This window comes from Bradyrhizobium betae, assembly GCF_004123905.1.
Taxonomy (GTDB): Bacteria; Pseudomonadota; Alphaproteobacteria; order Rhizobiales; family Xanthobacteraceae; genus Bradyrhizobium; species Bradyrhizobium betae_A.
The window spans coordinates 1-57671 of the sequence record NZ_MZXW01000017.1; the positions used below are offsets into that span (position 1 = coordinate 1).

Genomic DNA, 57671 nt, shown 5'->3' on the forward strand with positions numbered 1-57671 from the left:
TCGGCCGGATCTGCTGTACCAGGCGGATCAGATTGCTCGAGTCCGTCATGTCGCCATAATGCATCAGGAACGGCACGTTGCCGACATGCGGGTCCTCGTAGAGGTGATCGACCCGCGCGGTATTGAATGAGGACGAGCGCCGCTTGATGCCGTGCACGACATAGCCGAGCGACAGCAGATATTCGGCCAGATAGGCGCCGTCCTGCCCGGTCACGCCGGTGATGAGAGCGATCCGCTCAGCCATGGCTCGGGGCCTAGATCCAGTCTGGAAAAGGCGGCCGCCCATGCGAGAAGCCGCCAGCAAAACGAGCCTTTTCTTGGACATATCGTTCAGCCGGGTCAACCCCGAACATCGGTCGAACGAAACCGCCGGCAGCCCCTCCAGCGGGCGCGGAATCGGCTCGCCACGGGCTAGATCATGACGATTTCGCTCTACTCGTAGTTGTTGATAGAACCCACGACGATCGGTTGATCGGCTCTGGAGATCGTCACCTGGATCTTGGAAGTTCCTTCGTCGTGGCGATTCTTGCCGACAACCACCAAGGTAAACGTATCCGTGCCGGTAAAATCAGGCTTGGCAAAATAGCGGAAGCCAGGGCCGACCAGAACGACTTCACCAGACTTCGGTTTTGCAGATACGGAGACGTTGTAGATCTGCATCGTCGACCAACGCAGACCCTGGATACAATTTGCGCCGGGAGCGATCGTCATCGACCATTCCATCGTGTCACTCGCAAGCTGGTAAGGCTTGATGTCGCGCATGCAGTTTGGCGTGGCGTGGGCTTCGAACGCCGAGGTCAGCATCATCAACCCAACGATGGATGCGAAGCCGGTGGTGCGTAACATACTGATCTCCCTCCGTGATCGGCCCTGACCTTGCGGGAGGGGGACTGAAAAATTGGTAAGAGCCGGCGGAACCTTCGACGCGATGCTTAAGATCGAGCTAAACGATCGCCTGCAGCAAATGCGACCTGTGAGTTGCGCATCATTTCGCGAGTGGATCCCGGCAAGATTCCTGCCCACCAACCTTGACGTCCCGAATTGGGTATCCATCTCGGGTCCATGAGATGCGCCCTACCCGTGCTGTATGCTTGTGCGTGCTTGGTGTGCGCATGCGGCCAGGCGGCGGCTCAGGGCACTCAACAGCCACCCTACAGCGGGGCTCCCTCCGGTTATGTGGTCGTGCCGGGACCGACCGTTTCGACCAGACCCCAGAGCACGCCGAACCGGCCAACAAACTACTTTTCGCCGGCAGACCCATCCTTTGTCGGCCCGAACGCCTCGGGCTGTTGCGCTCCCGTGAGACGGTCTGGCCGACGTTAGTTTTTGGCCGATCTATCGTTCAAATCTGCCATCGCCACCTTGCAGGCTGGCGCCTCTTTTGAGACAAGAGGCGTATCGTTAATGTGGAGTATAGCGTGCTGGGGCTGGTTGTAATTTTGGCAATTGCCGCCTTTTCATTCGCGGCCGGCTACGCAACGAGGGAAATTATCTCGCGCCGGCGTCGAGAACGATCCCTCAGATTCCGGTCCTATTTGCCGCCAGCCGAATTAAGGCAGCCGCCTGCCTTCCTCATTCGAAATCGTAATCTGGCGTCAAGATCAACGCATTGACCCGGCCGGCCTGACAGCGGGCTCGCTCACGGGAGAAATGGACTTGATGCTCAGAGTGTCCGGGATCTCCGCTCTCCTGCTGCTGACATGCCCGAGCGAGGTCTGGGCCAGCCCCAGCGCTGAAACCGCCAAGAAATGCATGCACTATTCCTACGTCGCTTTCCCATACAAGCGCCCAGGTGCCGTGCGCATGAGCGGCGACCGACAAGCCTATTTCAGAGATTGCATGGCCAAGGATGGCGTTGTCCCGGAGCCTGCTCCCGCCAAGGAGCAGTGACGGCTGGAGGACGGCTACGGCCGCCTATTTGGCGTCATCATCCATCTTGCCGTTGTTGGCGACGCACTTGTTGAAATAGGAACTTTGGTCGCGTCCGGAGCCCTTGGCACTCCCGGCGGCGGGGTTAGCGACTTCGCGGGGTGGAAAGCGCTTGGTTGTAAGCGCTTTGCAAGTCTTGGCCAACTCGGCCGTAATCGCCGACGCCCGCTCAGGGATTGCCTCGCCCGCAAGGCAAATGACCCCAATTGCGACTGCGCCAACCTTCCATCTGAAAACCATTGCTTTCATTCTCCCAGGTAACCCGGCCACATCCGCCTCCCGAGATCCCTCTTTGAATGGGCCGTCACCGCCATATCATAGCTCGCTGCTCGCGCCAGTAACAGTTCACCCAGGGCAATGCCAAGGGAGCTCGCCTCCACAAGCAGGTGGTTCTGCAAACCACGATCCGTGGGGTCGAGGAATTTTCACGGCAGCACCAGCGCGCGCGACCATAGGCCGCATCATACGCAGCGAGATCATTGAGCTCAGATGGCCAGGTGCCAACCGGCGTCTGCGTTCATCACGCCAAGCTGCTGGATTACGGTCTGGCTGCCGTTCATCTCCACGGATGTCAGCGCATGCGTAACGCTATTTTCAAACAGGATAGCCGACCTCTGACCACCATCGACGCTCTGAGAGCCAACGTAGTGATCGTCAGCGCCGAGCGTTCCAATCGCCGCCGAACTCATGATTTTCGTTCCGTTCATCTGCCAGAGCGCGACGCCATGGGTCGTATCGTTCAGGAACAGCAAGTCTGATTTTCCGTCACCATTGAAGTCTCCGACGTCGGCAAAGTGCCAGCCACCCGCGGCGTTCATCACCGCAATCTGCGAGCTAGAGGTAATCTGACTCCCGTTCATCTGCCAGATCGCAACGCCGTGCGTTTGCCCGTTCAGAAACAGAAGATCGGTTTTTCCGTCCCCATTGAAGTCGCCGGTTTCGACGAAATTCCAGCCGCCCGCAGCATTGATTGTTCCGATCGTCGTCTTCGATGCCACCTGGGTGCCGTTCATCTGCCAGACCGCAGCATCGTGCGTGCTGTCATTGATCATCAGCAGGTCCGTCTTGCCATCGCCGTTGAAGTCGCCGGTCGACGCGATATGGAAGCCTTGCGCCATCACGCCGATTTGGGGACCTGCGGCGATTTTCGCACCATCCATCTGCCAGACCGCGACGCCATTGGTGGCGCTGTTGACGAACAGCAGATCGCTCTTTCCATCGCCATTGAAATCGACAATGTCGGCAAAATGCCAACCGCCCGCGGCGTTGATCGCCCACACGGTGACGACTGAAGCCGCCTGCGCTCCATTGCTCAACAATTCGGAGACTTCGTGGGTGACATCGTTGATGAAGAGCAGATCCGTATGCCCGTCTCCATTGAAGTCACCTTTGGCAGCGAAGTCGGACCCCGATGCTCCCGTCACCACCTGCGGATTGCCCTGCGACTGGCCGCCCAGTTGCCATATCGCAGCCGTATGCGAGCTGTCGTTGAAGAACACGAGGTCGGTGCTGCCGATCTGGACGTTTCCGGCCTGGGCAATGACCTGCGGAGAGGTCTGGCTAATCACGCCGTCCCCGTTCAAATCCTGGTGGAAGACCGACTCCAGCGATTGCAGCGCCGAGCTCGCGCCCGACACGGTCCCGGTCAGATTGGCGGCGAATGCACCGTTCGCATCGACGCTCCACACCATATATTGGTCGGAGCCGGCGGCCTTCCAAGCGACATCATAGCCACTTGCGGTCTTCTCCGCCGCAATCGCCGTGAAGGCACCGAACTGCCCTGTCTGGACGGCCACGCCTGAGTATTTCAGGAGAAGAGCTGCGCCGCCATCCGACAGATAGTAGTTCGTGCCGCCCGTGGCGAGCGTTGTCGTTCCGGTCGACTCCATGACCGTGCCGACAATCTGATTCAGCGCATTCGACACACCGCTCGAATTGCCCGCCGTATCAGTTGCAACGGCAGTCAACGTATGAATGCCCGCAACGAGCGTGCCGGTGCTGATCACCCACGACCCGTTTGCCGCAGCAACGCCGGTGCCAAGCAGATTGGCGCCGTCATAGAGCCAGACCTTGGCGCCCGCCTCCGCGCTGCCCGAGACGCTTGTCGAACTGGCCGATACGGACGCGCTCGAGCTGATGACGGGTGCGCCCGGCCCGATGGTATCGACAGTTACGCTGAGCGCAGCAGGCGTTCCGACGTTCCCAGCGGCATCCGTTTGCTTGATCGTGAAAGAATGCACTCCGTTCGCCAGCGTCGCAGTTGCGAACGTCCACGCTCCCGTGCCATCGACTGACGCGATTCCGATCTGGTTCGCGCCGTCGAACACCTGGACCTGACGGCCAACCTCGCCGGCTCCCCGCAGCGTGATCTGATTGGCGTTGGTGATCCCGTCACCCACTACATTGCTGTCGGGCGAGAACGATGTCACCGTGGGTCGCGGCGCCACGGTGTCCACCGTGATGTTGAAGCCCAGCGACATCGCGCTGACATTGCCCGCCGCATCGGTTGCCCGCGCGGAAAATGAATGCGTGGCGTCCGACAGAGTTGAAGTCGTGTAAGACCAGGAGCCGTTGGCGCCGGCCACCACCGTTCCGATCAGGATCGCGCCGTCGAAGAGCTTGACGGTGCTGCCCTGCTCAGCCGAACCGTTCAGCGTGACCTGATTGGCATTGGTGACGCCATCGCCGGAGATGTAGCTATCCGGCGAAAAGCTCGTGATCGCGGGCGCGACGGGCGCCGTCGTATCCACGATGATGTTGAACGACGAGGACATCGCACTGGCGTTACCGCTGCCATCGACCGCTTTTGCGGCAAAGCCATGGCTGCCGTCCGCGAGCGTGGCAGTTGCAAAGCTCCAGGCTCCGGAGCTGCCCGCGACAGCGGTGCCGAGCTGGCTGCTGCCGTCGAAAATCTGCACCACGGTTCCCGCCGAAGCCGTTCCGCTCAACGTGACGTGATTGACTTTTGTCAGCCCGTTCGCGAGACCGGCGTTGTCGGACAACGAGGCCGTGATCGTCGGCGCGAGGGGCGCGGCTGCGCCTGCGGTCGCGGCGGCGTCCGCCTTCCCGACACTCAGATCGAGACTGTGAATCGTCAAGGCTCCCGCCCCCGATCCGACTTCGGCTCCGAACTCCAGCGAGGCCAGGTATTCGCTGCTGGAAACCAGTTTGAGGCTTACGAGTTTTGCCAGGATCGAGGCCACATTGATGTCGCCGGTCGTCGAATCCGTATCGAGAACGACCGCAATATATGGCCGGGTGCCGGCCTGATAGTAGATCTTGGCCGAGATAACGCCATCGCTGTAGGTGCCAACCTGGCTTCCGAAGGGAACGAGCCCGCCCTTGTGCAGCCAGATCATCACTTCGTTGGTGATCGTGCTCGCGTTTCCGTTCGGGCGGCTCGTCAGCCAGAGATCGAAGGCGACATCGAAGCCGGCGAGATTGCCGTGGTATTCGACATCGTATTTGACCTCGAGGCTCGAGAGGCTGGAGAGCTGGATTGCGAACGGATTGGCAGGCGAGCTCGACGTGCTGGCATATGGATTGAGGCCGTACGAAATCTCCTGATAGGCCCTGATGGTGGGATTGGGATCGATGACAACCGGAAACGACCAGGTAAAGGTGGTCTGTTTGGTCAGACCGGCGGCAGCATAGGACGTCGAGACGGAGTAGTCCGTGCCATAGACCAGGCTTCCCGGATTCCAGACGTTGTTGACGATCGTCCAGCCATTCATGGTCAGCGCCTTGGCTGGACCGACCATCTGGGAGAGTGCCGTCAGAGACGCCGGAGAGCTGGGCAGCATGCCAAAGTCATATGCGCTCAGGCTCGACAGGCTCACGCTCCGCAGCACGAGGCTCTCGCCATTGGCGAATGCGAACTTCACGTCCGCACCATTTTGCGTGGCCAATGCCGCGAGCTGATCGAAGCTGGTGATCCCGTAGCCCTGCAGCTTTATGATGTCGTTGCTCGGCGCGAAATTGACGATGGCATCGGAGCCATTTCCCGCCTTGACGATGAACAAATCGGCCCCGGCCCCGCCGACCAGGATGTCGTTGCCTGCACCGCCGTCCAGCGTCGCGCCGACCGAGCCGGCGATGATGATGTTGTTGAGGGCGTTGCCCGTTCCGGAATTGGCGCCGGGCGAATTGAGAATGAGATTTTCGACGTTGGCGGCGAGCGTCGCCGCCCCCCAATAGTTCACGACGACCGTATCGACACCCTGTCCGGCCTGCTCGACGATGGTCTCACGATTGTCCCAGAGGTAGTAGGTGTCGTCCCCGAGGCCGCCAATGAGAACATCTCCGCCGGCGCCGCTGAACGCGTCGTTGCCGGACGTCCCGACTTGGGTCTCAACCCCCGACGTATTGATCGCCCATCGGGTCGTGCTCCCCGATGTCGACAAAGTTATCCCATTCGCAGTGCTGTAGGTCGTCATGCGCCCGTCCCCCTAAGCGCATGAAAACATTCATTCCCAAATATCCGGGGGCGGGATTGCAGCTAATCGTTCGGACCCGATTGAGACTCTGGTAAGATTTTCAGAAAATGAACATGGATCCCGGAAGGCGTTGAAGGCCCTTCAACTGCCATATTCCGCAGAGAAGCAAACCTCGCGTGAAAACCAACGCAATTTATGTCCGAGGCAGTCAATGAGAAGCGCAGCGATTATCGTCTTGTTAGCCCTGTTCGGCTCCGGGCCGAGCGGGGCGGAACAATTGTTCTCGACGCCACTGCGGGATGCGGCGGTCAATCACGATCTAGCGAAGGTGAGAAAGATGCAGTCAAGCATCTCGCGCCGCGCGCAAGCAGATCCCACTTCTGCGTCCGAGAACCAGGACCTCAACAGCGCGCAAACTCAGCCGCGCACTTCCGTGCGATAGCCGGAGACGGCGCTCACCGGTAATCTACGGAGACCGCGTTCACCAGGAACGAGCCCGTTCCCTGCGCCGGCTCAACTCCGAGCGAATGGCCATTGTAGTACTCCTCGCCGGTCAGGATTCCCTTGGACTTCAGGAAGAGATGCATCGCCTGGAGATCGATCGAGCCCTTGGCAAGATCGGCGTGGGTAACCGGAATGAACAGGATATCCGGGACCTTCGGCCGTCGATCGATCGCCACCTTCCATTGCACGCCGGCATGCTCGAACGTTCCGATCGGCGTCGCCGTGTTGAAGTACTTCACCGAATATTCGGGCGTACGGAGAAACACCTCGATTTCAAACAGGCGCGATGTCCAGCCACGAGGAGCCTTGGTGAGAAAGTAATCATAGATGACGTCGAAACCGTTGTGTGTCCCGGAAAAGGTTAGATCGTGCGAGACAGACAATTGCTGAATTTCGTTGATCCGCGAGGGCCGAATTTGCCGTTGCGGCACGGTGTTGAAATAGTCGCCATAGGCCGCGGCCTGGAGGAAGCCGACGATGAATTTCGGATCACGGATCGGCCAATTCCAGGTGATGGTCGTCCCCACCGGAAAATTCTCGGGATCCACGGTGAAGCTCTGATCGAAGTCCTTTCCGGCGACGTATTCCCGCTTGTTGAAGGGGTCCATGAATGCCGAAAATGGACCCTTGGTGAATAATTGATGATCGCCGAAACGGCGCAGTTCAGCCGCGCCGGCCCAATTGACTGTCAGCAGGAAGGCAGAAGCGAGGACGAAAGCTCGCGGGATTAGACGCATATCAGCTCCTTCTCGATCCAGGATGTGGAGTCGCGACCGTCGCCCCGACCTCAAAATGTCGGCTCAGCAAGGCAGGTTTACGACCAACTACGAATAGTGTCCGCACGCCATTCAGCAGCCGAGATCCATTGAACGGACGGCTACTTGTCGCAGCTGCTCTTCCACTGGCAATGCCCGTAGGTGTCACAATCCTTGATCGGAGCGCATTGCGACCGCCCACCCTCGCCGATGCGCATCGGCGTCTGACGGAGAGTCGTCGAGCACGAACGAGCGGGGCAGATCGGAGCAATGTCAAACTGACCGCTGCAGATGGCTCGGAAGGCACCATCGACGCATTGGCAAAAGCATCCGGCCCACGCCGCGGATGGCATCGCTCCGAGCGCGATAAAACCGATCAGCCAGGCGGTTCTCACCAGACTTCCAATATGAAAATTCATCCAGAGCCTCAGTGACCTCGTTGCGATGCCCGCCGAATCTTGCACGAAAACGGTCGAAGGAAGCAAGCCAGCCGTCCTGCTTCCAAAGGTCTCACGACATTACGTTCTCGTGACGAAGATGCGGACATCTTGCCGCGACACAGCGGCTAGTTGAAATACTCGCGAAACTCGAACCTGAAATCCTTCGCATCCGGCACGATGCCAAAGATTTCGCGGCGCTTGGTGTAGGCTCCGACGGCGATGTCATTGCACTTGTCGGTACCCAGATAGCAGGCCCGCAGCTTGACCGGAACGCTGCACGAATTGTTGACGATCAGGACGTGATCGTAGAGCTTCGGATTGACGACCTGCGACTTGGCCTCCCCGAGCACGTAGACGCAGGGACGGCCCGAGGAATCCATATGCCGCTGCGGCGTCCGGGACGAACCGAACCGCATGGACGATGAGTTGGTATCCACGCTGAGGCCAGGCGTCGAGCCGACGACCGAGCCCCCGGTCAGTCCCGGCTTGTCGACCTGTGCAAGCGCCCCATCATGAGCGACCAGCACGGCGACAAGGCCGATAGCCACCGCAAAAGCGAATGATCGAATCTTCGACATTGCCAAACTCCAGCTCGGCTCAATTCCAGTATCGCTGCGGGCGCGGCTCGGCATTGGGAATATCGACTCGAATTCCCTGGTCCTCGAGGAGTCTCGCGAATTGTTCGCGATTGTACCGCCCGACGTCCGCAAGTCGTGCGAGCAACTGTTCCCGCACCGGCCACCCCGGACCCGCAAGGTTTGCAGCGGCCAGATCGACGAAGCCGGCATCCACCAACTCTGAAAATTCGGTCAGCACCTTTTTCTGCAACTCGCTGCCAAGCGACGGAAACACGGCAAGCGCAAACCGGTTCCGACGAAGAGCGATCCAGCCTTCATTCGGTCCGGTCTCGTAGGACATCTCCAGATAGCGGAGAGCCTTCTCGGACACCCCGGAGCTGGATACTTCGATCCAGTATCGCACGAACCAGAAGAACGGATCGTACGGAGAGCAACTGATGGACTTGCGGATCGCACCGCGCAGATCGCTGGAGAGCTTGTTCAACGCGAGTCGATCCGTCTCGCCGCCCTTGATCTCGTACAACTGCACCTTCACGAACACGGCGCTGCGGATCGCAGGAGTATTGCAGTCCGCAGCAGCGATCGCGCGATCCGCGTCAGGTTCGACCCCCTCCAATACGCTCGGCTGGAAAGTCTCACCGAGCGAAATCCGGGACCCGACAGCTTCGAGATCCCTGAAAGGAAAGACGCGCTGATATGTGCTCACGCTCCAGGAGATCGTGAGCACGCCGGCCGCAACGAACAGCAGCTTCAGAAAGACGCGGGCTATCGACACGGCATCGCCACGTCTCAATCCACGTAGCCGTATCTCGAATAATAGGAATTCCCGTAATATTCGGAGTGCCGCAGATCGTAGCGGCTCACGGCCTTCATGTTGGCCTTGTTGAGCACGCAACCGATCGTCCTTTCGGTGACGTTCGGGGCGTCGTTCAACGCCATCTGCACGACGTCGATCTTGGTCTTACCCCACTCGACGATCAGCAGATAGGAATCGACGAGCCGATTGGTTGCGCGCACGTCGACGATCGGAGCCATCGGCGGCAGATCCACGATGATCCTGTCGTAGGAAGCGCGCAGGCCCGCGAACAGCTTCTCGGTCGACTGCCAAAGCATGATCTCATGGCTGTGGGGCAGCCACTGATCGATCACGACCGGAAGGAAATCGAGTCCGGTCTCGGGATCGGTCCAGAGCGCGTCTTGCAAAGCCACATCGCCGGAGATGACGTCCACCAGTCCGGCCTTGGCACCCGGCGTAAGCTGCTTGGTCAAAGACGGATTGCGCAGGTCGCCGTCGATGAGCAGCGTGCGTGTACCGCCATGCGCGATGACGCGGGCGAGCGAAGCTGCCGTACTCGATTTGCCCTCGTTGGGAAGCGCCGAAGTGATGCCGAGGACGTTGTTGGTCCTGCTCGAACCATGCAGGTCGGCGGCAAGCTTGATTGCCCGCAATCCCTCGGCAAACCGCGAGAACGGCGCTTCCATCACGTAGCGCATCGGGCTCGGACGGAACACCAGCGGACGGTCGATCGCCGCCAGCCGCTCGTCTTCGCGCGGCGGGCGACCTGCGGGCCTTTGCGGCGGCGGCGAGCGGACAGCGCCATCCGCAGTTTGCTTACCCAGGGCACGGGCAACCATGCCACGCACGCCGCGGGAAGATTTCGCGCCGTCGAACGACAATTTCGGCAGCACGGCGATGCAATCGAGCCCGAGCTCGCGCTGCACCCTCGATGCGGTCCGGAACGCGCGGTCCGACATATCCCTGAAAACCGCGAGGCCGAATGCCAGCGCGATTCCGCCGACGAGAGCGCCCGGCATCACGATCAGCATGTTCGGGAACGACGGCTTCAGCGGCGGCGTGGCCTGGGTAATCAGGCGGGATTCAGTGATCGGGAACGACTGCTGCTGCACGGAGACCATGTAGAGCTGCAGGAAGTTGTCGGCGAGCGCGCGATAGCTCTGCGCGTTGCTTTCAAGCTCTCGCAGCGCGATCTGGGCCTGGCTCGTGTCGTTCGAGGCCTTGACCGTCTGATCCAGGTTCTTCTGCGTGCTGTCCTCCTTGGAGGAGGCGATCTCGAGGTCGCTCTTGTAGGTTTCGGCGATTCGCCTGAGTTCGTCCCCGATCGACCGGCGGATTTCCCGCATCTGATCGCGCAGATTCTTGACCGCAAGATGCTGCGGCCCGTAGCGGTTGGACCAATCGGCCTCGCGGTTCGAGAGATCGAGATATTGCTGGCGAAGCCGCGTGATCACGTCGTTATGGAGGGAGTCGGCGACGGCTCCCACTTCGGTGATGAGCGCGCCGTCGCCATTGTCCTTCTGAAGAATCCCGCTGATGCGATCGAGGCGCGCCTGGGCTTCGGCCTTCTGGGCCCGCGCGATCGTCAGCGCGCTGTTGATTTCGGCCAGTTGCTGCTCGTTGAGAAGGCGACCGCCGGTATCGACGATGTTGTTGTCGGCCTTGTACTGTACGACGGCTCGCTCGGCCGCGGAGGCCTGAGTCCGAAGCTCCTTCAGCCGATCCTGCAGCCAGATGGCTGCGCGACGGGACGCCTGATACTTCGATTCGAGCTGGTCGTTGATATAGGCTTCAGCCACCGCATTGGCGATCTTTGCCGCGCGGTCGGGATTTTCGGACTGATAGTCGATCTGAATGACATAGGACAATCCCAGCCGCTTCACGGAGAGACGCTTCTGAAACTTCTCAAGCGCCTTGCGGGTCAATTCGAAATCCGACCGCGGTCCATCGGACAGCAGAGACCTGATGGCACCGAGGAGGGCACCTGGAATACCGCCGCCGGGACCAACGAACTCGTCGAGTTCGGTCAATCGAAGCTGCTTGATGACGGTGAGCGCGATCGTTTCGGACTGAAGGATTTCGACCTGGCTATCGACCGTGCCGGTATCCAGCGGCGATTCGGTTCCGAGCGGAGCCTGCTGCTGAATGGTCTGCACCTTCTTCGTATCGATGATGAGCAGGCCAGTCGCGGTGAAGCGCGCGGGGGTCGTCAGCATGATGACGCCACCCAGAAGAACGCACACGAGCACCACCGTGACAAGGAGGGTCACGTGTCGCCCGATCAGCCCCTTCAATGACTGAAGGGTCTCTTCTGCCGATGTGTACTCTTGGGTGACGGACGAAATGGCGGTGGTAGGCTTGGTAATATTGAGCATCAGTCCAACTCGTCCATCTTTTGCTTTGGCGGCGAGTGCCAGCCCTACGGGCTCGTCGTCCGCGCCGCCGTCGTCGTCGTCGAAGTGACGCCCGAAATTCCGGTCACCCCGCCGCTGAAGTAATTAAGCCCGTTACCGCGAACGCTCTCAGCCGAGAACGTGAACGTTGATCCCGTACCGTTGCCCGTATTGGCCGCTGGGTTGGTTCCGCCCCCAACGCCTCCCGGCGAAATTCCAGCGCCAGAAGCGTTCGTCGCCAGTGTTCTGTTCTTGTCGCCGGTGATTGCCGCGTAAGCGGTCTTTGCCGGAGCAGACTGGCTGTTGTTCACTCGATCCTGAATCTCTGCGGCGAAATTAGGGTCCGTCTGCAAACAAAGCACAGATGCGGCCTGACCGAGGCCAGACCCGATCGCGCCTTGCTGATCGCCCGACGCACCCTGAAGCAGGGCGAGAACCGGAGACAGTGTCGAGGAATCCGAGGCCACCAGATCCCTTACGGTTTGCGCAAGATCAGCCGCGCCCAGAATCGAGCTCGGATTTGCAACAAAGTTGTTGACGGTCGCAGCTGGCAACTTCTGATCGCCGGACAGACACGCAGCGGACGCAACCTGGACGGAAATCAGAGAGATCGTTCCGGCGATCACAAGACGTCCAAGCATCGAACCCATATATTCTTTAAACACAGCTTTCTCCCACCAACCGAGGCAGTTAACGCAGCCCTCCTATAGCATGCTCCTGCAATTTAAAGGCAAAACATGCGCGTTTGGATGACAGTAACTTTAACGGCTGCGTTCATCGACGCCGTCCCCGAATTCCGGGCTGGCCGCGCTAAGCCTGACAGGACTGGACGCCGACGGCGGCGCTAGTGCTTGAGCAAGTCCCGTGCCAACTATCGCGGCAACCATGAACGCGTATCCGGGGATCTGAAGCGAGAAATCAACCAGCGAGTGCAGCCCAGCCATGAGCCACGCTGCCAGTGCCGCCGAAATGGGCAGAGGGTCGCGAGTCGGCCGACGCATGACTGCCCAGATCAGTAAAAAGAGGATTGCCAGGTACCATGCCAAGACTCCGCCTGCGACGAAAACACCGGTTTCCGACGCAAGCTCCAGCAGAACATCGTGCGCCCGATTCCAGGTGCCGGAGATCGATACATCGCCTGGGCGATACGCCTGGAAAATCGCGACAAAGCTTCCCAGACCCGTACCAAGTTCAGGGAAGTCACGCGCAATCTGCATGGTCGTCCGGTAAACCGGCCAGCGCCCCTCGTCGCTGAACCCCTGGATGCTGAAGCGTTGTCCGACATTGCCCCCGACAGTCAGCATGAGACCGGTCGCCACCAATGAGCCGATCGCGCCCACGGCGACCATGGCTTTCCAGTGGGCAAACTCGCGCCGGAAATACGCCAGAAACGCAACCAGCAGCACGATCAGCGTAAGAACGGAACCGGCTCGAGATCCCGTCATGAAGACGGCACATAGCGTGGTGACGAAAATCGCGAGAGCGAACAGGCTGCGATTCGTTGGATGCGCGACGAGCCGCTGGAACGCACCACGAAGGTTCAACCCGCGCCGCTCCCGCATGTCGCGCAGTTCCTCGCACCAGAAGAGAAACCACAGGACCGATGCCTGTCCGAAGAAGACCGCCGCTGTGTTCCGGTTGGTGAACGTGCCCGTGAGATTGGCCAGATGATCCGTCTTGTTCTTCCAGAACAGAATCTTGCCGGGATCGACCGCGAAGGTGACAATCCCGAGCAAGGCATAGGCGGCTCCGGCGAAAGCAACGACGCGAAGCAGCCTGAGGCCGTCGCGCCGATCCGACGCGATCGAAAAAGACACAAGCAGCATGAGCACGAAGGCCAGCTCTGCACCGATCGCGATGAGCGGCACATCCCTCACGACCGATACGATGGGGGGAAAATCTTCTCCCAGCACCGCGCCCGCACGGGCCCAGATCGGGTGAACCAGCCCGCTGGAAAACCATGGTCGCACCGATATCTGCTCGTGAATCACGACCAGATAAGCGCCAAGGGACACGAAGGCCGCCAATAGAAAGACCATCGATTTGACGGAAAGCCGCGCCGGCACGCTGCAAATCGCGGCCAAGCCCAGCAACAGGCTCCACGCCGCGACAAAGCTCACGGCCGTCGAGCCGAGCGGAAACGGCGAAAGACATATAACGGCCGCGACGCAGGCGAACGCCGCCTGAGCGGCGATCAGGCGCACGACACCACGACGCTTCCTGTGAGGATTTTTTACCGCTTGGCCGCGCTCGACTCGTTTCGGCGCCATGGCAGTGTCCAGACCCTAGAGCTCGGTCTCTCTTCTTCGATGAAAGCGCGAAGCCGCGATACGAATTCCTCCGGAGCCTTCCGGGAAACGCCCTGGGATGCAACCATATCGCTGAGATGGTTCAACCGGTCGAGGAGTTCGGCTTCGTCCCTCACCACGTAGAGACCTGGTGTATTCTCGAAACGCGCAGCGGTTGCCGACTGATGCGCGTTCCTGTGCTCGCCGCGCGTGTGATCACGCGGCATGATGATGATCGGCTTCCTGAACTCAAGGGCCGTCAAAATCGAGCCCATGCCGGCATGGGCGACGATCAGCTCAGCCTCGGCCTGGAGCTTGCGAAACTTGTCCGGGCTCATCATGGCAAAGCATTTGAGCGCCCGAGGCGTGTAGCCCGACGGTCCGGTCTGCGCCATGACGTCGGTTCTTCCGTTCTCGACCGCCCACATATCCACGGTACTAATCAGGCGATCGAAAGGAAATTGGGTGCCGACAGAAACCAGAATCACAGTACCGCCCCGAAGGAAGAAAGGTTGGGGTATTTTTCCACGAGATGAGGCCATTGCGTAAGCCACAGATCTGCATAGCGTCTGGCGAGCTTTCCCGATAGCGACATACGTTCCGAATTCGCCAGGCTGTCGATCCAGACGGTTCGCGCCCCTAGCACTTTGCCCACCTGAATTGCAACCAATCCGGGTGCTGCGCCCGTCGTCACGATCACGTCGGGACGAAATTTTGCAATTATCCAGATCATCTGGGCAAACAGCACCGCAAAGCTCGCAGGATGGCTCCGCGAGGCGTCTGTCACGACGGCCACAGGGGTCGCACCGGACGGAGCCTCGGCTCCTTCCATTGTGGTCACATACAAGGCCTTGTGTCCCTCGAAGGCGGGACTAAGGCGCGACAGCTGGACCCAATGTCCACCACCGGACGCGACCAGCATCAGTCGTTTTACGGCCATATCCGTTTTCCCCACCGGGTTGCCCTGCCGAGCGCTTCCCCGGTCACACGAGCGATAAACACAGGTATCCCCAGCAAGTACCGACGCCACAGACGAAGGGGCTCGTAGAGTAACCTAAACAACCACTCCAGGCTGAGCGCCCGCAGCACGGCCGGCGCGCGAGGAACCGCGCCCGAGACGAAGTCGAACAGCCCACCAACGGCGAACCCGCGAGGGCATGCATAAGGAATGTGCTTGGCAATCCAGACTTCCTGCCTCGGATTTCCAAGTCCTACCAGCACAAGATCAGGGTTTGATGATTTGATCCGTTCGACGATCTCGTCTTCCTCGGCTTGTTCATAATAACCATCCTGACACCCGACGATTGTGTGCCGAGGCCACATGGCTGCGATGACCTCCGACGCCCGTTGGACGGAGGACGGCCTAGACCCCACGAGAAATATCCGCAACCGGTGCGTCGTCATAGAAAGAACCGCCGGAATGAGATCCGTTCCATTCATGTTCGCCGGGAAAACCGCCCCTTTGAGGATCGCGCTAGCAAGATTCAATCCAACTCCGTCATTGAGGACGGTGAACTCCCTCAGGATGTGGAGAACGAACGGATCGGAGCGCGTGAAGTTGAACAGATTGGCGTTCAGGAACGCGACCTTCATCGGCTGTTGAGCCGCCATCGACGCGTCAAATCGCGCCACGAACTCTTCAATGTCCGAGGAAAGCACGCTGACGCCGCCGATGTCGACCAACTGTCCTACAGGGTGGGGCATCAAATGGTTTCGCAAACTATCATAAACAGAAACACGTCCATCCGGTCTCAATCTTGTTCGATACAGTTTTCGAGCAAGCGGACGCAGGTGCCCCAGTCATAGTCATCCAAGACCTTGTTTCTGGCTGTGTCGGCCTCGCCCCTCGCGACTTCCAAGTCGCCTTGGCAAAGAATGTCAACAGCTGCCTGAACAGCGTTGTTCGGAGAGACAACCCGCCCACAGTAATCTTGCGTCATCTTCCGCGCGCCGGGCAAATCTATGCAAACCGGATAGGCGCCCGCCGCGAGCGCTTCGAGAACGATCAAAGGGAATGAATCCAATATCGAAAGGTGAATCAGAAAATCCGCAGCCGCGAGCCTTTTCATCAGCTCTTCTTCTTCCATTGCCGGAAAAAGCGTAACATTCTCCTTGATGCCATATTCGGCGATCCGCTCGTTCAGCGCCATCCGCGTCTGGTCATCGCAGCCTCCGATGACTTCCGCAGTGAAGGCCAGGTTACGCTGCTTCAGCCTGGCGCAGACTTCGAGGAACAGAAAGCTGCCCTTTTCGTGCGAGAGCCGGCCGGCATGGATCAGCTTGAGACCCTGGCGGCCTGCCCTTCTCTCGACGACGAGTTGTCGCGTGCCAATCGAACGTGGCAGAAAAGTGTGAATGCGGCATCGTGGCACGCCGACAGGCAACGCCAGCTCCTGAAGCTGGGTCTCGGACAAATATGCAAACTTGCTCGACAGGCCGAGCAGTGCGCGGCTCAACGTGCGAAGCATGGCGATCCGCGTGGATTTCCAATTGGCCCCGAGATGTGGCGTGACCACGACCTTGAAACCCATCGCTCTCGCCGCGACCAGAAAAGCCAGATCCGCCAGGTTCACATATTGGAGCCACACGGCGCTCCAGCCTTCATGACGCCGCCGCCAGAAGGTGCGAAGTGATTGCCAGGCTCGGACGGAAGTTGCGGGCCTCAGATAGGCCGTATTTACCGGCAGCCAGTCGACCTGGAGCCGCGCGTCCAAATTCATCGCATCATGGGCACGACTGCAAAATGCCTCAACACCGCCTGGGCGCGCAGGACTGCCTCCAAGGATAAGAACCTTCATCAACAAAGAACTCTCGAACAATGTTCGGCCACTGACGGTTTGCACGTATATGACACCTTGGCCAGCCGGTTTAATCCAAAACCGGACAATCAAGACGGAAGTTAACGGGAACGGCCCGCCACGATCCTTCCGGCGATGCCATTCCCATGCCATGGAGCGCACAAGCCGGGCGGAAACGGGGCCGAGAGTCTCTTTTTCTTTCTGGCGGACCATGGTACGGATCAAGCCACTCAAGTTCTTCCAGAATATGTGTGCCCCGGACTCGTAACGGCTCTAGCAGGTGATCTGACGAGGCTCCGACACCTAGCCGGCGGTTTGCCCAATGAGCGCGCAGTCGATCGTTTTTCTCCTCTCTCACTCTTCCGCGGGAGGCGTTCAGGAAATCTGGGCCAATCTGGCCGAAGGCTTCCGGGCCCGGGGCTTCGACGTACGGCTGATGGCGCTCTACCCCTATCGCGCGCAAGTCCGCGAGACCTCTCCTCATCTGCCCTGGCAATACGTCATCCCTCGCCGGCCGACGGCGATTGGCGCCCAGATCAAGATGCTGATGTCGCTGGTAAGGCTGCTGCGCAAGAATGCGCCGGACATGATTTTCACGGCGATGCCGGCAGCCAATGTCCTTGCTCCGATCGCAGCAAGGCTCGCAGGCGCATCGACACGAATCGTCATCTCGCATCATTCTCCCGTAGGCACCCACAGCCGGATCCTCAACACAATCGACGGCTGGGTCGGGTCGTGGCCGAACGTGCAGACAGTCGTCACCGTTTCGGACGCGGTCGGAGAATCGCTGAACGGCAAGCCGAACGCCTATGTCGCCAAGCGGCGAACCATTCACAACGCGCTCCCGCCGGAGATCGAGACGTTGCTCACAACGCTTTCCGCCGTGCGCGAGCGCAAGACGACGCGCGGACGGCGCGTCGTGGCAACGGGGCGCCTGTTCCCACAAAAGAATTATCCCGTTCTGGTGCGCGCAGCCGTGCACATGCCGGACGTCAAGATCATCATTGTCGGCACCGGCCCCGAGGAGGCCATGCTGAAGACGCTCGCTGACGAACTCGGCGTGACGGACCGCATCGAATTTGCCGGGCATCGCTCCCGGAAGGAAGCGCTCGAGCTGCTCTCGGAAGGCGATGTCTTCGTGCAGCCGAGCTGGTTTGAAGGACACAGCCTCGGATTGATCGAGGCTGCGAAGCTGCAATTGCCACTGGTTGTTTCCAACGTTCCCGTTCAGATCGAGGGCATTACCGCCGCCGACGGGACAGCATGCGGCATCGCCGTCGATCCCAGCGACGACAAGGCGCTCGCCCGCGAGATCCTGCGGCTACTCGACGACCCAGCTCATTATGTGACGTGGACTGATCGCGCGCGCCACCTGGCAAACGCGATTACTTATGAAGGCATGATTTTAAAGTACGAGGAGTTAGTACATGACGATAGCAATCAGGGGAGCGAGACCGGCTGACGCCGCCGCGTCCAAGCCCAGAACGACAATTCTTTCGGTCCAAGTCATGCGCGGCCTCGCCGCGGTAGCAGTTGCGATATTTCACGCACACGTCATCCTAGCAAGACCCGAATACGGCGGCTTCACCATCCTGCCGAGCATCGCCACAAAGGGCTGGCTCGGTGTGAACTTTTTCTTCGTGCTCAGCGGCTTCATCATCATGTTTGCGCACGCAAACGACGTGGGCCGGCCGGATCGCATATCCAATTATGTCTGGAAGAGATTTTCCCGGGTCTATCCGGTTTATTGGATATTCCTGACCTTTTTCCTCGCTGCCGCGTATCGCGGGATAGGCCACCCCAACTTCTCATGGGATAGTGCCAATATTTTGACCGCTTTTGCGCTCGTCAAACTTTGCGATCAATTCAGCCTTCCGCTTCAGGTCGCATGGACGCTGTTCTACGAGGTGACGTTCTACGCGGTCTTCATTGTGTTGCTGGTGAATCGCACGATCGGAATCGCCGTGCTGTCGGCATGGATGCTATGCGTCACCTTCAGCAGCCTGGTTCTCGGAAATGTCGAGTGGGGGCTTCTGAATATCTGGAATGCCTATTTTGTGGTCGGCATGCTCGTTTATCTGCTCTATCGCAAGATGGACGGACGCTGGGCGCTACCGCTCCTGATCATGGGCTCGCTGTTGCTGCTCGTGATGCTTCGCGGCTATATCAGGGAGATGGAGTACGCACAGACACATCCGTGGATGATGATCTCGATTGCACTGCCGTTCGCGATGATCCTCCTGGGGTGCGTCCTGGCGGAGCAGCGCTATGGCTGGAAGCCACCGCGCGTGCTGCTAAACCTCGGAGACGCGACCTATGCCATCTATTTGGTACATTCTCCCGCTATCACGATGATCGCTTTGCTGAACTACAAGTTTGCAGCAGGAGTGATGCCGCCAATGGTTCTGTTTGCAGTCACATGCGTGGGTTCCGTCGCCGCGGGCGTTCTGGCGCACCTCTTTGTGGAACGTCCCGTTCTTGGGCTCCTGAAGAGCCTCGAGACGCGCGGCGTCGGCACGAAGGTTGCAGCGATGGGCAAATGGCTGGGCGCAACGGTGGTTCAGTCCGCTCGAGGCCTCGCGCAGAGCCGTTACATTCCGGCGCGCGGGCATCATCATGCTGGGCTTGGAACCTCCGGCATATCCCGTGCCGACTTGATTAAGCCGGCGTGATAGGAGTGGAATGTTGACGCCAGAAGAGTCCGCCGGACGTGACAGACCGTCTCATCCGGCAAAGAAGGCACTCCAGTCCGTGCAAGTCATGCGCGGGCTGGCAGCCGTTGCCGTCGCCATTTACCACACGCACTTGATCCTGGCGCAGCCCGAGTATGGCGGCCTCAGCCTATTCGGTGCGGTGGCTTCGAAGGGATGGCTCGGCGTCAATTTCTTCTTCGTTCTGAGCGGCTTCATCATCATGTTTGCTCACGTGAAGGACGTGGGCAAACCCGCCAGACTTGGAAACTATCTTTGGAAAAGATTTGTGCGGGTTTATCCGGTTTACTGGATTTTCCTGACCCTCTTCCTGATCGCCGCCTACCGCGGCATCGGGCACCCCAACTTCTCGTGGAACACGGAAAACCTGCTTTCCGCCTATGCTCTTGTCAAACTCGCCGAGCCGCTGAGCCTGCCGCTGCAAGTGGCATGGACATTGTTCTATGAAATGGCGTTCTATGCCGTTTTCTGCACTCTGATCCTGAATAGGCTGCTGGGCACCGTGGTGCTCGTCGCCTGGGCCGTGTCGATTCTGGTCAACAGCCTCGTTCTTGGACACGAGCCGGGATTGCTCCAGATGTGGAACGACATGTGGTGCGCCTATTTTCTGATCGGCGTCTGCACGTATTTCGCTTTCACAGTCACCGACCAGCGGTGGGGCGTTCCGCTGCTGGCCCTGGGTCTGGTCCTCCTGGTCCTGACAGCCTCAACCCTTGCAGGCGGCCGGATCGGCGTCACCCAGAAGGATCCGCTTGTTCTGCTGACGCTCGCGGTGCCCTTCGCCTTGATCCTGCTGGGCGGCGCCTTGGGCGAGCGGCAGCATAACTGGAGCTTTTCGCCGATCTTGCTCAAGATCGGCGACGCGACTTATTCGATCTATCTGGTGCACTCACCCGTCATTACGGTCGTAGCGCTGCTCAATGCTCGCCTTGCGTCACATTGGATCCCCCCGATTCCTCTTTTCCTGTCGACCGCAATCATCGCAGTTGTCGCCGGTGTGCTCGCCCACATTTTTGTCGAGAAGCCGGTGCTTCGTGCTCTGCGGGACCTTCGCGCTGGCCGTCGCGCCGTGAGCCAGGCCGCTGAGTAGGATCATGAGCGCAAAAGCAAGATATTTTGCCGGTATCGACGGGCTCCGGGCCGTCGCAGTCCTGTCGGTGCTTCTCTATCACCTGCACGAAAGCTTTCTGCCGGGTGGATATTTCGGCGTCGACATCTTCTTCGTCATCTCGGGCTTCGTTGTCACCGGATCGGTCGCCGGCGCGCGGTTCGACAGTCTGTTCCAGTTCCAGGGACATTTTTACGCGCGGCGCATCGTGCGCATCATGCCTGCGCTGGTGTTCTGCCTGGTCGTCACCGCCGTTGTCGGAACGCTGTTCATTCCCTCGTCATGGCTGAGCAACATGCTGGCGAAGACGGGCCTCGCAGCCTTCTTCGGCGGCAGCAATATCGTGCTGGCGCTCAATAACGACGAGTATTTCTCGCCGAGGGCCGCCTTCAACCCGTTCGTCCACACGTGGTCCCTCGGCGTCGAGGAGCAGTTCTATCTCCTGTTCCCGATCCTGATCTATTTCTTCCATCACGAGCGGCCAGGCGCCAAGACGACGCGCGCCGTCGCCGTCATATCGGCTCTTTCGGTCATCTCGTTCGCCTTGTGCGGACTGTTGACCTGGTATCGCTGGGAGTACGCGTTCTACCTCATCCCGGCGCGCTTCTGGGAGTTGGGCGCCGGTGTCGTGCTGTATTTGTCGATGAACGCATGGGCGCCGCACATCAGCGCGCTGAGCCCGCAGAAATACAATCTCGGGTTTATCACCGGATTGCTTCTGGTCGCCGTCTCTTTCGCAATTCCGGCCACGATATTCTCGCCGTTTCCGGCGGCCCTCGTTCCCGTTGCGGGCACGGCCTGCCTGATTGCGTTCATCGTGGCGCAACCCGAGCGTGCATTGCCGGCGAAGTTTGCGAGACCGGCTCCCGTCTTCGTCGGAAAGATCTCCTATTCGCTCTATCTCTGGCACTGGCCAACCTTCGTGCTGTTTCGCTGGACGGTCGGGCTGGACCAGATCCAGACCTGTCTCGCGGCCGTCGCAATCGCCGCGCTTCTGGCGATCGCCTCCTACGAGATCGTCGAGCAGCCCGCTCGAAAGTTTCAGTGGCAGAAGCGCCTGTCCGTCGCGAAGTTCATCCCTGCCTCGCTTGCCGTCGTTCTGGTGATTACGGGGGCCACAGCCGCCGTCTTCAAGTATAAATCGAAGCTGACGCTCAGTGTCACCGGCAATACCGACGTCTGGTATCCGCTGGCCCGCAAGAGCGTGGCGTCTGTGAAAGACTGCAGGATCGTGCGATCCGACGTCGTGGAAGGCGGCGTCCCGCTGACGGTCTGGAAACCGACCGAGTGTCAGGGAGCGCTCTCTGCCGGCATCGTCTATGTCGTTGGCGACTCCCATGCCAGTGCCTACACCACGATGGTACGCCAATTCGCGCTCGATACCGGCACCACCGTCAAGGTCTACTCGCACGAGGGCTGCGCGTTCATTCCGCTCGATCGGCCGATCGCCGAGCACGACAGCGACTGCAGGAAATCTCATCAGGTCATCGCGCAATATCTGAAAGACGCGATCAAGCCGCACGATCTCGTTTTCCTTCCGAGCCTGCGGCTCCCGCGGTTCGGCAATCAGTGGGGCGATATCGACGGTGAGGGCAAGGCATCGACCCCAGCAGCCCAGAACCAGGCAGCGGTCGTGGCGGAAGCCATGCAGCTCCTCGCTCCGATCACCCAGCTCGGCGCACGCGTTGAATTCGAGGCGCCCAAGCCGATATTCCGGACTCCTCCGTTTCGTTGCTCCGATTGGTTCAACCGGGACAATGCCGTTTGCGCCCCAGGCTTCAACATGAGCCGTCAAGACCTCGAGAAGTTGCGCACACCGATCCTGGCCGCGATGACCGAGCTCACCGCCAAGAATTCGAAGATATCGGTCTGGGATCCCTTCCCGCTCCTGTGCCCTGATCAGACCTGCACATCTTTCCGCGACGGAAAGCCGCTATTCTTCGATGCGGATCATCTCAGCGGTTTCGGCAACGACTTGTTGTATGGAAACTTCTCCAAGAACACGCTTGCCCTAATGGGCTCTACCCAGAGCGCCAACGCGGAACCCTCAAAGTAGGAAGCATCAGCGCGCTGCCGGCTCCCAGCGGCGCGTTCGGGACGGAGCATCGCCGATATTGATCGTAGCCTCGATCGTCGTTTCTCCCTGAACGCGAAGCGCACTCCCCTTCACCAGCAACCGGAAGGTGTCGGACTCGTTCGAGGAGCCGGCGATGTAGCGGAACGACGGACCGTTGATCGCGATGCGGCCAAACTTCGGCTGATTCAAGACGAGAACTTGATCAATCAGAAGGGTGGACCAACGGAGCCCCTGCACGCATTCCTCGCCTTGGCGGAGCTCGATGTTCCAGTTTACAACTTCCGAGCGAAGCCGGATCGGTTCTGGTCGAAGAATGCACGTTCCGCCGGCCCGCACGGGCGTCTGGCAGGCAGCTATCAGGAACGTGATGACCAGAATGGCGATGCGGATGGAGTAGCAGGGCATGGTAAAGACCACTCGTGGATCTTTCAAAGGGGACGCATAAACTGTAGTGGCAACCATATTGGCGCCGACATTGCACCGCAACAAACATCCCGGTAGTATCGAGTAGAGCCGCTTGCCTGACGCAGCATGGTTACGACGATCAGGCGGCCTTTGCCTTCAGTATTGCTGATCCACACGCCAACCGACGTCCGGCAGGAATGACCATTCAATCCGAACGAAGCGCTTCGATTGCTCTTCACCGCAGACCTGCGCCGCCTTCGGTGCCCATCGCCAGCCTGACGATGTACGCACTGCTGGGCTTGATGGTGGCCGGCCCGTATCTGACGCTGAAGACACTGCCCTACACAGGTGAAGGAAGCGTTCTCAGGCAACTCGCCTTCACGGGTATCTATATCGCGGCGCTGACTGCGGCGCGTGTTGCGGCCAATCCTCGCGGCCTCTTCCCGCTCCCGTTAAGCCTCGGACTCACGCTGCTGTGGTTCTGGCTGAGCCTCACCTGGGCGGTCGATCCCGACATCGCCATGCGCCGTCTCCTGCTGACGACGATGATCGTGCTCACCGTGTTCAGCATGGTGGACATTTTGGGTTATGCGAGGACCATTCTCATCTTCCGGGAGATGATGATCGTGATTCTCGCGATCAATTTCCTGTCCGTCGTTCTGCTGCCGTCGGTCGGCATCCACCAGCAGCTGGACGTCGAGGGATTTGGCCTCGATCCCGAACTGGTCGGAAACTGGAAAGGAGTTCTGACGCAGAAGAACTTCGCCGGCGCCGTCTGCGCGCTTACCATTTCCGTATTTCTGTTTGACGCTCGTTCGATAAAGACCTGGATTCGCTGGGCGGTCATCCTGGGCAGCGCGTTTTTCCTGTACAAGACGCATGCAAAGACATCGATAGGCATGATCGTTTTGTCCTTGTCAGCCGGATGGGTGTTCCAGGCCTACAATCCGAGATTTCGACCGCTGCTCCTGCCGGCCCTACTGGGTACGATTCTGGTGATCGTCGGTATGGCGATCGCTTACTGGAGCGACATCCAGGCGATATTCAGCCGGCCGGATGCATTCACGGGACGCGTGCATATCTGGTCGACGCTGCTCTCTTACTGGAAGGACCATTGGCTCCTCGGCTCGGGCTATGGATCGTTCTGGAATATCGGCGGCAACAAAAGTCCCCTGTACCATTACGTCAGAGAGACGGACTGGGTCGCCCTCGTCGCGATCGGACACAACGGCTACATCGACCTGCTCTGTCAGACCGGGCTTCCAGGGCTCGTCATGGTGGTCTTGTCGACCGTCATCATTCCGCTCGCGAACCTGGGCTCCGGATCGATCCCCCGCAGTCAGCGTGGTCTGCTGGCATCCTTCCTGATCTTCTGCGTCGGACACAATCTCACGGAAACGAGCGTGCTGGATCGTGACTCCATCGTCGGGATCCTCCTGATGTTCACAATCGCATTGATTCTGGCGTCTGCACGCTCGGCGCAATCCGCGCCCACGGCTGCTGTGCCCAGCCTGCATGGTTGACTGACTCTTGAGCGAGGGCAGCAAACAAAACTCCGGCCTTGAAAAGGCGCTTCGGTACGGCCTGGCAGCGATCGGACCGATTGCAACCGCGGGCAGCCAGTTCGTTCTTTCGCTGCAGCTTCTGCACGTCCTCGACATCAAGTCGTTCGGCAGCTTCGCCTTCCTTCTGGTCACCTCCCAGTTCAGCAGCGGGGTCTGGAGCGCATTGTTCTGCGCACCGCTTCCCGTGCTGGTCACTCAAGGATCCGCCGAGCAGCGACAAACGATGCTGCGCTGCCTTTTCGCGACCAACCTCGCGCTTGCGGCGGCCGCGTTCTTCGTCTTCTGGGCCCTGGGAGAGGCGCTTGGCGTCGCGCATGGCGCGGCCGCGCTGTTCGCGGGATACGGCGCTTTCGCGCTGCTGCGCTGGTTCGGCCGGGCCTATGCGTACGTCACCGGACATCAGATCAGGGCAACCATGTCCGATCTGCTGTACAGCCTCGCACTGCTCGCGGGACTCAGCGCCATCTACCTTACGAAATCCTCCGACCTTTATCTGCCGAACGCAGCGTTGATGGCGAGCGCCATACTGAGTCTGATTCCGTTCGGAGGCTCCTATCTCGTCCAGCAATTCGTCAAACTTTCCTTCCGCGACATTCCTCGCTATCGGGAAGTTTGGCGCCGGCATTCGAGCTGGTCGCTGACCGGCGTGGTGACCACAGAGGCGACTGCCAACGCGCACGCCTACATTGTCACCTTCTTTCTTGGCCCGACTGCGTTCGCGCCCTTGTCGGCGAGCGCGTTGCTGATCCGTCCGATCAGCGTCGTCATGAACGCGCTGACCGACTTCGAGCGTCCGCAGATGGCGCGCCAGCTCGACGCCGGCAATTTCGGCGGCGCGCTGCATTCTCTGCGCACATTCCGTATCGCCATGATCGGAATTTGGGCTTTGACCGCGCTAGCCGCGGCCGCTCTCATCATATTCGCTCCGCGCCTGATCTTTCCGGAGCGATATGCGATCAACTACCTGGCCGTCGCGGCCGCGTTGTGGATGGCAGTTGCGGGAACGCGATCGCTGCGAACCGCCGACAGCGTTCTGCTCCAGGCGGGCGGCGTGTTTCGCGAGCTTGCCTATGCCAGCATGATTTCGTCGGGGGTTTCGGTACTGGCAGTTATCGCACTGCTCGTCTGGGGCGGCCCTCTCTGGTCCATTGCAGGAATTCTGGTTGGCGAAGCCGTCTATGCAGCCTGGATCTGGCGCGAGGCGGCGCGCTGGCGGCATCGCCAGTCTGCCGCCGGCTCTGATGGCGCCGGGCCGCTCGCAGCTTCGCCGGAAGCCGCTCAAGCGCAGCCACGCGAGCGCGTCGACGAGGAGCAGGCTTCATGAAGGTCTCGGTTGGCATCAAGGCCTTGAATGAGGAAAGCCACATCGGCGCATCGCTAGGGAGCGCCGTTGAAGCCGTTCGACCTTTCGGCGGCGAGGTCATCCTGGCTGACAGTGGCTCGACTGACCGTACGATCGAGATCGCAAGACAGTTTCCCGTGAGGATCTATCAGCTCGCAACGCCTTCGGAGCGCTCCTGCGGCACCGGCGCGCAGCTCGCCTTCCAGCATGCCGAAGGTGACTATTTCTACCTGCTGGACGGAGACATGGTGCTCGATCCCGCATTCCTCCCGGCCGGAATCTCTTTTCTTGAATCCAATTCCGGGTTCGCCGCGGTCGGTGGCCGCGTTCGCGAGGTCAACACCGATACCGAGGAGTACAGGATCCGCGCCAACACGGTGCAGGCTGACGCCAACTGGCGGCCGGGTGCGGTCGATCGGCTGGATTGCGGTGGCCTCTACCGCATGTCCGCGCTCAAGGAGCTCGGCTACTTCGCCGACCGCAATCTTCACGCCTTCGAAGAATTCGAGCTCGGCGCGCGACTGCGCGAACGGGGCTGGCAACTTGCCCGGATCGACGTTCCGGCCGTCGATCACCACGGTCATACGACCGGAAGCTTCAAGCTGCTGTGGCGACGGTTGAAGTCCGGCTACGCCGCGGCGCATGGCGAGGTCCTGCGCGGCGCGATCGGCAGGCCGCATCTGTCACTGGTCGTCCGGCACCTCAGCCATATCAGGAACAGCATTGCCGTGATCGCCTGGTGGGCGGCGTTGATCATACTCGGTTTTCTGTATCCCCACTTGGCCCTGACCCTCCTCGTGCTGCCCTTGCTGCTGCTGGTTGTGCGCAGAAAGTCGCTTCGGCTCGGTCTCTACTCCTTCACGATGTGGAACACCTATGCCTGGGGGCTTCTTGCTGGGCTGTTCAGCTCCCGCAAGCCACCTGAACGGAAGATCGATTCGGTCGAGCTCGCCGCACAACTTCCCGAGAGGACGCAGGCCTCGCATCGCCAATGATAACTCGCTTCTCACGCTTGCAGATGATTTCCAGCAGAGTAACTCGATGAAACGCATCTCGGTGATCGCACCGCATTTCCAGGAGTACTCGCTGCTTTTCGCCAATGCGCTGTCGCGTCATGGTCCCGTCAGGCTGTTCATCGATCTGAAGCGACTGAAGAGCGAGTTCAGCGACCGCCAGATGCCTGTCGCCGCCAATGTCACCATACAGCATGTCGGGCTCAATTCGATCCTCGATGTATTCCGAATTTTTTTCGGGATGCTTCGATCGCGCCCTAACGAACTCTTCGTTCAAGAAGCTTCCGGCCTGCTCAAGTCGATCATCTGCGCCTGCGTGGTCACCGTCGCCCGGCCGTTCTGCAAGATCGTTCTGACCGTACACGATCCGGTGCCGCATTCAGGACGCGATGCGGCGATCGCTGGCCGGCTCGATCGCTTTCGCCGCTATGTCCGCGGGCGGGCTCACGTCGTTCTGGTTCACGGACGATATTGCTACGACGAGTATGTCGCGAACCACAACTTCCCCGGACAAAAGGTTCATATCACCGAACATGGCGTCATCCTGTCCGACGGGGACGCTACCGAAACCCCTGCCGCTCCGTTCAGCGTCCTGTTCTTTGGCCGCATGGAGGAATACAAGGGCGTGGATGTGCTGTGCGAGGCTACGGAGATCCTGAAGGACGAGAACATCGACTTCAGGCTCCGTATCGCCGGACGCGGACCCGAGATCGATCGCTTCCAGCAACGCTACGAGCGCATTCCGGGTGTCGAGGTGCTCAACACGTTCGTTCCGGCAAAGGGGCTGGTCGAATCGATCGTGGATGCCGATTGCGTCGTCCTGCCGTATTTGAGCGCGACGCAGAGCGGCGTTCTCGCGGGGGCCTTCGCCAACGGCCGCTTCGTGATTGCAAGCCGGGTTGGCGGCATTCCGGACATCGTCACGCACATGGAGGACGGGATTCTCGTGCCGCCGAACGATCCTCGCGCACTGGCGGACGCCCTGAAGCTTGCCGCATCCGACAGGGAGCTTCGGCAGCGTTTGAAGGCGGGAGCGCGTCACACCACCGACACGCGGCTTCGCTGGGACCGGATCGTCGACAACCTGCGCTCGGTCTGTTGATGTCGTCGTCCGAAGTCCGGTACCGCCCCGACATCGACGGCCTGCGGGCCGTCGCTGTCGTTGGGGTGCTGATTTTTCACGTTGCCCAATCGTTTCTTCGCGGAGGCTACGTTGGCGTCGACGTCTTTTTCGTAATTTCCGGCTACCTGATCAGCTCGAACATCCTTGCGCAGGCCGAGCAGGGAAAGTTCAGCATCGCGCGATTCTACGAGCACCGGCTGCGACGGATATTTCCGGCCTATGCCGTCGTGCTGGCTTTCACCACGGCGGCCGTCGTCTGGAAATTCGTCCCGAGCGAGATCAACGCCTATGCGAAGGCGCTTGGAGCAGCGATCGCATCCGTCACGAATATCTACTTCTGGGCCACATCGGACTATTTCGCGGTCTCAGCTGAAGAGTTGCCCCTGCTGCACACGTGGTCGCTCGCGGTCGAGGAGCAGTTCTATCTTCTGTTTCCGTTTCTGGTTGTTGCCATCCATCGATGGTTTCCCGGACGGCACGCCGTGGCCGTGCTCGCGATCTTTGTTGTCTCATTGGCCATCAGCATATGGGGCACCTATGTTGCTCCGATTGCCACCTTCTATCTCCTTCCGACGCGCGCCTGGGAGCTTCTTCTGGGTACGCTGCTTGCGCTCAAGATCGGACCATCACCTCGAACCGAATTGCAGAGAAACCTGACGGCCGGCGCTGGGCTCGCGCTGATCGCGCTCCCCATGATTCTCTATTGGCCGTACACGCGCTTTCCGGGACTGGCGGCCGTTCCCCCTTGTCTGGGCGCCGCCCTCATCATGCTGGCTGGCGAGACGGGCGGCAGCCTGGTCGGACGACTGTTGTCGATGCGTCCTGTCGTGTTCGTGGGACTGATCTCCTACTCGCTCTATCTCTGGCATTGGCCTCTCATGGTGCTTCAACGCACCGACTTCCTGCTGGTGCATAGCGACTCCCGCTTCGTAACGCGCGGAGCTGTCTTCGTCGCATCGTTTATCTGCGCGTTTCTGTCCTGGTGGATCGTCGAGCGGACGACGCGAAATCGCCGGCTCGTCTCTTCCAAAACCGTCGTCCTGGGTTCCGGTGTTGCGGCGTTGGCGCTGCTGCTGGCAGCCGGGGTGCTGAGCTATACCGGCGGCTTCCAGCAGCGCTTCTCACCCGACGCCTTGGCCGTCGCGCGATATCTCGACTACGATGAAAAGAAGCAGTTTCGCGAAGGCAGCTGTTTTCTCGACCGCGACACGCCGTTTCAGCGCTTCGACCGGACTGCCTGCCTGCCGGACATTCCGGGCCGACCGAACTATCTCCTGATCGGCGACAGTCACGCGGCCGCCCTTTCCTCCGGACTGCGTCAGGCTCTTCCCGACGCGAATGTCCTTCAGCTCTCGGGCGTTGGTTGTCCGCCGACGATCGCACTTCAGCCTGCTGCAAGCGAGGCATGCAGCGGACTGAATCATCTCGCTTTCGAGGAGATCTCGAAGACGCGCAAGATCACCAAGGCCTGGCTGGTGGCGCGATGGAACGTCGGACGCCTCGGCCAAGGGCCCGGCTGGAACAGGGACTGGCTGGCGGATCTGCTGCAGACCGTGGAGGAGCTGCGGCGGCATGGAATCGAGTCCATCGTGATCGGTCCGATGCCCGAATATGCGTCGCGCCTGCCGAGATTGCTGGCGAAGTCCATCGAGACCCACGACCCCGGGCTTGCATCACGTTCCCTGACGGCGGATTCGCTCGCTCTGGATCGCCAGATGGCCGACTTCACCCGCAAGCATGGGATCGCCTACGTATCGCTTGCTGATGCCGTTTGTTCCGGCTCCGACAGAAGCTGCATGACCTACGCAGCCCCGGGCGTGCCGCTGCTGTTCGACAGTGACCATCTGACGGACATCGGAGCAGCGCTGGTCGCGGAGAAGATCTCGCCGCAGCTTCGGTGATAGCAATTCGTCACCTGCCGCATCCGCGGTGCCCTGACGCATCCCGAGCAGCGGTTCACGGATACGTCCCCCGTATTGTTACGGAGATCGAAAACAGAATCACGACGATTTAGCAGCCTGTTCAGGCCGGCTCCCTCGTAAATTCTTCACCTCGTTTGATGAAACGCGAAACAGCTCGGCGAAAGACGGTGCGTCCCGCTCGCGGACCCACTGCTCAATTTTTCGGCGGGGAATACACGCGTCTTCGTGTCGCGGTTTTCAATCGCCTCATTCAAACGAACGAGGCGGCAGTAGACTACATTGTGCGATCAGCTGATCGGGCAACACGCTAAAATCCGCGTTTCCGAGAAAGAACGCGGCATTATTTCCACTCGCATCAACAAAAGTGCGGAATCGCAGCTGTTTGCACGACAGCTTTGTGACGAAACATTTCCATTCGCCCGCAGTGTCTGCGCAATAGCATGCTCATTATTTGCGCCTGCAAGAACCGTCGACGCCAAATTCTGAACAGATTATTGACTGATGTAGCGCCTACTAACGTTGAGCGCGACGATTCATATTTGGACTATTTGTTGTAAATCTTGAGGGTCACACCAAGCTGAAATTTGCAAATGAGTGGCTTTTTGCGCCGAGAAATTCAAGGAGAGGCGCATGGCTACCTACGTTACCGCGAACGGATTGGTGCTTCCAATCTCTCAGACGCCAGACAACTGGCCCGCAGGCACGACAGCTTCGGAAACTCAGATTGGCACTTCCGGGAATGATCAGTTCCAGGGTTCAGGCGGCGATCTTCTGATCGGCGGCGCCGGCGACGATACGTATTTTCTCTGGGATTCGGCATCCTCGATCACGGAGCAGGCGAGCCAAGGGGTAGACACCGTCTACGCCGAATATTGGGGTGCGGCCACCCTTTCCGACAATGTCGAAAATCTGTTCCTGATGTCCGACGGTTCGACTTCGGGAACAGGCAACGCATTGAACAACATCATCGTGGCGGGCGCGATTGGCGCAACGCTCGATGGCGGCGCAGGCGATGACGTTCTGGTTGGCGGCGCGGGAGCCGATATCTTCAAGGTCACAGCGGGCAACGGCTCGGATGCGATCGTGAATTTCAAACCGAGCAGCGACGTCGTCAAATTGGGCGGCTACGGCATATCGAGCTTCGATCAATTGATGTCGCTCGCAACGCAGAACGGTTCCGACGTGCAGTTTTCCTTCGCCAATGGCGAGAAGCTCGTCCTGCGCGACGTCAATCTTTCCGATTTGAGCGCCTACGACTTTGGCTTGCCTGCTCCGGTCTCGGCATTACAGCCCGGCTATAGCCAGCTGGTTGGATCTGGCGAGATCGCCGTCGCGAACGGCTGGGTGATCTTCAACAATGTCTGGAATCCGGGGAGCCTCGGATCCAAGGACTATTCGATCACCGGCTCGTACAAGGCTGCCGACCTCACCGACCACACGACGTTCACCTGGTCGTTTCCACTCGTCACCGAAGCCGTCTCGACCGTGCGTGCCTATCCCGAAATTAGCTTCGGACCGAATCCTCTCAGCGACGTTCAGACGCCTGCCCCCGGCGCCGTCTTCCCGGTCCAACTGAGCTCCCTGTCCGGGCTCACCGCCAGTTTCGACCTTTCCTATCAGGGAAACATGGATGGCTTCGACGTCTCCTTTGACGTCTGGCTGACCAGCGTGCCGAATGGTGGAGCATCGACCATCACAAACGAAGTGATGGTCTGGCTGCACAAGGGCGACGTCAAGCCGTTCGGCGACCTGATCGGGACCTACCAGGACGGCACGATCTCCGCCAAGATCTATCATGGCGACAACAATGGTCGCCCGTACACCGCCGTCGTCCTCGATACGGACCTGCCTGCGGGCAGCATCGACTTCAGTGGGATCTTGAACAAGCTCCAGAGCCTCGGCATCGTATCTTCCAGCGAATATCTGGCTTCGATCGAACTTGGTGCCGAGGTCGTTTCCGGTGCGGGCTCGCTGACCATCAACGATCTCAATTTCGCTGTCAAAACCAAAGACGCGCTCGGTGCCGTGACGTCGACCACGGTTACCGGCACTGACGTATCAAGCACCGTAACGACACCCGGCACGACCTCGGTACCGGTGATCGGCTCGTTCTCACCCGACACCAATGTCGTCGGGGATGGCCTCACCAGCGCCAACAAGATCACCTTGAGCGGCGGCGCGGCGGTCGTCGGCAGCACCATCGTGATCTATGATGGCGGCACCAAGATCGGAACGGCGATCACGGGGGCCGATAATTCGTGGTCATTCACGACGTCGACACTGTCGGATGGTACCCACGTCTTCACGAGCAAGATGATCGACTCCGCCGGCAACGTCAGCGCATCTTCCGCGGCGTTGAACGTGACCGTCGACACGACTGCGCCAAATGCGCCGACCTTGCTTTCGATTACGCCGGACAGCAACATCGTGGGCGACGGCGTCACCAGCGCCAATCAGATCACCCTGCATGGCGCGGCAGCGGCCGGCATTACCGTGCAGATATACGAGAGCGGCAATCTGATCGGCACCGCCGTTGCCGGCAACGACGGTCTCTGGTCCTTAACTACCGCGACTCTCGCAGACGGCAAATACAGCTTCAGCAGCAAGGCGATCGACGCGGCGGGCAATGTCAGTGCGACGTCCGCCTCATACGGCGTGACGATCGATACGGTTGCGCCGAACAAGCCCGCGTTCTACGGGACCGCGTCCGATGGGCACGTGGTCACCAATGGAGCCACCAACGCCAATCACATCACGCTGAACGGAGCCGCGCTGCCGAACAGCACGATCAAGATTTTCGACGGAAGCACCCAGATCGGAACCGCGACCGTCGACGGCAACGGTGTCTGGACTTTCGTGACTGCAGCCCTGGCTGACGGAAGTCATACGCTCACCGCCAAGACCATGGATGCTGCAGGCAATCTCAGCGCCGCTTCGACGGCTCTGGCCGTCACGGTGGATACCGTCGCGCCCGATACGCCGGTCCTGCTGTCATTCTCGCCTGACAGCAATATCGCTGGCGACGGCATCACCAGCGCCAACAAGATCACGCTGAACGGCGCCGCAGCGATCGGCAGCACCGTCAAGATCTACGATGGCGGCACCTTGATCGGTACCGCCGTCGTCAACAGCAGCGGGCTCTGGTCATATGCAACCAGCGCGCTGTCGGACGGCACTCATTCGTTCACCAGCAAGGTGATCGATACGGCCGGCAATCTCAGCGCGGCGTCCTCCGCCATGAAAGTGACAATCGATACGGTAGCGCCGAACAAGCCCGGCTTCTCCGCATTCGCTCCCGATGGCCATCTGGTCACCGGCGGTGCCGTCAACGCCAACCACATCACCATGAGCGGCGGTGCTGCCGCCAACAGCACCATCAAGATTTTCGACGGAACCACGCAGGTCGGAACTGCATCGGTCGATAGCAACGGCGTGTGGTCCTTTACGACCGCCGCGCTGGCCGACGGCAGTCACACGCTCACCGCCAAAACCATGGATGCGGCCGGCAATCTCAGCGCGGCATCGACTGCCCTGAGCATCACGGTGGATACCGTTGCGCCCGATGCACCCGCCCTGCAGTCGTTCTCTCCCGACAGCAATGTCGTCGGTGACGGTATCACGAGTGCAAACCAGATTACGCTGAATGGCGCGGCAGCGGCCGGCGCGACCATCAAGATCTACGACGGCAGCATTGTGATCGGCACCGCCGTCGCGAACAGTAGCGGGCTCTGGTCATACGCGACGGCCGCGCTGTCGGACGGCACGCACACCTTCACCAGCAAGGCCGTCGATACGGCTGGCAATTACAGCACCGCGTCCTCGGCCTTGAATGTCACGGTCGACACGGTGGCTCCCAACAAGCCGGGTTTCTCCGCCTTTGCGCCCGACGGCCACCTGATCACCAGCGGGGACACCAATGCCAACCACATCACGCTCGATGGCGGTGCTGCGGCCAACAGCACTGTCAAGATCTACGACGGAGCAACGCAGATCGGCACCGCATCGGTCGATGGCAACGGTGTATGGTCGTTCACGACCGCAGCATTGACCGACGGCAGTCACACACTCACCGCCAAGGCCATGGATGCAGCCGGCAACCTCAGCGCGGCCTCGACGGCGCTGAACGTCGCGGTCGATACCATGGCGCCCGATGCACCGGCCGTGTTGTCGTTCTCTCCTGACAGCAATGTCGTCGGCGACGGCATCACGAATGCCAGCAAGATCACGCTGGCGGGCGCGGCGACAGCCGGCCTGACCGTCAAGATCTATGACGGCAGCACGCAGATCGGCAGCACGACCGCGGGAAGCGATGGCACCTGGTCCTTTGCCACGGCGGCACTGTCTGACGGCAACCACAACTTCACGAGCAAGGCGATCGACACGGCCGGCAATGTCAGTGCGGCCTCCTCGGCCCTGAAGGTAACCGTGGACACGGTCGCGCCAAACGCGCCCAACTTCACGGCCTATGACACAAGCGGTCATGCGATGAGCAATAGTGCGTCGACCAGCGTCGATCAGTTCACCCTGAAGGGCGGTGCTGCAGCCAATATGACGATCGAGATATTCGATGGCTCGACCCGGATCGGCACGACGACGGCCAACAGCAGCGGCGCCTGGTCTTTTACGACGGCCGCCCTCGCCGACGGCAATCACGTGCTTACCGGCGATGCAGTGGACGCCGCCGGCAATCACAGCGCGGTGTCAGCCGCGCTGAACCTGACGGTCTGGCATGACCTGGTGGTCTAGACGACCACGCCAACCGATCGGGCGGCCCAGGCTGTTGGAAGCAGCCTGACGGCCGATCGGGCCCGCCGGTGGCGGTCCCGCCGATAGAGGACGCGCCCGGCCGAGGGAAGGTCTTGGCTTGGCGCGCCGCACCCGGCACTCCAGGCAGCTCAGCCGCCTCAGGCTGAGCTTCCGAAACCGGAGCAATTTTTTTTCGCTGATAACGAATCCCGCACGTCTAAAAGACGACGATATCGCGCGCACCGCGCATATCACCGTCCGCCAAGAGCGCGCTCGTTGGCCGCACGGTTCGAATCCTGCAGCGAGCGCTGAGCCTGGACCTTGACCAACCCGCCGATCGACGCCGTACGACCGAGCGCGGTCAAACCGTGCTCGGTCCGCGATTTAGTTGGTGTTCAGGGCGGTGCCGTTCTTGAGGTTCAGCCTCAGGATATGGGCATTGTTGGTCGTGACGATGGTATCGTCCGCCGTGGCGACCACAGTTCGGACGAATTGCAGGAATTTCGCCGTTTCCACCGTCGCTGCGTTGGCCGCAAAGAGCACGTCCTTGTCGCGCATGTCGAACTTGGTCGCGAGGAAATATCCGGCCGGATCGCGGAAGTCCACATTGTAGACGACCGGGACGAGAGGTCCGACGTACTTCGAACCATCGACGCCAAGACGCTCGGCGAGCTCGCGCGGTTCACGGCGGTAGACATAGACGCCGGCCGGCTCTGCCTGCGCGTCAAGCAGACCGCCCGCCTTGGCCATCGCCTGTGCCATCGTGATTTTCCACATATCGAACGGGAATTGTCCCTGCTGGCCCGAGGCGCCGAAAGCCAGGAACACCTGAGGCTCGCGGTAGACATAGATCGAGTCGCCGGGATGCACCCACACATTGTTCAGAGGCGAAAACACCACCGAGCCAAACGGCACAGTCGCACGTCTGCCATTTCGCTCGAGCGTGACCCACGTTTCCCAACCCGGCCCCTTCGGACCACCAGCGCGTGTGATCGCGTCCAGAACACGCTCGCCCGCTGCATTCGCCGGGAAACGGTTCGGCTGATTGACCTCGCCCAGAACGCTGATCAGAGACGTATTCTGAGTGATCAGCGCCACCACAACCTGCGGTTCGATGGCACGATTTCCGATGGACTTGACGATATCTTGCTGCACCTCAGCCGGAGTGCGGCCGACCGCGCGGACCGCGCCGGCATAGGGCACGGTGATGTTGCCGGCGGAATCGACATTCTGGTTGGGCAGCGACACGAAGTTACCGGGGCGCACGCCCGCCTCGGCAGGGATAAACAAGCCGCCCGCAGCCGCTTCGAAAATAGTCACGGACACGACGTCGCCGATGCCGAACTTGATGGAGTCCGGCCGTCTCTTGTCGGGGAACGATCCCGCCAAAGCGCCCGGGCCGTATTCCTGAAGGACGCCGACCACTTCCGGCGTCAACTTCACCACGGCATAGCGAGGACCGGAGCTGGTTTGTTCGGACTTGACCTGGAAGTCTTGGGGACCAGAACTCGGCATGATCGAGCAACCTGCGCAAAGCAGCAGGAGGCCGGCTAGCGCAGCGCGCTGAAAATACTCAAACTTCAAGCTTACCATCCCCAATTGACGATGCACGATTGCGGGAAAACCGTAGCTGAGTCAATCAGTCTCGGGATCTTCGCGCCGTTTTGCGAAGCATGTTGCTCGCCCGCTACACGCCGCTGCTACATGACAAAATAAAAGGCATCGGCGACGTCATGCGTTCCCGCATGCGCCGCCGATGCCGTTCAATTGTGAATGCGCGTTAGTAAACGTTCCGGTTATGAACGACCTCGAAGCACGTCATCATGATGATCTTGATATCCAGGGTGAGCGTCCAATTATTGATGTACCAGATGTCGCAATCGACTCTGCCCTTCATCTGCTCGACCTTGGCCGTCTCACCTCGATATCCCCTGACCTGCGCCCATCCCGTGATTCCGGGTTTCACATGATGCCGGAACGCATACTCGGAAAGCAGGTCACCGTAATGATCGTCGTGCGCAAGCGCGTGGGGGCGCGGGCCGACAAGCGACATATCGCCCAAAAGCACGTTCAAGAGCTGCGGAATCTCGTCAATGCTGGACCGACGAAGAACTTTGCCGACCCGCGTCACGCGCGGATCGAACCGCTGCGCCTGGGTGACCACCACGCCATCCTCCATAACGGTCATGGAGCGGAACTTGAAGATCGAGAACTGCTTCGCGTTGAAACCGTTTCTCTTCTGACGGAAGAAAACCGGCCCCGGCGAGTCGAGCTTGACGGCCACCGCGGTGAGAATCATCAGCGGAGCCAGAATGAGCAGGCCGATGCTGGCCCCGATGACATCCACGACGCGCTTGGCGAACTGCTCCCATTGCGAGAGAGGCCCTCTCTGAACTTCGACGGACAGAGACTTCCCCAAACGGTAGGACGGATTTGAAGCGACGGAGCGGATGCGCCGGTCCGGCAAGAGACGAACGGGTAATGGAGAGACCCTGAGGCGATCCCGGATCAACTCCAGCTTGCGCGTATCATTCCAGGGCAGAGCCAGCACGATTTCATCGACCCCGCGATCGCGCGCGATCGACAGCGCATTTTCCAGGGCGCTCTCCTCGTCCTCGGTCATCGAAAAACCACCGACGCCTTCAGAGGACAACGTCACGCGATCAACCTCGGCAAGACCGAAACGCTCGAGCAGCTCATCCTGCCCCAATGCAGCGAGCTCGGAACGCGTGCCGAGCAGCACCGTCGCCCGCCCCTGGACGCGCCCCTCGCTGACAGCGCTCAGCACCAGCCGCTTGGAGAAACGACGAGAGATGATCAGCAGGCAAAATGCGAGCGTTCCATAGCACAGCACCGACCCGCGCGAGAAAGATGCCCCCACCTTCATCAGGAAGGCGAGTTGAGACAGCAGAAGAATGACGAGCGACCACTGCAGGAAGATCCGGGCAGCATCCTTGCGCCTCGAGAAGACCGCTCGCAGATCGTAGAAGCCGCTGGAATGTCCCAGCAACACATAGATCAGCGCAGACATGATGCCAGCGCCGAGCAACTGCTCCGGGCTCTTGAAATCACCGTTCGCGGCAATCTGATATAGAGCGCCTCCAGCAACGCTGGAGAACGCGATCACCGCTGCATCCACGGACATCAGCAGATACTGGAGCGCCGCGTAGGGGAATTTCCGCCCTAACGCCGGCAAGAGCCAGGATCCGTTCTTGGGCGTTTCATGGACTTGCGAACCACGAAGACCTTTGTCCGGCACAACCAAGGCGTCGGTGATCGACTCCTGAGGTACCATGAATCACCTCGTATGTTCGGCAAAGCAACAAACTTAATGGGTACTAAAATACGATCTCGCACTGCATTACAATAAATTTGCGCATCGCAACAGATCAAATTTTATGGCAGCTAATGCCAAAGAATTAATCATGTCGTCAAGACGAAATTCGCGCGAATTTGCAATGACAAGGCACAACCATGCAGTGCAGAATTGTTCTCCTCGCGATGCTCAGTGTTTGGTTGGTCCAAGCGAGCATGGCCACCGCTCAAGATTGTCCAAATTGCGGCAATCCGCTCGCGCAACCCCAATTCAGCCAGAGCACCACGCTCACGGACGGATGGCGGCTGGTGAAGAGCCGCAATCCGAGCGGAGGAGGCGAAATCGTCTCGGTCATGCACGCTGTCGATACCGCGAAGTCCGACGTCGGACTTGCAGGCATGAGCCTGCGATGTGGCGCAATTGGCCCCGAAGTGATTCTGATTTTACTGGATCCGGTTCAATCGACGGGACACCTCTCGGTGGCCCTGAAGACCGGTTCGATAAAGACCCAGTTCGAAGCATCGGTGCTGCAGGACGGACGCGCCATCTTGCTGCCCCTCGCTGCAACGGCCGTCTCGAACGCCGCCAAAAGAGGCACCACCGAGGTCTCCATAACCGTCGACGCGCAACCTCAGACGATTAACGGAGTCGTACCGCTTACCGGTCTGTTGAGTGCTTTGAATTCACTGTCTGTACACTGTTCAGGGAAGTAGCGACACCGCGATGCGCGATTCGACGGAAGTCTGAAGGGGAATTCACCGTCTCTTAAGTGGCGGAAAAGAAGGTGCAATCGGGGAGCTTGCTCATGTTTGCGATTGCCATCTTCTTGTTTCTGGTCTGCGCGGTGTTGGCGTGGAGCTTTCGGGTCTGGATACTCATTCCGATCTCGGGACTCGCTGTAATCACGCAGGTGATCTCGGATCTGATCGGAGGAGCAAGCATCGGGACGATGCTGGGGTCTGCGCTCGTCATGGCGTTCGTCCCGCAACTGGGCTTTGTGCTGGGCTTGTTTACACGCTACGTCCTGTTCGCAATGCGCGCGCCCCTGCCCTCCGGACATCCGCAGAGTACGATCGCCAAACTTTACAAGCAGAACTCCGATTCATACAGTGTGGCCAAAGTACGTCGTGGCTCCGACACCCTGTAGGCTGCTCCACTGACGCGATAGTTTACGGCATACGCTGCAGATCGGCGAACACCACTGCAGTCGATGTGCCGCCCGCGAGAGGTTGGCAGGATTGTCGGCACCACTGATCTGCTTGATTCTGCTGATAACCGCGACGCCTGCCTTTGCGATAAGCAATCAAGCTCTCGGCCGGGATATCAGCCTGACCGCCGCCGCGATCATTCTGGTCCTGGTCGCGCGTGAGGCGCCGGAAAAACTCAGCTTCGTCTTGCAGCGGCTGAAAGTGTTCTGGCTTGCCGCCGCCGTGCCCCTGGCGTGGCTGGCGTTTCAACTCCTTCCCCTCCCCGAGGGATCGCTGACCAACTCCTTATGGTCGGCCGCATCGACGGCACTGGCCGAGCATTGGACCAGCGGGCACGTTACGATAGACATCGACGCAACGTTTCGCAGCATGATCTCCTATCTCGGCGTGCTGGCGCTGACGATTGCCGCGGCGGTCATCGGACGCGATCGTGCCCACGCCAAAGATCTCCTGACCGCCCTCAGTGTCGGATCGACCCTCACGGCGATCCTGCTATTGGTCGCTCGGTCGAATGCCAATATCGGGCTGCCGGCGCCGGACAGCACCGGCGGAAACGCCATGACCGCGATCACCGCGATGGCGATCATCGCGAACGGCTGCATCCTCGTCATGACCACGGGCCAGACTGACGCCGGCTGGTCGTTCGACCGCCTGGGATTTACTGCGTTCGCCGCCTTTGGAATCGCGATTTCATTCGTCGCACTGGAGGCCGCCGGGTGCTTCGCCCTGTCGGCTGCGGCGCTGGCCGGAATCGCCGTCCAGGGCTTTGTCGTGCTTGTACGTCGCTTGAAACTCCGGTCTTGGCAGGCCTTTTCGCTGTTTCTGGTGCTGGCCGCTCTCGCGATTAGTGTCGTGGCCGCCCGAAATCCGAGCCTGATCGATCTTGCAGACCGCGCTCGTCCGGAAGACCTTGCAGACGTTCAAAGAGCCCTCTCCGAGGCCCCATGGCCGGGCTCCGGAGCTGGCACATTCGGCTATGCCATGCAGATGTACCGAAGCTTCGGTCTGCCGCCCATGTTGATCGCACCCTCAACAGTCATCGCGGTCTCGGCGGAATGGGGGCGCGCCGCATTGTGGCTCATGATCGCCTCGGTGACGCTGCTCTGCCTTGCGCTGTTCTGGGCGACCTTGCGACGGTCCCGCGACACCCATTTCCCCCTGCTCGCCGCAACAGTCCTGCTCGTGACGCTATGCCAAGCCTTCCTCGACCCGAGCCTTCGGAGCAGCGTCGTTCAGACGACCATCGCCATAGCGATCGGGCTTGGCTTGTCGCAAAAAGTGGGCGAAGGCCGCCGTTCCGGCGCGGATTGATCTTAGACCCTGCGGTCCGCGATCGTCGTCCACAGTTTGCTGCTGTTCGGCAATTGCATGCGGACCCATCGATAGGGCGCCCGCGACCAAGGCCTCAGTTGTGCATTGAGATTGTCCAGGACAACGTCGCCCTCGTTGGTTCGGACCACCAGCACGAGGTGATGTTCGCCGCTGGGCACGACCACTTCGCTCAGCAACAGCACCCGGGCCGGCCAGCCACGCTTCAGCAGCTCATGGCGCTTGGTGACCGCATAGTCGTTGCAATCACCCCGCGCCGGATTGAGAACCCAGGCCTCCTCGGCCTCGTTGTCGAGCCGAGCCGCCACGATGTCGCGATTGACCGCTTCGTTGACCTGCTTCAGATCCTTGAGCCGCTCAGGCGTGAGCTGGACCGGACCTCCGCGAAACAAGGGCCGACTGCGGCATTCCGCCTCGTACCGGTGGCAGAAGCGGTTGAAAGCCATGGGGGGCAATGCAGGCGCATCGAATTTGATGCGCTGGATCAGGGGCCGCAAGCCTATGGTTGATCCCAGCAGGCCAGCGGCCGCAGGTGCTGCTGCAAGGCACCAAGAGGCGATTGCAACGGCCAGGCTTGCCGATATTCTGCGCATGTCTTTGCTCCCCGCTTTCGGGAGAAGCTAAGCCGGAGACCTTGAGATTCTCGGCGCTTGATACGGCAAAATTGGTTCAAGAAACTCACGTTTTATTACGGACTTATTAACTATAAGTGTCAGACAACGTTTGGAAGTACCCCACCCCTTAATGGTTCCTCCCCCTCCGGACGGCAAGGAGCCTTGGGCTCGCAGATGTTAAGATCGCCCCGCGCCAAGAGTTCGGCACCCAAACCCAGGTTGCCGGACGGTATTCGTATTTATGCGATCAGCGACATCCATGGCTGCTCCGATCTGCTCAAAACCATGTTTGAGGTGATCGACCGCGATTTGATGACCATCGGCCGACGGCGGGCGCTTCACGTTTTCCTTGGCGACTATATCGACCGTGGACCGGATTCCTCGGGGACGATCGACCTTCTGATTGATCGCGCTCGAAGACACGAATCGATCTTCCTCAAGGGCAATCATGAAGAGTTCCTGTTCGAGGTGCTGAGAGATCCCGAGATGCTGCAGAACTGGAGACAGTATGGCGGCCTCCAAACCCTGAGCTCCTATGGCATTCAGCCCCCGCTGAATCCGACCGTCGAGGAACAAAAAGAGCTGATAGATCGGCTTGCATTGGCGATCCCGATGCATCACCGGATGTTCTTCGAAAGGCTCCGCACCCGTTTCGTATGCGGGGACTTTTTCTTCGTCCATGCGGGCATCAAGCCTGGACTGCCCCTGGCCAGTCAACGCGAGGAAGATCTTCTCTGGATTCGAGACGAATTCCTGCTCAGCGAGAGGAAGCATGAGAAATACATCATCCACGGTCATACTCCCGTCCGTGAGCCGGACATTCGGCCGAACCGCGCCAACATCGACACGGGCGCCTACGCCACCGGCAATCTGACCCTCCTGACCATCCAGGGCCACCAGTTGCTGGCCCTCTAACGCGACCTGTTGTCCCGAATGGTTTCACACCCCCTATTCCGCGCGACCCTGATCATTCTGGCCGCCGTGATCGGCTACGAGGGAATCAGTGCGATGATTTCCGATGTCGCCGACATGCGCGCGTCGGTTGCAGCCAAGACCAATGCAGTTGCACAAGCGCAGCCCGACGGGCTCGCCGCGCGTTCCGGATATGACCGCGATACGGATCGCGCCGTCGCCGACGCCCTGGAAATGCTGCGCCGGCCGGCCAACGGTTCGCTCCAACGCGAGGACGTCGATCGCGTTGGAGACACGCTCCGCCCGGCACTGGCGCGCGCGCCCCATGACGCACTTCTCTGGCTCGGCCTGGCCGCATTGGAGACCGGTCGCGCCCCCAACAGCTCGGCCGGCGCGGAGCCGTTAAAAATGGCCTATTTCACAGCCCCGAACGACGCCCGATTGATGGCGAAGAGGCTTGAGATCACAACGCGAATGAGCGGCCCCATCGATATGCAACTCAAACAGCTTGCCGAGGGGGACGTGCGGCTGATGCTGACGCGTCAACCTGACCAGCGCGCGGCCGTGGTTTCGGCCTATCGACAGGCGTCAAACCAGGGAAAGACATTGCTCGAAGACGCTGTGCGGGCCACGGACCCGTCATTTCTGAGGCTATTGCGTGGTTAGAGCCTTTCATCAAGACGCCCTGCCTGCACTTCCAGGAGGATATTGATCCTGCCCGGCCCAAAGACTAAGGTCGGTGCCAGATCAGTCAGGAAATTGGCAATGCGATTTGGATTGGGGTTGTGCTTGGTGTCGGCTCTGACGGCATGCGCGGGTTCCGCGCTTGCTGCAGATTATGCGGTTCCCACCGAGCGGCGTGTCGCGCAGATCACCACGATCGACCGCGGACCGAATCCTTATTGCGGACCCAAATACGGCTGTCCGATCGTGGTTCGAGTCCGGCACCGCAGCCTCGGCATGGGTTATCCCTCGAGCTTCGATCCCCGCACCCGGGGTGAGCCGCATTACTTCTACGGGCCGGTCCGAACCTACGTGGAGTTCGTCGACCCGCTGTTTCCCGAGCGGGTCTCGGCCTACTGACAATTGATGTTGCGGGCGCGCAGCCGCAAATTGAACGCGGGCCGGACCTTCAGCAAGTCTCGCGATGGCCGTTCATCCGACTTGAAATGCTGACCTTATCGATTGGCTGCCGATTGCAGCCGGTCATTCAATTGGTCGCCTGACCGGACCGATATTCCGGAAAGCGGCTCAGCATCGCCGCCTTCAAGAACCTGAAATGTGCGATCGAGGCGCCGAGTTCCTTGAGCCGGCGCTGACCGTTCAGGATCTCCTTGTCGAACAGATCCTGGTGGTGATTGTCGAGCGCCTCGCGCTCGAGATATTCGTCGTCTCCATTGCCGAAGGTCACGGCCGCACGCGCCAGCACGTCTTCCACCCGGCGATTGAGGCCCGACTGTTCCCGCTCCGCCGCGTGAAGAGCGTCCTCGATCGCGATCATGATGGCCTCGATGCGCGTGCGATCAGTCTCGGCGTCGCGCTCGGGCGAACGCGCGCGGAACGTCTGCTCTCCCCCGAAACGGTCTTTCAGGAAGTTATGGGTGCGGGCCCGCAGGAAGAGCTGAAACATGCGTGCATTTTCCGGTTCGAGGCACCAGACCGGAAAATGGGCCCGGAATGGTTAATAAAGGTTGAATCCCCTCGGCCGTTCGGCGCGGCTTTGCGCCATCCAGGCCTTCCAGGCCCCCTCGTGCTTCTCGTAGAGCTCCAGCCGGCGCCGCTCGCCGGCATCCGGCCGCAAACCGCGACCGTCCGACGCAGCCTGCACCTCGCCGGGCACCTGGCCACTGTCGAGCCGCTCGAACTCGAACGTCTCCTCGGGCGTCAGGCCGATCAGGACCCGCCGGCCTCCCGCATCGACGAAATAACGCCGCGGCGCCGTGTTCGTCGGATCGGTGATGGCGTCTACCTGCGATCCCGTCATGCTCCGCTCCCCCTTGCCTCGACGCCAGTCAGCACCGCGCTTCGGTTGTAAATCCTCAGAATGCTCTCCGTGCCTTCGCCAATGAATTGCTGAGGCGGAATGCGGTGGGACTGTAGGATCGATGGAGTGGACTGCGTTCCATGCGTTCGCGATATCCCCACGCGCGCGTCGCATAGCCAGCACCAAAGCCGGCGAAAATCGAAACCAGGATCACGACTAGCATCATGCGAAATTCTTTCCGGGCGCGTCTCGTCTTCGTGACGCGTCAGTCTCGTCTTCGAGTTGTGTCGAGATCATGATGAGCGCCGCTGATTTTCTTGTCATGCAAGAGATTTTTTGGGCAGCAGGTGCTTGAGACGTGGTCGGCCGCGCTCAGCCGAAAAACCAGACGAACAATCTCACCAGCAACAGCGTGATGAAATACACCCAGCCCGCCATCGCAATCAGCGCAACGCTGAAAAATGCGCCTTCGAATGCCCTGTCTCTGATCTTCGAGAGGGGAAGTGCCGCTAGCGCTTTCTGAAGCATCTTGGTCTTCTTGATTGGCCGATTGTGATTTGCGATTTGTTCGTGGTCGTTCGCGCGAACTTAGCCGAACGAATTCGACGATCTCGTGACGCTCGTCTGAGCGAAAGTGCAATGCTGCTCGTCGCGATCGCTGATCGCTGATCGCTGCTCCGCATCGCGATTAAATCTATTCTCGTTCAAAGCTGTTGCGCGCAGCCCGCGCCGCGATTCAATTCAAATTGATTCTGCGGATCTGCGGCGCGATCCCGCAACAAATAATTCCGGATCGCGCACAAGTGTTGACGCGGGACGAAGCATTCGGTTTCACGATGTCCCTAGAGGCGACGAGGCGCGTGTCGCGCCTGCCTCGGCAGCCCGGCTCACATCATTGGGAGCGACCGGAGAGTCCGATCGGCGCCCCAGAACCGGCTTGCACCCGCCGCCCCATCCATTATCAAGTGGAGGTTGCGGGCTCGGATTTGGGCTTGGATTTGGGCTTGGGCTTCGAGGACATATGAAGGGCATCATCCTGGCAGGGGGAACGGGTTCCCGGCTCTATCCCGTCACCGCCGTGGTGTCGAAGCAGCTTCTGCCTGTCTTCGACAAGCCGATGATCTATTATCCGCTGTCCACCCTGATGTTCGCCGGTATCAGGGATATCCTCATCATCACGACGGCGCTGGACCAGCCACTGTTCCAGCGGCTGCTCGGCGACGGCTCCGAGATCGGCCTCTCCTTCTCCTATGCCCACCAGGACAGTCCGCGCGGACTGGCGGACGCCTTCATCGTCGGCCGCGACTTCGTCGGCAAGGATTCGGTTGCCCTGGTGCTGGGCGACAACATCTTCTACGGCAACGGCCTCCAGGAGATGTTGGGCCAGGCGGCGGCGCGCGGGCGCGGAGCCACGGTCTTCGGTTATGCCGTCAACACTCCGGAGCAATATGGCGTCGTCGAACTCGACGCCAGCGGGCGCGCGCTGTCTATCGAGGAGAAGCCGTCGCAGCCGCGCTCCAACATCGCGGTGACGGGGCTCTATTTCTACGACAACGACGTTCTCGACATCGCCGCCGGGATCGCGCCGTCCGCACGCGGTGAACTCGAGATATCGGACGTCAACAGGATTTATATGGAACGCGGGGAGCTGTTCGTGCGAGTCATGGGCCGCGGCATGGCCTGGCTCGACACCGGCACGCATTCCTCGCTGGTCGAAGCCAGCCATTTCGTCCAGATCCTCGAGCAGCGCCAGGGGCTGCGTATCGCTTGCCCGGAGGAGATTGCGCTAAGGCGTGGCTACATCTCCCTTGAAGCCTTCGAGAAGCTGGCGCAAAAGAACGCCAGGAGCAGCTACGGCCAATATCTGCTGTCGGTCTACCGCTCGTTCGGGCGCGAGGCGGGCGGCGCCTGAAGCAGAGACTGCATGCGCTTTGAGGGCTTCACTATCTTCGTGACAGGCGGTTCGGGCTTCATCGGCTCGGCCGTGATCCGCCATCTGCTGGCGGATACCGGCGCACGTGTCGTCAACATCGACAAGCTGACCTACGCGGCCAATCTCGATTCGCTGGCGGGAGCCTCCGACCATCCGCGCTATGTCTTCGCGCAGCAATGCATCGGCGAGAGCGCGGGCCTTCGGGCGCTGTTCGAGACCTACCAGCCCGACGCGGTGATGAACCTCGCGGCGGAAAGTCACGTCGACCGTTCGATCGACGGCCCGGCGGAGTTCATCCAGACCAATGTGGTGGGCACGTTCACCCTGCTTCAGGAAACGCTGCGCCATTGGCAGGAACTGACGCCGGAGAGCCGCGCGCGCTTTCGTTTTCTTCACGTCTCGACCGACGAGGTGTTCGGATCGCTCGGCACCAGCGGCCGGTTCAGCGAAGACACCGCCTACGCGCCGAACTCGCCCTATTCGGCGAGCAAGGCATCGTCAGATCATCTCGTCCGCGCCTGGCGGGAGACCTACGGGCTTCCCACCATGGTGACGAACTGCTCGAACAATTACGGGCCCTATCATTTTCCCGAGAAGCTGATCCCGCACATGATCATACGCGGATTGGCCAATGAACCGCTGCCGGTCTATGGCGACGGCAGCAACGTCCGCGACTGGCTCTATGTCGCCGACCACGCGGAGGCGCTGACGCAAGTCGTCGAGCACGGCAGGGTCGGCGAAACCTACAACATCGGCGCGCGCTGCGAACGGACCAATCTCGACGTCGTGGAGCGCATCTGCGATCTGCTCGATGAGATCTCGCCCGGCACCGCCAGGCGCCGCGGCCTGATCAGCTTCGTGACCGACCGGCCCGGCCATGATCTCCGCTACGCCATGGATCCCGGCAAGATCGAGCGCGAGCTCGGCTGGCGTCCCCGCGAGGATTTCGAGAGCGGACTGATCAAGACCGTCCGCTGGTTCTGCGACAACCGGACATGGTGGCAGAACATCCTCGATCGCGGCTACCGGCGCGCGCGGATCGGCCTCGGTTGACGAAACCCCGTGGTACTACGGAGCGATAAACGCCGATTTCATCCCGGTAAGGTTGAGCAGTTAGCTTAATCCGCGTTGTTTGTTGCGAACGCCGAGGGATCGCATATTCATCTTCGCACCGGGCTCCCCCAAGCCCGGCCCCACCCAAGCAAAGCCGTCGAGCGCACATGGGTCGCTTGGCGGCTTTGTCGTTGTGTCGAGGAGAGGATGGTTTCGGTTATGGCGCGCAGACCCTGGTCGTTCAAGGAAGACCGCCGGTTGATGGAGCTGGCCAAGTCTTCGACTTCGCTGGAAGAGGCGGCGAAACTTCTCGGGCGCTCGCCCGATGCGGTCAAGCGCATGGCGTTGCGGCTCGGCCTGGCGCTGAAATCCAAGGGCTCGAAGAAGAGCTAGCGTCGGCCGCGTGCGACACGCTGAACGCCGATCGTTGCGAACGGCTTCCTCAGGCGCGGGGCTACGTGATTGGCCTGGTCGTCCATGACGGGAATTTGGGCAGGGACGAATGGACACGGACCCGGCTGTCGTAACGGCTCTGCCGTTTATCCGTGAACCTCGGTTCATCCCGAGGAAACGTTATGAACCTTAACGATGTTCTTGGCTTTTGAAAGCGGTCCGCCGGCCAACCGGTTATGTTGGCGCCATGCGCCGCAACCATCTCATCGCAGCCGCCGTTATCTGTCTCGTGCTCATCACCTATGCCACGCTGGCCAAGCTCGCGGGCAGACCGGCGCTCATGGGCCACGCGGAGGGTTACTGGGTCGTCGTCATCGAGCGCTTCAGCGCCTACGGCCTGTTGGGATTCCTGCTGTCATTCCTGATGCCGGGACGCGTCAAGCTGGCTTGCGCCTTCGTGGTGGCCGTCGCCGTCGGGCTCGAGGTCTTGCAGGCGGTGACGCCGGATCGTGACCCGGGATTCATCGATGTGCTGCAAAAGGCCGCCGGCGGCACCGTCGGCGTCCTTCTGGCCCAAACCATCCTGACTTTTCTGCCGAGGCCGCCCTCATAAGGCGGTCGCCTCTGCCGGCGCTTTCGGACTTACGCCACGCCGCGCCGCAAGCCCGGCTGTTCGGTCACGAGAATTCCCGACATCTGCCGGTGGGTCTCGCGCAACGCCGTGATCGCGTCGTTGGGGTCGAATTCGGCTTCGCGGATGGTCTGGAAGAACCGGGCCATCAAGGCGAGGTTCAGCTTGACGCGCGTGTTCCCGTCGCGACTCCTACGGCGATCCAGCGACAGATGCATCGCCTGCATCCTGGCCTCGGCAGCGCTACAGCCGCCCAGTGTCGCGAGTTCTTCATATGTCATCCAGATCTGAGGCATGTCCCTGTCCGTCTTTGGTTGTGGGTCTCAACCTAGATTTCATCTCTAAAAGCAGGGTTGCCGCTGTAGGAGCTCGCCATGTTTTCGCGACAATAGCGTCAACGCAAAGCTAAGACACCGGCGCCTTAGGAGAGGGGAGCTTTGGGCGGCGTGAACGGATGGCGCGGCCGGGAACGGCTGTCGAGGCGCTTGGGCAATTTGTCATTGAGCTTCACGACCGCGCATCGGGCATCGCCAGCCGGCGTGTCTTCCTGGCTGTAGATCAGCGTCGCCTCGAACGTCACATCGGGCGCTTCCCTGGCCGTTCCCGAGCAGGTCGCCATCGCACCGCTGCACACGCCCGAGAGCTTGAGCTCGACCTCATCAGGCCCGAACACGGTCGGCGGCCCCTCGGCATGTCTCCGCGTGGTCAGAACGGCCGTGAAGCGCTGCTCGTCGACCCGATAAGAGCCGCCATACGTGAAGAAGCTGTCGCTGCCGGAGATTCGCCCATCCGCCAGATGCACGACGCCGGTGCCCTGGCCGCGCGGGGTCCTGAACCAGGCAGCATATTTGCCGTCTCTCAGCATGAAAACATCCGTCGTAAAGTTCATCCGTATTTGCGACGAACTCTGGGGCACGGCAATGACCGATGCGGCGAGGATTCCGCCACGGTTAACGCCCCGCAAAGTCAACCGGTCAAATTGCTGCCGAGGTGCGCGTCAAAACAATTCTATACCGTCATCCGCGGTCTCGACCGCCTCGACGCGCCGCGTGGCGGCGATCGACGCCAGCCCAAGCGTCTGCAAAAATTCCCGGTAGACGTCCCGCTCGCGCTCCATCGTGTAGCGCGCGAAGAGATCGTCGAGCATCGCTCGATCCTGCGCCTCCGGCTGTGGCCGCTGCGCGCCGGCGCTCGCAGTCTCCAGCCGCGCGGCAACCGCAGGCAATGTCGCGGAGCTCTCGCCGAGCGTGGTCATCAGGCCTTGCGCCGAATTCATCAGGCCCTCGAATTCCGCACCTTCGTCCACGAGCCGGCTCATCAGCTTGCCGAGCCGTTCGTTGCCGGCCTCGACCTCGCGCAACGCCTGGAGGATCTGCGGCTCGAGCTTTGCGAGTTGCGTGGGATCGCCTTGCACGCGGAGCTTCTTCAGCTCTGTTGCCGAGCGTTCGATGCCGTCGAGCACGGGCCGCAAGCGCCCCGCACCCGCCGAGACCTGGTCGGCGGTCGCCTTGAGCTCGTTGGCGATGACGACGAAGGCGCTGCCGCGGCTGCCGAGATGGCTCGCCTTGAGGCCGGCATTCATGCCGATCAGCGTAATGTCGACGGTCGCCTCCGCAAGGCCGGCAATGGCCTGGCGAAATTTCGCCAGCGTGTCCTCGACGATGGCGAGCGCATCGTCGACCGCGCGGCCGGCGCCTTCGCAGGTGGCGATCAAGGTCGAGGCATGTGCCAGCGTCTGCTTGATGCGCGTCAGGAACGACGACGAGCCGCCATCCGCGCCGCCAAACAGCGTGCGACCGTGACCGACGACGCTGCCCGCATCGTGCAAGATCGCGGTCAGCGCGCGGACGATCTGGCCGATGTCGCCGCCGAACTCGCGCTGGGCATCCCTGAGCAGAGCCGCCTGCAACTGGCAGATCGCGCGCGCGCCGTCGTCGCTCGCAACCGCATCAGGGACGAGGCTCGAGCTGGCTTCCGACGTAAGGCGAAGGCTGTGACAGACATGCTCGAGCCGCTGGCGCGTGCTGTCGCCCGCCTGCAGGGAAATGATCGCGCCGCCGACCGCCTCGGCGATCTTCTTGGTGCTGGTGCTGGCAAGAACGGCAAGCTGGCTGCTGTTGCGGCGCTGGTCGCGCAACCCGGAATAGGCCGCGCCGAGCTCGGCGCTCTCCGACACCAACTGCTTGGCGTAACGGCTCTCGAACTCCTTCTGCCGGCCGGACGCGGTGGCAACGGCGTCCGACAGGCGCTGCTGGTCCCTTGCGCAGCCCTCGATCGAGCCCTGCACGGCCCTGCCGAGATCGTAGGCTTCCTGCGTGAAGGCGAGAAAGCCCTCGCGATCGCCGTCGAGCGAGGCCGCCTCGATCCGGGCGCTCCGCGCGATGATCGTGATCATCCCGATGTGCTTGAACAGCGGCTTGAGCAGCGAGGACGCTTCCGCCGTACAGGTGCCGATCGTCGCCAGCAGCGCGCTCTCGGCCGGCAGCGCCGCTGCCAGCTCGCTGAGCCGCGCGGAAATCTCCTGCAACGCGGTGGCGGCACCCTCGATCTCGGCGCCGGAGAGTTCCTCGGAGAGCGTCGCGAGGCCCTGGTTCAACTCCCCAAAGATGAGATGGCCGCGCCCGAGCTCCTGACCAACCCGCGCGAACACGTCCTCGATCCGCGACGAGACATCCTCGATCGCGGCGGTCGCTTCAGTGAGGGTGTTGGTCGGAAGGGCGGACATCTGCGATCAACCCGCCGCCGCCACGTGCCCGGCCTGGTACCAGAGCATGATCTCGCGCGGGATATGGTGCAGCGAGACCACCTTCTCGACGCCGCCATGGGCGATGGCTTCCTTGGGCATGCCGAACACCACGCAGCTCTCCTCGTCCTGCGCGCGCGTCGCGGCGCCGAGCTTGCGCATCTCCAGCATTCCCCGTGCGCCATCATCACCCATGCCGGTCATGATCACGCCGAGCGCGTTGGCGCCGGCATGCTGGGCGGCCGAGCGGAACAGCACGTCGACGGAGGGGCGATGCCGCGACACCGGCGGACCGTCCTTGATCGCGACCTGGTAGCGCAAGCCGATGCGCTGGAGCAGCATGTGACGGGCGCCCGGCGCGATATAAGCGCAGCCCGGCAGCACCGGCTCGCCGTCCTCGGCTTCCTTGACCCGGATCTGGCAGACGCTGTCGAGACGCTTGGCAAAGGCGGCGGTGAAGCCTGCCGGCATGTGCTGGACGATGACGATGGGCGGACAATGCGGCGGCAGCATCTCGAGGACGTCGTTGAGTGCCTCGGTGCCGCCCGTCGATGCACCGATGCAGACGATGCGCTCCGTCGTCGGCCGCACCCTGCCCTGCACCGGCGGCGGGATGATGGCGTCGGCGGTCAGCTTCTTCTCGATCATACGGCGTTCCGCCCGCGGGCGCACCCGTGCGCGCGCCGCCGACTTCACAGCCTCGCGCAGCCGCGTGGAGCATTCGAGCAGCGCCTGCCGCGTGTCGATCTTCGGCTTCGGCACGATGTCCACCGCACCCGCTTCGAACGCCTCGAACATCACATTCGAGCCTTCTTCAGTGAGCGAGGAGCAGATGATCACCGGGATCGGACGCTGCGCCATGATCTTGCGCAGGAATGTCATGCCGTCCATGCGCGGCATTTCCAGATCCAGGATCATGACATCGGGGATTTCGTCCTGGAGCCGTTTCGCCGCCACGAACGGATCGGACGCCGTCCCCATCACCTCGATATCGGGGTCATCATTGAGGATCGTTTGCAGGATTTGGCGCACCGACGCCGAATCGTCCACGATCAGCACGCGAACTTTCTCCCTCGGCATTTGGTTGCGCTCCGGCTAGACCTGGAAAATGGTTGGCTGAACTTGCTTCAAACCCGGCACTGCACTGTGAATCATCGATTCCGAATGTCCGACCAGTAAATAGCCGCCGGGCCGCAGATGATTGCAGAGTTGCTCGACAACCTTGCGCTGGGTCGGCTTGTCAAAATAGATCAGGACGTTGCGGCAGAAGATGATGTCGACATCCCGATCCACCGGATAGGACGCGTCCATGAGGTTCATCCGCATGAAATGCGTCATGCGCCTGAGCTCCGGCGCCACGCGGACTTCGCCACGGGAGCGATCCCGCGACGACAGGAAGTATCGCTTCACGAAGGGCTCAGGCACCGGTGCCAGCACGTCGCGCGTGTAGATCGCCGCCTTGGCGAGGCGGAGCACCGCGGTCGAAATGTCGGTGCCAAGGATGCGGTACTGGAACCGGGAGCCGCTCCGCGTCATGTCGTCGAGCACCATGGCGGTCGTGTAGGCCTCCATGCCGGTCGAACTCGCGGAGCTCCAGATCTTCAGGTTCGCGTTCCTGCGTCCGTGCGACTTGAGCAGCGCGGGGATCGCGACGTCACGCATGAAGGTGAAGTGCTGCGGTTCGCGGAAGAAGTCGGTCTTGTTGGTCGTCACCACGTCGATGAGATGGGTGAGCTCCGTGTCGAAATGCTGGGCTTCGAACAGGTTATCGACATATTCGTTGAGGTCGGAGAAGTTCAGCGCGCGCACGCGCTTGTGCAGCCGGCCCTCCAGCATCAACCGCTTGCCCTGCGGCAACTTGATGCCGACCTGGCCTTCGATCAGTTCGGCGATGGTCCGGAAGTGGCGATCCGACAGATGGACGGCCGTATCCTGCACGGCAGGCATCATCGCTGCGTGCCCCCGTCCGGGATGGCCGCTGCCTGCACTGAATGTCGGGCCGAACGGGCCATCTTGAATCCTACGCGTTTACGCCAGCACCTGAAGACGAATCGGCCCACTGCTGAATGGCGGGCCGATCCTCTGGACGGTCTTAGCGCTGGAAATCAGCGTCCCGATCGTCCTCGCCATCGTTCATGTCGAAGGCAAAGCCGCCGCCACCGGCAGCCTTCACGGCGCGTGCCGGCTTGGCCTGCGGCTTCCTGGCCGGACGCTCGACGGCCGCCATGGTGGCTGCCTTGGCGCGCAACTGATTGACCGCCCGGTCGATCGGCGCGGCCGCCTGGCTGCGTGCTTGCTCGATGCGGAAATAGGCGATGGTGGACTGCAGCTGCTCGGCCTGCGAGGCTAGCTCTTCCGAGGTCGACGACACCTGCTCGGATGCGCTGGCGTTCTGCTGACCGACCTTGTCGAGCTGCTGGATCGCCTGGTTGATCTGGGCCGAGCCGACGTCCTGTTCGCGGCAGGCGGCGGTGATCTCTTCGACGAGCTCTGCCGTCCGCTTGATGTCAGGCACGAGCTTGGACAGCATATTGCCGGCTTCCTGCGCAACCTTGACGGTTTCAGTCGACAGCGTGCCGATCTCGGCGGCGGCCGCCTGGCTGCGTTCGGCGAGCTTGCGCACTTCGGAGGCGACGACCGCAAAGCCCTTACCGTGTTCGCCGGCGCGCGCGGCCTCGACCGCTGCGTTGAGTGCGAGCAAATCGGTCTGGCGCGCGATCTCCTGCACGATCGTGATCTTCTCGGCGATGGTCTGCATCGCATTGACGGCGCGGCCGACCGCGGCACCGCTGGCTTCGGCGTCCTTGGCCGACTGCGCGGCGATCTTCTCGGTCTGGTTGGCGTTGTCGGCGTTCTGCTTCACGTTCGAAGCCATCTCCTCCATCGAGGACGAGGCCTCCTCGGCGGACGAGGCCTGCTCGGTGGCGCCCTGCGAGAGCTGCTCGGCGCTGGCGGAGAGCTCCTGGCTGCCGGCGGAGACGTTCTGCGCAGCAGTCAGGGCTTCCGACACGATCTGCCGGAGTTTCTCCACCATGCGCTCGAGCGCGAGGCCGAGCGTATCCTTGTCCGACAGCGGCTTGGCTTCGACCGTGAGATCGCCCTGCGCGATCTGGTTGGCGAGCGCCGCCGTCGCATTCAGGTTGACCGTCATCGCGTTCAGCGACTTGATGAGATCTCCGATCTCATCATTGCTGGAGGACTCGATCTTGTGGCTGAGATCGCCGATCGCCACCGCGTCGGCGAGGCCCACGGCCTGCGCCAGCGCCCGGCTGATATTGATCGCGATCCAGGTCGCAGCGACTACAGCGATCAGCAGCGAAGCGGCCACCAGGCTCATCAACAGCATCTCGGCGCGGGCGCCATCCTGCCTGGACTGCTCGGCTTGTTCGGCCATGTTCTTCTTGACGTTCTTGATGTAGCCGTCAGCCGCTTCCAGCGCTTCCCCGACAAATTTGCGGCCGTCATGCATGGAGCGATCCAGGGCCTTCGGCTTGTCGTTCTTTGCAAGCCTGACGGTCTCGTCCTGATAGGCGTTCAGCTTGGCGAACGCGACGTTGAAGACTTCCATCAGCTTCTTGCCGCCTTCGCTGGCCGCGGCGTAGATCTCGTCCTTGGACTTGGCGACCGCTTCGCGATTCTTGGCGAGGTCGGCGACGAACTGATCGTATTCCGCGTCGGACGCCGCGAGGATCGAGTTCTTCTCGGCGCGCACCAGGAACAGAATGCCTTCCTTGAGTTCCGCGGCCTTTTCCATGCGGCCCGCGCGGCTGACGAGAAGCTCGGTGGTCCCGACCATGTCCGACAGCTTCACGTAGCCGACCGCACCGGCGATCATGGAGAGCAGGATGACGACGCCGAAGGCGCTGGCAAGCTTGGCTTTGACGGTGAATCTCATATCAGTCTCGTTGGTTCGAAATTGGGGTGCTTACGCTTGACCACGCACTTGCTAACTCAGGCGGCGCGGGATGAATCCGCGGCCGCTTCACGTCCTTCCGGGATCTCGTCGTTCGCCATCAGCTTGGCGAGGTCGAAGATCACGACGAATTTCTCGCCCTTGCGGCCGATCCCGGCGGCATAGTCGGACTGCCACTTGCCGCCGACCTCGGGGATGGGCTCGATCGCCTGCTCGTCGATGTCGGTAACCTCGAACACGCAATCTGCGACGAAGCCGACGCCGACCAGACGGTCCTTCATCGGCACGTCCAGGATGATGATGCGGGTCGCTTCAGTGGCCTCCACACCGGGCAGGCCGAGCTTGGTCCTGAGATCGACGATCGGATAGCCGCTACCACGCACGTCGATCATGCCGAGCAGGAAGTTCGGCGCATGGGGCAGCCGCGAGATCGGCCGCATGTCGAGGATCTCCCGAACATTGCGGATGCTGATGCCAAACGTCTCGCCGGCGAGCCCGAGCGTCAGATATTGCGAGGTTGCGGCCATGATGCGGTCCAGGGTCAGGTGATTTTCAGATTGTGGTCAGCGTTGGAATTCGGCGTCGCGGTCGTCTTCGCCGTCATGCATGTCGAAGGCGAAGCCGCCGCCGCCTGCGACCTTCATCGCGCGCGCCGGCCTGCGAACGGGCGCAGGCTTCTTGGAGCCCCGATCCGCGGCCGCCATGGTTGCGGCCTTGGCACGGAGCTCGCCGACCGCACGGTCGATCGGCGCGGCTCTTTCGTGGCGGGTGGCCTGCTCGATGCGGAAGAAGGCAATGGTCGACTGAAGCTGCTCGGCCTGCGAGGCCAGCTCTTCCGAGGTCGAAGAGACCTGCTCGGAGGCGCTGGCATTCTGCTGGCCGACCTTGTCGAGCTGCTGGATCGCCTGGTTGATCTGGGCCGAGCCGACATCCTGCTCGCGGCAGGCTGCCGTGATTTCCTGAACCAGCTCGGCGGTCTTCTTGATATCAGGGACGAGCTTGGACAGCATGTCGCCGGCTTCCCGAGCAACCTTTACCGTTTCGGTCGACAGCGTGCCAATTTCGGCAGCCGCCGCCTGGCTGCGCTCGGCGAGCTTGCGCACTTCGGAGGCGACCACCGCAAAGCCCTTGCCGTGCTCGCCGGCGCGCGCGGCCTCGACCGCCGCATTGAGTGCCAGCAGGTCGGTCTGACGCGCGATCTCCTGCACGATCGTGATCTTCTCGGCGATGGTCTGCATCGCGTTGACGGCACGGCCGACCGCAGCGCCGCTTGCTTCCGCATCCTTCGCCGATTGTGCCGCGATCTGCTCGGTCTGGTTGGCGTTATCGGCGTTCTGCTTCACGTTCGAGGCCATCTCCTCCATCGAGGAGGAGGCTTCCTCGGCGGACGAAGCCTGCTCGGTCGCGCCCTGCGAGAGCTGCTCGGCGCTGGCGGAGAGCTCCTGGCTGCCGGCCGAGACGTTCTGTGCCGCGGTCAGGGCTTCCGACACGATCTGCCGGAGTCTCTCCACCATGGTTTCAAAGGCAATTCCGAGCTTGTCCTTGTCGGAGATGCGCTTGGCTTCGACGGTGAGGTTGCCGCCGGCGATCTGGTTGGCAACCTCGGCCGTGGTTTTGAGGCTCGCGATCATGCGCTCCAGGGCCATACCGAGCGTATCCTTGTCCGACAAGCGCTTTGCTTCGACTTCGAGGTTGCCGAGCGCGATCTCGCCGGCGACTGCCGCTGTTGCATTCAGATTCGCGGTCATCGCATTGAGCGACTTGACGAGGTCACCGATCTCGTCGTTGCTCTTGACATCGATCGTCTGGCTGAGATCGCCGATCGCAACGGCGTTGGCCAGACCCACGGCCTTCGTCAGGGCACGACTGATGCTCAGCGCCATCAAGGTCGCGGCGGCGGCGCCGATGATCAGGGAAGCAATAAGGATGCTCAGCAACAGGATCTGGGCATGGCTGCTGTCCGCCCTCGCCTGTTCAGCCCGCTCATCCATGAGCTTCTTCAGGAAGCCGACATAGTCCTCCAGGCTCTTCGACGCCTCTGCGACGGCCTTTCGGACGTCTCCGGTCGACTGCTCCATAGCCTTGGCCTTGTCGTTTCGCGCGAATTTGAGCGACTCGTCCTGGGCGGCGTTCACGTTGGTGTAGAGGGCCGAGAACTTGTCGAGCATCTTCTTGCCGGTTTCGGTCGCCGTCGCATAGATGTCGTCCCTGACCTTCAGCAGATCCGCGCGAATCTTCCGGACCTCGCCCGTGTAGCGCTCGACATCGCTCTCCGACTGCGCCAGGATCGCATTCTTCTCAGCGCGAATTTGCAGCAACAGATCTTTCTGCAATTCGTCGGCCTTGGTCGATCTTGCGGCGGCGCCGATCAGGACCTCGGTGGTGGAGGCCAACTCGCTGAGCTTCAGATACGAAATCGCACCTGCGATCATGGAGAGCAGGAGAACGGCTCCAAAGGCACTGGCGAGCTTTGCTTTGACCGTAAATCGCATGTTCGAAAACCCTCGGGCCGGGCCCGGTTTGATGTTGGAAAATGCGAGCGACACCACCTGCTGCGCTCGTCCAGCAACAAAACTCAGCGTTGGAACTCGGCGTCGCGGTCGTCTTCGCCGTCTTGCATGTCGAAGGCGAAGCCACCACCACCGGCGACTTTCATCGCGCGCGCCGGCCTGCGGGCAGGCGCGGGCTTCTTCGTGCCCCGATCCGCAGCCGC

At 61.0% G+C, this 57671-nt stretch carries 49 protein-coding genes (1 of these 49 running past the window's edge); 20 read left to right on the plus strand and 29 right to left on the minus strand.

The annotated features are described in order from the left end of the window. The 13 genes from B5V03_RS15710 to B5V03_RS15785 all read right to left on the minus strand — a co-directional run. On the minus strand, nucleotides 1-244 hold a 244-nt coding region (locus B5V03_RS15710; protein ID WP_129271235.1), incomplete at its 3' end, for a GDP-mannose 4,6-dehydratase. A 188-nt stretch (nucleotides 245-432) separates the two neighbouring features. Beyond that, on the minus strand, nucleotides 433-846 hold the full coding sequence (locus tag B5V03_RS15715) for an Ig-like domain-containing protein (RefSeq protein ID WP_129271236.1): 414 nt from the start codon (nucleotides 844-846) through the stop codon (nucleotides 433-435). 1568 nt (nucleotides 847-2414) lie between these two features. Next, nucleotides 2415-6365, minus strand: a complete 3951-nt coding sequence (locus B5V03_RS15730) for an Ig-like domain-containing protein (protein ID WP_164988038.1) — start codon at nucleotides 6363-6365, stop codon at nucleotides 2415-2417. Between the two features lie 455 nt (nucleotides 6366-6820). Continuing rightward, a complete protein-coding gene (locus B5V03_RS15740; protein ID WP_129271240.1) occupies nucleotides 6821-7606 on the minus strand; it encodes a hypothetical protein in 786 nt (261 codons plus the stop codon). 583 nt (nucleotides 7607-8189) lie between these two features. Then, nucleotides 8190-8642: a hypothetical protein gene (locus B5V03_RS15745; protein ID WP_129271241.1), complete on the minus strand. Its 453-nt coding sequence runs from the start codon at nucleotides 8640-8642 to the stop codon at nucleotides 8190-8192. 19 nt (nucleotides 8643-8661) lie between these two features. Next, a complete protein-coding gene (locus B5V03_RS15750) occupies nucleotides 8662-9417 on the minus strand; it encodes a hypothetical protein (RefSeq protein ID WP_129271242.1) in 756 nt (251 codons plus the stop codon). A gap of 14 nt (nucleotides 9418-9431) precedes the next feature. After that, entirely contained in the window at nucleotides 9432-11708 is a 2277-nt protein-coding gene (locus B5V03_RS15755) for an exopolysaccharide biosynthesis protein (protein WP_245502235.1), read from the minus strand. A 149-nt stretch (nucleotides 11709-11857) separates the two neighbouring features. Beyond that, nucleotides 11858-12496, minus strand: a complete 639-nt coding sequence (locus B5V03_RS15760) for a hypothetical protein (RefSeq protein WP_129271244.1) — start codon at nucleotides 12494-12496, stop codon at nucleotides 11858-11860. A gap of 96 nt (nucleotides 12497-12592) precedes the next feature. Further along, the gene (locus B5V03_RS15765; RefSeq protein WP_129271245.1) at nucleotides 12593-14101 is read right to left on the minus strand and encodes an O-antigen ligase family protein; all 1509 of its coding nucleotides are present in this window, start codon (nucleotides 14099-14101) and stop codon (nucleotides 12593-12595) included. Then, nucleotides 14065-14607 (minus strand): glycosyltransferase, encoded by a 543-nt coding sequence (locus B5V03_RS15770; protein ID WP_129271246.1) that lies wholly within the window; start codon nucleotides 14605-14607, stop codon nucleotides 14065-14067. Before B5V03_RS15770 ends, B5V03_RS15765 begins: the two co-directional genes overlap by 37 nt. Next, nucleotides 14604-15059, minus strand: a complete 456-nt coding sequence (locus B5V03_RS15775) for a glucuronosyltransferase (protein WP_008140397.1) — start codon at nucleotides 15057-15059, stop codon at nucleotides 14604-14606. The genes B5V03_RS15770 and B5V03_RS15775 overlap by 4 nt, the downstream gene beginning before the upstream one ends. Continuing rightward, nucleotides 15050-15802 (minus strand): WecB/TagA/CpsF family glycosyltransferase, encoded by a 753-nt coding sequence (locus B5V03_RS15780; RefSeq protein ID WP_164988039.1) that lies wholly within the window; start codon nucleotides 15800-15802, stop codon nucleotides 15050-15052. Before B5V03_RS15780 ends, B5V03_RS15775 begins: the two co-directional genes overlap by 10 nt. Nucleotides 15803-15870: 68 nt before the next feature. Continuing rightward, nucleotides 15871-17130 carry a glycosyltransferase family 4 protein gene (locus tag B5V03_RS15785; protein WP_164988040.1) on the minus strand — a complete coding sequence of 420 codons (1260 nt, stop codon included), beginning with the start codon at nucleotides 17128-17130 and terminating at the stop codon, nucleotides 15871-15873. 109 nt (nucleotides 17131-17239) lie between these two features. On the opposite strand from B5V03_RS15785, the gene B5V03_RS15790 reads away from it, so the two are divergent. From B5V03_RS15790 to B5V03_RS15805, 4 genes are read left to right on the plus strand one after another with little or no spacing between them, the layout of a single operon-like run. Then, the gene (locus tag B5V03_RS15790) at nucleotides 17240-18379 is read left to right on the plus strand and encodes a glycosyltransferase (RefSeq protein ID WP_129271249.1); all 1140 of its coding nucleotides are present in this window, start codon (nucleotides 17240-17242) and stop codon (nucleotides 18377-18379) included. Further along, the gene (locus B5V03_RS15795; RefSeq protein WP_129271250.1) at nucleotides 18345-19589 is read left to right on the plus strand and encodes an acyltransferase family protein; all 1245 of its coding nucleotides are present in this window, start codon (nucleotides 18345-18347) and stop codon (nucleotides 19587-19589) included. Before B5V03_RS15790 ends, B5V03_RS15795 begins: the two co-directional genes overlap by 35 nt. 10 nt (nucleotides 19590-19599) lie before the next feature. Further along, on the plus strand, nucleotides 19600-20718 hold the full coding sequence (locus B5V03_RS15800) for an acyltransferase family protein (RefSeq protein WP_129271251.1): 1119 nt from the start codon (nucleotides 19600-19602) through the stop codon (nucleotides 20716-20718). 4 nt (nucleotides 20719-20722) lie between these two features. Then, the gene (locus B5V03_RS15805; protein ID WP_129271252.1) at nucleotides 20723-22792 is read left to right on the plus strand and encodes an acyltransferase family protein; all 2070 of its coding nucleotides are present in this window, start codon (nucleotides 20723-20725) and stop codon (nucleotides 22790-22792) included. Nucleotides 22793-22798: 6 nt separating this feature from the next. Here the strand turns inward: B5V03_RS15805 and B5V03_RS15810 are convergent, their stop codons facing one another. Then, entirely contained in the window at nucleotides 22799-23230 is a 432-nt protein-coding gene (locus tag B5V03_RS15810; protein WP_129271253.1) for a hypothetical protein, read from the minus strand. A gap of 185 nt (nucleotides 23231-23415) precedes the next feature. Here B5V03_RS15810 and B5V03_RS15815 point away from each other — a divergent pair, with 185 nt between their 5' ends. From B5V03_RS15815 to B5V03_RS15845, 6 genes are all read left to right on the plus strand, one after another. Next, the gene (locus B5V03_RS15815; RefSeq protein WP_129271254.1) at nucleotides 23416-24741 is read left to right on the plus strand and encodes an O-antigen ligase family protein; all 1326 of its coding nucleotides are present in this window, start codon (nucleotides 23416-23418) and stop codon (nucleotides 24739-24741) included. A 7-nt stretch (nucleotides 24742-24748) separates the two neighbouring features. Further along, nucleotides 24749-26107: a hypothetical protein gene (locus B5V03_RS15820; protein WP_129271255.1), complete on the plus strand. Its 1359-nt coding sequence runs from the start codon at nucleotides 24749-24751 to the stop codon at nucleotides 26105-26107. Then, nucleotides 26104-27120, plus strand: a complete 1017-nt coding sequence (locus tag B5V03_RS15825) for a glycosyltransferase family 2 protein (protein WP_129271256.1) — start codon at nucleotides 26104-26106, stop codon at nucleotides 27118-27120. The genes B5V03_RS15820 and B5V03_RS15825 overlap by 4 nt, the downstream gene beginning before the upstream one ends. Nucleotides 27121-27166: 46 nt before the next feature. Beyond that, a complete protein-coding gene (locus B5V03_RS15830) occupies nucleotides 27167-28240 on the plus strand; it encodes a glycosyltransferase family 4 protein (RefSeq protein WP_164988041.1) in 1074 nt (357 codons plus the stop codon). Beyond that, entirely contained in the window at nucleotides 28240-30162 is a 1923-nt protein-coding gene (locus B5V03_RS15835; protein WP_129271258.1) for an acyltransferase family protein, read from the plus strand. The genes B5V03_RS15830 and B5V03_RS15835 overlap by 1 nt, the downstream gene beginning before the upstream one ends. A gap of 651 nt (nucleotides 30163-30813) precedes the next feature. Further along, complete coding sequence (locus tag B5V03_RS15845; RefSeq protein WP_164988042.1) at nucleotides 30814-34929, plus strand: Ig-like domain-containing protein; 4116 nt, start codon at nucleotides 30814-30816, stop codon at nucleotides 34927-34929. Between the two features lie 384 nt (nucleotides 34930-35313). On the opposite strand, the gene B5V03_RS15850 is transcribed toward B5V03_RS15845, so the two are convergent. Both B5V03_RS15850 and B5V03_RS15855 read right to left on the minus strand, forming a co-directional pair. Further along, the gene (locus tag B5V03_RS15850) at nucleotides 35314-36522 is read right to left on the minus strand and encodes a polysaccharide biosynthesis/export family protein (protein WP_206736153.1); all 1209 of its coding nucleotides are present in this window, start codon (nucleotides 36520-36522) and stop codon (nucleotides 35314-35316) included. 187 nt (nucleotides 36523-36709) lie between these two features. Beyond that, entirely contained in the window at nucleotides 36710-38224 is a 1515-nt protein-coding gene (locus B5V03_RS15855; RefSeq protein WP_245502236.1) for an undecaprenyl-phosphate glucose phosphotransferase, read from the minus strand. A gap of 236 nt (nucleotides 38225-38460) precedes the next feature. On the opposite strand from B5V03_RS15855, the gene B5V03_RS15860 reads away from it, so the two are divergent. From B5V03_RS15860 to B5V03_RS15870, 3 genes are all read left to right on the plus strand, one after another. After that, nucleotides 38461-38958 carry a hypothetical protein gene (locus tag B5V03_RS15860; protein WP_129271260.1) on the plus strand — a complete coding sequence of 166 codons (498 nt, stop codon included), beginning with the start codon at nucleotides 38461-38463 and terminating at the stop codon, nucleotides 38956-38958. 92 nt (nucleotides 38959-39050) lie between these two features. After that, nucleotides 39051-39392 (plus strand): hypothetical protein, encoded by a 342-nt coding sequence (locus B5V03_RS15865; RefSeq protein WP_129271261.1) that lies wholly within the window; start codon nucleotides 39051-39053, stop codon nucleotides 39390-39392. Nucleotides 39393-39483: 91 nt separating this feature from the next. Further along, complete coding sequence (locus B5V03_RS15870) at nucleotides 39484-40764, plus strand: hypothetical protein (protein ID WP_129271262.1); 1281 nt, start codon at nucleotides 39484-39486, stop codon at nucleotides 40762-40764. Nucleotides 40765-40766: 2 nt separating this feature from the next. Here the strand turns inward: B5V03_RS15870 and B5V03_RS15875 are convergent, their stop codons facing one another. Next, the gene (locus tag B5V03_RS15875) at nucleotides 40767-41375 is read right to left on the minus strand and encodes a transglutaminase-like cysteine peptidase (protein WP_129271263.1); all 609 of its coding nucleotides are present in this window, start codon (nucleotides 41373-41375) and stop codon (nucleotides 40767-40769) included. A gap of 195 nt (nucleotides 41376-41570) precedes the next feature. Here B5V03_RS15875 and B5V03_RS15880 point away from each other — a divergent pair, with 195 nt between their 5' ends. From B5V03_RS15880 to B5V03_RS15890, 3 genes are all read left to right on the plus strand, one after another. After that, a complete protein-coding gene (locus tag B5V03_RS15880; protein ID WP_129271409.1) occupies nucleotides 41571-42311 on the plus strand; it encodes a metallophosphoesterase family protein in 741 nt (246 codons plus the stop codon). A gap of 18 nt (nucleotides 42312-42329) precedes the next feature. Beyond that, complete coding sequence (locus B5V03_RS15885) at nucleotides 42330-42974, plus strand: hypothetical protein (RefSeq protein WP_129271264.1); 645 nt, start codon at nucleotides 42330-42332, stop codon at nucleotides 42972-42974. Between the two features lie 99 nt (nucleotides 42975-43073). After that, nucleotides 43074-43391 carry a hypothetical protein gene (locus B5V03_RS15890; protein ID WP_129271265.1) on the plus strand — a complete coding sequence of 106 codons (318 nt, stop codon included), beginning with the start codon at nucleotides 43074-43076 and terminating at the stop codon, nucleotides 43389-43391. A gap of 127 nt (nucleotides 43392-43518) precedes the next feature. Here B5V03_RS15890 and B5V03_RS15895 read toward each other — a convergent pair whose 3' ends face one another. The 3 genes from B5V03_RS15895 to B5V03_RS41450 form a co-directional block, all read right to left on the minus strand. Next, nucleotides 43519-43938 carry a hypothetical protein gene (locus B5V03_RS15895; protein WP_164988043.1) on the minus strand — a complete coding sequence of 140 codons (420 nt, stop codon included), beginning with the start codon at nucleotides 43936-43938 and terminating at the stop codon, nucleotides 43519-43521. A 51-nt stretch (nucleotides 43939-43989) separates the two neighbouring features. Then, nucleotides 43990-44292, minus strand: coding sequence for a hypothetical protein (locus B5V03_RS41445; protein ID WP_164988044.1), 303 nt, complete (start codon nucleotides 44290-44292; stop codon nucleotides 43990-43992). Between the two features lie 372 nt (nucleotides 44293-44664). Then, nucleotides 44665-44820: a hypothetical protein gene (locus tag B5V03_RS41450; protein ID WP_164988045.1), complete on the minus strand. Its 156-nt coding sequence runs from the start codon at nucleotides 44818-44820 to the stop codon at nucleotides 44665-44667. Nucleotides 44821-45313: 493 nt separating this feature from the next. Here B5V03_RS41450 and rfbA point away from each other — a divergent pair, with 493 nt between their 5' ends. From rfbA to B5V03_RS15920, 4 genes are all read left to right on the plus strand, one after another. Beyond that, nucleotides 45314-46204, plus strand: coding sequence for a glucose-1-phosphate thymidylyltransferase RfbA (rfbA, locus tag B5V03_RS15910; protein WP_129271266.1), 891 nt, complete (start codon nucleotides 45314-45316; stop codon nucleotides 46202-46204). A 12-nt stretch (nucleotides 46205-46216) separates the two neighbouring features. Next, on the plus strand, nucleotides 46217-47278 hold the full coding sequence (gene rfbB / locus B5V03_RS15915) for a dTDP-glucose 4,6-dehydratase (RefSeq protein ID WP_129271267.1): 1062 nt from the start codon (nucleotides 46217-46219) through the stop codon (nucleotides 47276-47278). A 219-nt stretch (nucleotides 47279-47497) separates the two neighbouring features. Continuing rightward, nucleotides 47498-47671, plus strand: a complete 174-nt coding sequence (locus tag B5V03_RS41455; protein ID WP_164988046.1) for a hypothetical protein — start codon at nucleotides 47498-47500, stop codon at nucleotides 47669-47671. A 247-nt stretch (nucleotides 47672-47918) separates the two neighbouring features. Next, the gene (locus B5V03_RS15920) at nucleotides 47919-48284 is read left to right on the plus strand and encodes a VanZ family protein (protein ID WP_129271268.1); all 366 of its coding nucleotides are present in this window, start codon (nucleotides 47919-47921) and stop codon (nucleotides 48282-48284) included. 29 nt (nucleotides 48285-48313) lie between these two features. Here the strand turns inward: B5V03_RS15920 and B5V03_RS15925 are convergent, their stop codons facing one another. The 9 genes from B5V03_RS15925 to B5V03_RS15965 all read right to left on the minus strand — a co-directional run. Then, nucleotides 48314-48598 (minus strand): hypothetical protein, encoded by a 285-nt coding sequence (locus B5V03_RS15925; RefSeq protein ID WP_129271269.1) that lies wholly within the window; start codon nucleotides 48596-48598, stop codon nucleotides 48314-48316. A gap of 125 nt (nucleotides 48599-48723) precedes the next feature. Then, complete coding sequence (locus B5V03_RS15930; protein ID WP_129271270.1) at nucleotides 48724-49167, minus strand: hypothetical protein; 444 nt, start codon at nucleotides 49165-49167, stop codon at nucleotides 48724-48726. Nucleotides 49168-49299: 132 nt separating this feature from the next. Further along, nucleotides 49300-51027, minus strand: coding sequence for a chemotaxis protein (locus tag B5V03_RS15935; protein ID WP_129271271.1), 1728 nt, complete (start codon nucleotides 51025-51027; stop codon nucleotides 49300-49302). Between the two features lie 6 nt (nucleotides 51028-51033). Further along, nucleotides 51034-52125: a protein-glutamate methylesterase/protein-glutamine glutaminase gene (locus B5V03_RS15940; protein WP_129271272.1), complete on the minus strand. Its 1092-nt coding sequence runs from the start codon at nucleotides 52123-52125 to the stop codon at nucleotides 51034-51036. Between the two features lie 15 nt (nucleotides 52126-52140). Beyond that, the gene (locus tag B5V03_RS15945; RefSeq protein ID WP_129271273.1) at nucleotides 52141-52995 is read right to left on the minus strand and encodes a CheR family methyltransferase; all 855 of its coding nucleotides are present in this window, start codon (nucleotides 52993-52995) and stop codon (nucleotides 52141-52143) included. Nucleotides 52996-53137: 142 nt separating this feature from the next. Next, nucleotides 53138-54940: a methyl-accepting chemotaxis protein gene (locus B5V03_RS15950; RefSeq protein WP_129271274.1), complete on the minus strand. Its 1803-nt coding sequence runs from the start codon at nucleotides 54938-54940 to the stop codon at nucleotides 53138-53140. A gap of 56 nt (nucleotides 54941-54996) precedes the next feature. Beyond that, complete coding sequence (locus B5V03_RS15955; protein ID WP_129271275.1) at nucleotides 54997-55485, minus strand: chemotaxis protein CheW; 489 nt, start codon at nucleotides 55483-55485, stop codon at nucleotides 54997-54999. Nucleotides 55486-55521: 36 nt separating this feature from the next. Next, nucleotides 55522-57450, minus strand: a complete 1929-nt coding sequence (locus B5V03_RS15960; RefSeq protein WP_129271276.1) for a methyl-accepting chemotaxis protein — start codon at nucleotides 57448-57450, stop codon at nucleotides 55522-55524. A gap of 83 nt (nucleotides 57451-57533) precedes the next feature. Further along, nucleotides 57534-57671: the final stretch of a methyl-accepting chemotaxis protein gene (locus B5V03_RS15965; protein ID WP_129271277.1), read on the minus strand. The gene runs 1560 nt beyond the window's last position; 138 of the gene's 1698 nt are visible here — the last part of the coding sequence; its start codon lies off the right edge, out of view; the stop codon is at nucleotides 57534-57536.

Coding starts and splice junctions, on each gene's coding strand:
- B5V03_RS15945 (WP_129271273.1), bottom strand. CDS start 52,995: ATGATGCCTGCCGTGCAGGATACGGCCGTCCATCTGTCGGATCGCCAC.
- B5V03_RS15815 (WP_129271254.1), top strand. CDS start 23,416: ATGACCATTCAATCCGAACGAAGCGCTTCGATTGCTCTTCACCGCAGA.
- rfbB (WP_129271267.1), top strand. CDS start 46,217: ATGCGCTTTGAGGGCTTCACTATCTTCGTGACAGGCGGTTCGGGCTTC.
- B5V03_RS15935 (WP_129271271.1), bottom strand. CDS start 51,027: ATGTCCGCCCTTCCGACCAACACCCTCACTGAAGCGACCGCCGCGATC.
- B5V03_RS15960 (WP_129271276.1), bottom strand. CDS start 57,450: ATGCGATTTACGGTCAAAGCAAAGCTCGCCAGTGCCTTTGGAGCCGTT.
- B5V03_RS15845 (WP_164988042.1), top strand. CDS start 30,814: ATGGCTACCTACGTTACCGCGAACGGATTGGTGCTTCCAATCTCTCAG.
- B5V03_RS15940 (WP_129271272.1), bottom strand. CDS start 52,125: ATGCCGAGGGAGAAAGTTCGCGTGCTGATCGTGGACGATTCGGCGTCG.
- B5V03_RS15800 (WP_129271251.1), top strand. CDS start 19,600: ATGTTGACGCCAGAAGAGTCCGCCGGACGTGACAGACCGTCTCATCCG.
- B5V03_RS15875 (WP_129271263.1), bottom strand. CDS start 41,375: ATGCGCAGAATATCGGCAAGCCTGGCCGTTGCAATCGCCTCTTGGTGC.
- B5V03_RS15830 (WP_164988041.1), top strand. CDS start 27,167: ATGAAACGCATCTCGGTGATCGCACCGCATTTCCAGGAGTACTCGCTG.
- B5V03_RS15920 (WP_129271268.1), top strand. CDS start 47,919: ATGCGCCGCAACCATCTCATCGCAGCCGCCGTTATCTGTCTCGTGCTC.
- B5V03_RS41450 (WP_164988045.1), bottom strand. CDS start 44,820: ATGCTTCAGAAAGCGCTAGCGGCACTTCCCCTCTCGAAGATCAGAGAC.
- B5V03_RS15890 (WP_129271265.1), top strand. CDS start 43,074: ATGCGATTTGGATTGGGGTTGTGCTTGGTGTCGGCTCTGACGGCATGC.
- B5V03_RS15835 (WP_129271258.1), top strand. CDS start 28,240: ATGTCGTCGTCCGAAGTCCGGTACCGCCCCGACATCGACGGCCTGCGG.
- B5V03_RS15775 (WP_008140397.1), bottom strand. CDS start 15,059: ATGGCCGTAAAACGACTGATGCTGGTCGCGTCCGGTGGTGGACATTGG.
- B5V03_RS15805 (WP_129271252.1), top strand. CDS start 20,723: ATGAGCGCAAAAGCAAGATATTTTGCCGGTATCGACGGGCTCCGGGCC.
- B5V03_RS41445 (WP_164988044.1), bottom strand. CDS start 44,292: ATGACGGGATCGCAGGTAGACGCCATCACCGATCCGACGAACACGGCG.
- B5V03_RS15795 (WP_129271250.1), top strand. CDS start 18,345: ATGACGATAGCAATCAGGGGAGCGAGACCGGCTGACGCCGCCGCGTCC.
- rfbA (WP_129271266.1), top strand. CDS start 45,314: ATGAAGGGCATCATCCTGGCAGGGGGAACGGGTTCCCGGCTCTATCCC.
- B5V03_RS15860 (WP_129271260.1), top strand. CDS start 38,461: ATGGCCACCGCTCAAGATTGTCCAAATTGCGGCAATCCGCTCGCGCAA.
- B5V03_RS41455 (WP_164988046.1), top strand. CDS start 47,498: ATGGCGCGCAGACCCTGGTCGTTCAAGGAAGACCGCCGGTTGATGGAG.
- B5V03_RS15765 (WP_129271245.1), bottom strand. CDS start 14,101: ATGGCGCCGAAACGAGTCGAGCGCGGCCAAGCGGTAAAAAATCCTCAC.
- B5V03_RS15730 (WP_164988038.1), bottom strand. CDS start 6,365: ATGACGACCTACAGCACTGCGAATGGGATAACTTTGTCGACATCGGGG.
- B5V03_RS15740 (WP_129271240.1), bottom strand. CDS start 7,606: ATGCGTCTAATCCCGCGAGCTTTCGTCCTCGCTTCTGCCTTCCTGCTG.
- B5V03_RS15855 (WP_245502236.1), bottom strand. CDS start 38,224: ATGGTACCTCAGGAGTCGATCACCGACGCCTTGGTTGTGCCGGACAAA.
- B5V03_RS15885 (WP_129271264.1), top strand. CDS start 42,330: ATGGTTTCACACCCCCTATTCCGCGCGACCCTGATCATTCTGGCCGCC.
- B5V03_RS15785 (WP_164988040.1), bottom strand. CDS start 17,130: ATGGTCCGCCAGAAAGAAAAAGAGACTCTCGGCCCCGTTTCCGCCCGG.
- B5V03_RS15865 (WP_129271261.1), top strand. CDS start 39,051: ATGTTTGCGATTGCCATCTTCTTGTTTCTGGTCTGCGCGGTGTTGGCG.
- B5V03_RS15715 (WP_129271236.1), bottom strand. CDS start 846: ATGTTACGCACCACCGGCTTCGCATCCATCGTTGGGTTGATGATGCTG.
- B5V03_RS15925 (WP_129271269.1), bottom strand. CDS start 48,598: ATGCCTCAGATCTGGATGACATATGAAGAACTCGCGACACTGGGCGGC.
- B5V03_RS15895 (WP_164988043.1), bottom strand. CDS start 43,938: ATGTTTCAGCTCTTCCTGCGGGCCCGCACCCATAACTTCCTGAAAGAC.
- B5V03_RS15745 (WP_129271241.1), bottom strand. CDS start 8,642: ATGTCGAAGATTCGATCATTCGCTTTTGCGGTGGCTATCGGCCTTGTC.
- B5V03_RS15955 (WP_129271275.1), bottom strand. CDS start 55,485: ATGGCCGCAACCTCGCAATATCTGACGCTCGGGCTCGCCGGCGAGACG.
- B5V03_RS15850 (WP_206736153.1), bottom strand. CDS start 36,522: ATGGTAAGCTTGAAGTTTGAGTATTTTCAGCGCGCTGCGCTAGCCGGC.
- B5V03_RS15930 (WP_129271270.1), bottom strand. CDS start 49,167: ATGCTGAGAGACGGCAAATATGCTGCCTGGTTCAGGACCCCGCGCGGC.
- B5V03_RS15790 (WP_129271249.1), top strand. CDS start 17,240: ATGAGCGCGCAGTCGATCGTTTTTCTCCTCTCTCACTCTTCCGCGGGA.
- B5V03_RS15825 (WP_129271256.1), top strand. CDS start 26,104: ATGAAGGTCTCGGTTGGCATCAAGGCCTTGAATGAGGAAAGCCACATC.
- B5V03_RS15950 (WP_129271274.1), bottom strand. CDS start 54,940: ATGAGATTCACCGTCAAAGCCAAGCTTGCCAGCGCCTTCGGCGTCGTC.
- B5V03_RS15880 (WP_129271409.1), top strand. CDS start 41,571: ATGTTAAGATCGCCCCGCGCCAAGAGTTCGGCACCCAAACCCAGGTTG.